This window comes from Vibrio sp. Vb1018, from assembly GCF_033338775.1.
Lineage (GTDB): Bacteria > Pseudomonadota > Gammaproteobacteria > Enterobacterales > Vibrionaceae > Vibrio > Vibrio alginolyticus.
In genome coordinates, this window is the sequence record NZ_JAWOTI010000008.1 from 114,106 (window position 1) to 171,776 (window position 57,671).

At 41.7% G+C, this 57,671-nt stretch carries 55 protein-coding genes and 4 pseudogenes (1 of these 59 running past the window's edge); 18 read left to right on the forward strand and 41 right to left on the reverse strand.

Annotated features, from left to right (window positions below):
* The 4 genes in view from R7Z10_RS10845 to R7Z10_RS10860 are tightly spaced (at most 22 nt apart) and all read left to right on the forward strand, a layout consistent with a single transcriptional unit that may run on beyond the window.
* On the forward strand, positions 1-146 hold the end of the coding sequence (locus tag R7Z10_RS10845; protein WP_104975368.1) for a TolC family protein. 1,270 nt of this gene lie to the left of the window's left edge; 146 of the gene's 1,416 nt are visible here — the last part of the coding sequence; the start codon falls outside the window, past its left edge; the stop codon is at positions 144-146.
* 3 nt (positions 147-149) lie between these two features.
* Complete coding sequence (locus R7Z10_RS10850; RefSeq protein WP_005377122.1) at positions 150-1,130, forward strand: HlyD family secretion protein; 981 nt, start codon at positions 150-152, stop codon at positions 1,128-1,130.
* Between the two features lie 22 nt (positions 1,131-1,152).
* Complete coding sequence (locus R7Z10_RS10855) at positions 1,153-2,319, forward strand: ABC transporter permease (protein WP_017821358.1); 1,167 nt, start codon at positions 1,153-1,155, stop codon at positions 2,317-2,319.
* Positions 2,316-3,467, forward strand: a complete 1,152-nt coding sequence (locus R7Z10_RS10860) for an ABC transporter permease (RefSeq protein ID WP_213899516.1) — start codon at positions 2,316-2,318, stop codon at positions 3,465-3,467. Before R7Z10_RS10855 ends, R7Z10_RS10860 begins: the two co-directional genes overlap by 4 nt.
* A gap of 286 nt (positions 3,468-3,753) precedes the next feature.
* Here the strand turns inward: R7Z10_RS10860 and R7Z10_RS10865 are convergent, their stop codons facing one another.
* The 6 genes from R7Z10_RS10865 to aspT all read right to left on the reverse strand — a co-directional run bounded on the left by R7Z10_RS10865 (position 3,754) and on the right by aspT (position 11,020).
* Positions 3,754-4,662 (reverse strand): LysR family transcriptional regulator, encoded by a 909-nt coding sequence (locus R7Z10_RS10865; RefSeq protein WP_017634569.1) that lies wholly within the window; start codon positions 4,660-4,662, stop codon positions 3,754-3,756.
* A 142-nt stretch (positions 4,663-4,804) separates the two neighbouring features.
* Complete coding sequence (locus R7Z10_RS10870; RefSeq protein ID WP_047102715.1) at positions 4,805-5,233, reverse strand: hypothetical protein; 429 nt, start codon at positions 5,231-5,233, stop codon at positions 4,805-4,807.
* Positions 5,234-5,250: 17 nt separating this feature from the next.
* The gene (locus R7Z10_RS10875) at positions 5,251-6,420 is read right to left on the reverse strand and encodes a patatin-like phospholipase family protein (protein ID WP_017634571.1); all 1,170 of its coding nucleotides are present in this window, start codon (positions 6,418-6,420) and stop codon (positions 5,251-5,253) included.
* Between the two features lie 210 nt (positions 6,421-6,630).
* Positions 6,631-7,488 (reverse strand): pyridoxal kinase PdxY, encoded by an 858-nt coding sequence (gene pdxY, locus R7Z10_RS10880; protein WP_005377109.1) that lies wholly within the window; start codon positions 7,486-7,488, stop codon positions 6,631-6,633.
* Between the two features lie 125 nt (positions 7,489-7,613).
* The gene (locus tag R7Z10_RS10885; RefSeq protein WP_318104850.1) at positions 7,614-9,209 is read right to left on the reverse strand and encodes a bifunctional aspartate transaminase/aspartate 4-decarboxylase; all 1,596 of its coding nucleotides are present in this window, start codon (positions 9,207-9,209) and stop codon (positions 7,614-7,616) included.
* A gap of 95 nt (positions 9,210-9,304) precedes the next feature.
* A complete protein-coding gene (gene aspT / locus R7Z10_RS10890) occupies positions 9,305-11,020 on the reverse strand; it encodes an aspartate-alanine antiporter (protein ID WP_318104852.1) in 1,716 nt (571 codons plus the stop codon).
* A gap of 426 nt (positions 11,021-11,446) precedes the next feature.
* On the opposite strand from aspT, the gene R7Z10_RS10895 reads away from it, so the two are divergent.
* From R7Z10_RS10895 to R7Z10_RS10920, 6 genes are all read left to right on the forward strand, one after another.
* Positions 11,447-11,659: a DUF1656 domain-containing protein gene (locus tag R7Z10_RS10895; RefSeq protein WP_005377106.1), complete on the forward strand. Its 213-nt coding sequence runs from the start codon at positions 11,447-11,449 to the stop codon at positions 11,657-11,659.
* Positions 11,660-11,669: 10 nt separating this feature from the next.
* Positions 11,670-12,533: an HlyD family secretion protein gene (locus R7Z10_RS10900; protein WP_222712645.1), complete on the forward strand. Its 864-nt coding sequence runs from the start codon at positions 11,670-11,672 to the stop codon at positions 12,531-12,533.
* A gap of 13 nt (positions 12,534-12,546) precedes the next feature.
* Positions 12,547-13,902 (forward strand): FUSC family protein, encoded by a 1,356-nt coding sequence (locus R7Z10_RS10905; protein WP_065274594.1) that lies wholly within the window; start codon positions 12,547-12,549, stop codon positions 13,900-13,902.
* 301 nt (positions 13,903-14,203) lie between these two features.
* Positions 14,204-15,859: a hypothetical protein gene (locus tag R7Z10_RS10910; protein WP_017821369.1), complete on the forward strand. Its 1,656-nt coding sequence runs from the start codon at positions 14,204-14,206 to the stop codon at positions 15,857-15,859.
* A 210-nt stretch (positions 15,860-16,069) separates the two neighbouring features.
* Positions 16,070-18,109 (forward strand): carboxylesterase family protein, encoded by a 2,040-nt coding sequence (locus R7Z10_RS10915; protein ID WP_258474763.1) that lies wholly within the window; start codon positions 16,070-16,072, stop codon positions 18,107-18,109.
* A 101-nt stretch (positions 18,110-18,210) separates the two neighbouring features.
* A complete protein-coding gene (locus tag R7Z10_RS10920) occupies positions 18,211-19,662 on the forward strand; it encodes a phospholipase D family protein (protein ID WP_318076483.1) in 1,452 nt (483 codons plus the stop codon).
* Between the two features lie 58 nt (positions 19,663-19,720).
* On the opposite strand, the gene R7Z10_RS10925 is transcribed toward R7Z10_RS10920, so the two are convergent.
* The 15 genes from R7Z10_RS10925 to R7Z10_RS10995 form a co-directional block, all read right to left on the reverse strand.
* Entirely contained in the window at positions 19,721-21,379 is a 1,659-nt protein-coding gene (locus R7Z10_RS10925; RefSeq protein ID WP_285335375.1) for an autotransporter assembly complex family protein, read from the reverse strand.
* Between the two features lie 336 nt (positions 21,380-21,715).
* Positions 21,716-22,180: a DUF2846 domain-containing protein gene (locus R7Z10_RS10930; RefSeq protein WP_005377099.1), complete on the reverse strand. Its 465-nt coding sequence runs from the start codon at positions 22,178-22,180 to the stop codon at positions 21,716-21,718.
* Between the two features lie 169 nt (positions 22,181-22,349).
* Positions 22,350-22,976: a LysE family translocator gene (locus tag R7Z10_RS10935; RefSeq protein ID WP_318104855.1), complete on the reverse strand. Its 627-nt coding sequence runs from the start codon at positions 22,974-22,976 to the stop codon at positions 22,350-22,352.
* 327 nt (positions 22,977-23,303) lie between these two features.
* Entirely contained in the window at positions 23,304-23,930 is a 627-nt protein-coding gene (locus R7Z10_RS10940) for a LysE family translocator (protein ID WP_025768094.1), read from the reverse strand.
* Positions 23,931-24,058: 128 nt separating this feature from the next.
* Positions 24,059-24,412, reverse strand: coding sequence for a DUF1428 domain-containing protein (locus R7Z10_RS10945; RefSeq protein WP_005387184.1), 354 nt, complete (start codon positions 24,410-24,412; stop codon positions 24,059-24,061).
* Positions 24,413-24,509: 97 nt separating this feature from the next.
* Positions 24,510-25,115 (reverse strand): hypothetical protein, encoded by a 606-nt coding sequence (locus R7Z10_RS10950; RefSeq protein WP_262681797.1) that lies wholly within the window; start codon positions 25,113-25,115, stop codon positions 24,510-24,512.
* A 92-nt stretch (positions 25,116-25,207) separates the two neighbouring features.
* On the reverse strand, positions 25,208-25,504 hold the full coding sequence (locus tag R7Z10_RS10955; protein WP_025768092.1) for an antibiotic biosynthesis monooxygenase: 297 nt from the start codon (positions 25,502-25,504) through the stop codon (positions 25,208-25,210).
* Positions 25,505-25,647: 143 nt separating this feature from the next.
* Positions 25,648-25,935, reverse strand: a complete 288-nt coding sequence (locus R7Z10_RS10960; RefSeq protein WP_042523844.1) for a putative quinol monooxygenase — start codon at positions 25,933-25,935, stop codon at positions 25,648-25,650.
* Positions 25,936-26,077: 142 nt separating this feature from the next.
* Entirely contained in the window at positions 26,078-26,719 is a 642-nt protein-coding gene (locus R7Z10_RS10965) for an alanyl-tRNA editing protein (protein ID WP_054579575.1), read from the reverse strand.
* 142 nt (positions 26,720-26,861) lie between these two features.
* The gene (locus R7Z10_RS10970) at positions 26,862-27,407 is read right to left on the reverse strand and encodes a GNAT family N-acetyltransferase (RefSeq protein WP_054579576.1); all 546 of its coding nucleotides are present in this window, start codon (positions 27,405-27,407) and stop codon (positions 26,862-26,864) included.
* Between the two features lie 256 nt (positions 27,408-27,663).
* A complete protein-coding gene (locus R7Z10_RS10975; RefSeq protein ID WP_005377080.1) occupies positions 27,664-28,224 on the reverse strand; it encodes a sugar O-acetyltransferase in 561 nt (186 codons plus the stop codon).
* Positions 28,225-28,367: 143 nt separating this feature from the next.
* Complete coding sequence (locus R7Z10_RS10980) at positions 28,368-28,781, reverse strand: RDD family protein (protein WP_054579577.1); 414 nt, start codon at positions 28,779-28,781, stop codon at positions 28,368-28,370.
* A 141-nt stretch (positions 28,782-28,922) separates the two neighbouring features.
* Positions 28,923-29,531: a pyridoxamine 5'-phosphate oxidase family protein gene (locus R7Z10_RS10985; protein WP_054579578.1), complete on the reverse strand. Its 609-nt coding sequence runs from the start codon at positions 29,529-29,531 to the stop codon at positions 28,923-28,925.
* Positions 29,532-29,674: 143 nt separating this feature from the next.
* Positions 29,675-30,076, reverse strand: a complete 402-nt coding sequence (locus tag R7Z10_RS10990; RefSeq protein WP_054579579.1) for a DUF2007 domain-containing protein — start codon at positions 30,074-30,076, stop codon at positions 29,675-29,677.
* A 104-nt stretch (positions 30,077-30,180) separates the two neighbouring features.
* Positions 30,181-30,702, reverse strand: a complete 522-nt coding sequence (locus R7Z10_RS10995; RefSeq protein WP_017821456.1) for a GNAT family N-acetyltransferase — start codon at positions 30,700-30,702, stop codon at positions 30,181-30,183.
* Between the two features lie 267 nt (positions 30,703-30,969).
* Between R7Z10_RS10995 and R7Z10_RS11000 the strand changes: the two genes are divergently transcribed.
* Positions 30,970-31,449: a hypothetical protein gene (locus R7Z10_RS11000; RefSeq protein ID WP_021033918.1), complete on the forward strand. Its 480-nt coding sequence runs from the start codon at positions 30,970-30,972 to the stop codon at positions 31,447-31,449.
* Between the two features lie 207 nt (positions 31,450-31,656).
* Here the strand turns inward: R7Z10_RS11000 and R7Z10_RS11005 are convergent, their stop codons facing one another.
* The 12 genes and pseudogenes from R7Z10_RS11005 to R7Z10_RS11060 form a co-directional block, all read right to left on the reverse strand.
* On the reverse strand, positions 31,657-31,863 hold the full coding sequence (locus R7Z10_RS11005) for a hypothetical protein (RefSeq protein ID WP_005377069.1): 207 nt from the start codon (positions 31,861-31,863) through the stop codon (positions 31,657-31,659).
* Positions 31,864-32,313: 450 nt separating this feature from the next.
* Complete coding sequence (locus R7Z10_RS11010) at positions 32,314-35,514, reverse strand: AAA family ATPase (RefSeq protein ID WP_318104859.1); 3,201 nt, start codon at positions 35,512-35,514, stop codon at positions 32,314-32,316.
* Between the two features lie 2 nt (positions 35,515-35,516).
* Entirely contained in the window at positions 35,517-36,056 is a 540-nt protein-coding gene (locus R7Z10_RS11015) for an ABC-three component system middle component 1 (protein ID WP_069550110.1), read from the reverse strand.
* Positions 36,057-36,066: 10 nt separating this feature from the next.
* The gene (locus R7Z10_RS11020; RefSeq protein WP_069550109.1) at positions 36,067-37,419 is read right to left on the reverse strand and encodes an ABC-three component system protein; all 1,353 of its coding nucleotides are present in this window, start codon (positions 37,417-37,419) and stop codon (positions 36,067-36,069) included.
* A gap of 9 nt (positions 37,420-37,428) precedes the next feature.
* Complete coding sequence (locus R7Z10_RS11025; protein ID WP_318104867.1) at positions 37,429-38,472, reverse strand: hypothetical protein; 1,044 nt, start codon at positions 38,470-38,472, stop codon at positions 37,429-37,431.
* 327 nt (positions 38,473-38,799) lie between these two features.
* A complete protein-coding gene (locus R7Z10_RS11030; protein WP_318104868.1) occupies positions 38,800-39,765 on the reverse strand; it encodes a hypothetical protein in 966 nt (321 codons plus the stop codon).
* Between the two features lie 227 nt (positions 39,766-39,992).
* The gene (locus tag R7Z10_RS11035; protein ID WP_047706365.1) at positions 39,993-41,243 is read right to left on the reverse strand and encodes a VapE domain-containing protein; all 1,251 of its coding nucleotides are present in this window, start codon (positions 41,241-41,243) and stop codon (positions 39,993-39,995) included.
* Positions 41,236-41,478 carry an AlpA family transcriptional regulator gene (locus R7Z10_RS11040; protein ID WP_021448661.1) on the reverse strand — a complete coding sequence of 81 codons (243 nt, stop codon included), beginning with the start codon at positions 41,476-41,478 and terminating at the stop codon, positions 41,236-41,238. The genes R7Z10_RS11035 and R7Z10_RS11040 overlap by 8 nt, the downstream gene beginning before the upstream one ends.
* Before the next feature lie 86 nt (positions 41,479-41,564).
* On the reverse strand, positions 41,565-42,572 hold the full coding sequence (locus R7Z10_RS11045) for a hypothetical protein (protein ID WP_318104873.1): 1,008 nt from the start codon (positions 42,570-42,572) through the stop codon (positions 41,565-41,567).
* Between the two features lie 111 nt (positions 42,573-42,683).
* The gene (locus tag R7Z10_RS11050; RefSeq protein ID WP_318104875.1) at positions 42,684-43,868 is read right to left on the reverse strand and encodes a site-specific integrase; all 1,185 of its coding nucleotides are present in this window, start codon (positions 43,866-43,868) and stop codon (positions 42,684-42,686) included.
* A gap of 166 nt (positions 43,869-44,034) precedes the next feature.
* Positions 44,035-44,173 (reverse strand): annotated as a pseudogene (locus tag R7Z10_RS11055) (DUF3265 domain-containing protein).
* Positions 44,151-44,750, reverse strand: a complete 600-nt coding sequence (locus tag R7Z10_RS11060) for a hypothetical protein (RefSeq protein ID WP_017821453.1) — start codon at positions 44,748-44,750, stop codon at positions 44,151-44,153. Before R7Z10_RS11060 ends, R7Z10_RS11055 begins: the two are co-directional and overlap by 23 nt.
* Positions 44,751-44,943: 193 nt before the next feature.
* Between R7Z10_RS11060 and R7Z10_RS11065 the strand changes: the two genes are divergently transcribed.
* Together R7Z10_RS11065 and R7Z10_RS11070 are read left to right on the forward strand one after the other, a co-directional pair.
* Positions 44,944-45,192, forward strand: a complete 249-nt coding sequence (locus R7Z10_RS11065) for a type II toxin-antitoxin system Phd/YefM family antitoxin (protein WP_005377003.1) — start codon at positions 44,944-44,946, stop codon at positions 45,190-45,192.
* On the forward strand, positions 45,182-45,472 hold the full coding sequence (locus R7Z10_RS11070) for a type II toxin-antitoxin system RelE/ParE family toxin (RefSeq protein ID WP_005377002.1): 291 nt from the start codon (positions 45,182-45,184) through the stop codon (positions 45,470-45,472). The genes R7Z10_RS11065 and R7Z10_RS11070 overlap by 11 nt, the downstream gene beginning before the upstream one ends.
* Positions 45,473-45,597: 125 nt before the next feature.
* Here the strand turns inward: R7Z10_RS11070 and R7Z10_RS11075 are convergent, their stop codons facing one another.
* On the reverse strand, positions 45,598-46,461 hold the full coding sequence (locus R7Z10_RS11075; protein ID WP_318104877.1) for a hypothetical protein: 864 nt from the start codon (positions 46,459-46,461) through the stop codon (positions 45,598-45,600).
* A gap of 339 nt (positions 46,462-46,800) precedes the next feature.
* Here R7Z10_RS11075 and R7Z10_RS11080 point away from each other — a divergent pair.
* Positions 46,801-47,324: pseudogene (locus R7Z10_RS11080) on the forward strand (MFS transporter); the annotation flags it as partial.
* A 22-nt stretch (positions 47,325-47,346) separates the two neighbouring features.
* Here R7Z10_RS11080 and tnpA read toward each other — a convergent pair.
* The 4 genes and pseudogenes from tnpA to R7Z10_RS11100 all read right to left on the reverse strand — a co-directional run.
* Positions 47,347-47,556: pseudogene (gene tnpA / locus R7Z10_RS11085) on the reverse strand (IS200/IS605 family transposase); the annotation flags it as partial.
* 109 nt (positions 47,557-47,665) lie between these two features.
* Positions 47,666-48,361, reverse strand: coding sequence for a 4'-phosphopantetheinyl transferase (locus R7Z10_RS11090; protein ID WP_017821449.1), 696 nt, complete (start codon positions 48,359-48,361; stop codon positions 47,666-47,668).
* Positions 48,362-48,575: 214 nt separating this feature from the next.
* Complete coding sequence (locus tag R7Z10_RS11095; protein ID WP_017634313.1) at positions 48,576-48,725, reverse strand: hypothetical protein; 150 nt, start codon at positions 48,723-48,725, stop codon at positions 48,576-48,578.
* 3 nt (positions 48,726-48,728) lie between these two features.
* A pseudogene (locus R7Z10_RS11100) lies at positions 48,729-48,966 on the reverse strand (transposase); the annotation flags it as partial.
* Between the two features lie 295 nt (positions 48,967-49,261).
* On the opposite strand from R7Z10_RS11100, the gene R7Z10_RS11105 reads away from it, so the two are divergent.
* Entirely contained in the window at positions 49,262-50,338 is a 1,077-nt protein-coding gene (locus tag R7Z10_RS11105; protein WP_170897318.1) for a 3-deoxy-7-phosphoheptulonate synthase, read from the forward strand.
* 30 nt (positions 50,339-50,368) lie between these two features.
* Here the strand turns inward: R7Z10_RS11105 and R7Z10_RS11110 are convergent, their stop codons facing one another.
* On the reverse strand, positions 50,369-51,148 hold the full coding sequence (locus R7Z10_RS11110; protein ID WP_017821448.1) for a 2,3-dihydro-2,3-dihydroxybenzoate dehydrogenase: 780 nt from the start codon (positions 51,146-51,148) through the stop codon (positions 50,369-50,371).
* Between the two features lie 177 nt (positions 51,149-51,325).
* Here R7Z10_RS11110 and R7Z10_RS11115 point away from each other — a divergent pair, with 177 nt between their 5' ends.
* Both R7Z10_RS11115 and R7Z10_RS11120 read left to right on the forward strand, forming a co-directional pair.
* Positions 51,326-52,507 (forward strand): isochorismate synthase, encoded by a 1,182-nt coding sequence (locus R7Z10_RS11115; protein WP_017821447.1) that lies wholly within the window; start codon positions 51,326-51,328, stop codon positions 52,505-52,507.
* Between the two features lie 5 nt (positions 52,508-52,512).
* Positions 52,513-54,132 carry a (2,3-dihydroxybenzoyl)adenylate synthase gene (locus R7Z10_RS11120; RefSeq protein ID WP_170897317.1) on the forward strand — a complete coding sequence of 540 codons (1,620 nt, stop codon included), beginning with the start codon at positions 52,513-52,515 and terminating at the stop codon, positions 54,130-54,132.
* A 42-nt stretch (positions 54,133-54,174) separates the two neighbouring features.
* Here R7Z10_RS11120 and R7Z10_RS11125 read toward each other — a convergent pair whose 3' ends face one another.
* On the reverse strand, positions 54,175-55,056 hold the full coding sequence (locus R7Z10_RS11125; protein WP_318104883.1) for an isochorismatase family protein: 882 nt from the start codon (positions 55,054-55,056) through the stop codon (positions 54,175-54,177).
* Between the two features lie 216 nt (positions 55,057-55,272).
* Between R7Z10_RS11125 and fepB the strand changes: the two genes are divergently transcribed.
* Positions 55,273-56,274: a Fe2+-enterobactin ABC transporter substrate-binding protein gene (gene fepB / locus R7Z10_RS11130; protein WP_318104884.1), complete on the forward strand. Its 1,002-nt coding sequence runs from the start codon at positions 55,273-55,275 to the stop codon at positions 56,272-56,274.
* Between the two features lie 31 nt (positions 56,275-56,305).
* Here fepB and entS read toward each other — a convergent pair whose 3' ends face one another.
* Entirely contained in the window at positions 56,306-57,589 is a 1,284-nt protein-coding gene (entS, locus tag R7Z10_RS11135) for an enterobactin transporter EntS (protein ID WP_318104885.1), read from the reverse strand.
* Positions 57,590-57,671: the final 82 nt, after the last annotated feature.

Consider the following 57,671-nt stretch of genomic DNA (forward strand, 5'->3'; position numbering starts at 1 on the left):
GTATAGAAACACAACGTTCAGCGGCGCGTTTCCGCTATTTAATATCTTTAACCAAGCTACTCGCATTGAGCAGTGAAATGAACAGCTTCGAACAATATCAAAATACCGCTTATATCCCTGCTTCAACATCCAAAGAGGTGAAATAAATCATGGCAGCTAAATCACTAAAACCCGTTTTACTCTCACTTTGTGCTTTGGGTGTTGCCTCTTGGGTTGGGTATCAATTTTACCAAGCCTATCAACCAGAACCGATCCGCTTACAGGGATTAATTGAAGCCCAGCAATACAGCATTTCCTCAAAAGTCCCAGGGCGTATTGATGAGGTCATGGTACGTAAAGGCGACGATGTAGAGAAAGGTCAGCTTATTTTTACCCTTCATAGTCCTGAAATTGAAGCGAAGTTAGAACAAGCAAAAGCAGGTGAAAAAGCGGCGGACGCCTTAGCTCAAGAAGCTGAGAAAGGCGCACGTGAGCAACAAATCCAAGCAGCAAAAGATCAGTGGATGAAAGCCAAAGCCGCTGCGAATTTAATGGAAAAAACCTACAATCGTGTGAATAACCTTTATAACGATGGCGTGGTTGCAGAACAAAAACGCGATGAAGCTTTAACTCAGTGGCAAGCAGCGAAATACACAGAAAGTGCTGCGTTTCAAATGTACGAAATGGCAAAAGAAGGCGCTAGAAGTGAAACCAAAGTGGCTGCGGCGGAAAAAGCGCGCATGGCATCAGGTGCCGTAGCCGAAGTAGAAGCGTACGCGAAAGATACTCAGATCTACAGCTGGTTTGACGGCGAAGTCTCTCAAGTTCTACTTCAAAGTGGTGAATTAGCACCTCAGGGCTTCCCGGTTGTTACTGTGATAGATACAGAAGATGCCTGGGCGACACTGAATGTGCGTGAAGATTACCTTCAACACTTTAAAAAAGGAGCAACCTTTGATGCCTATTTGCCTGCCTTAAATAAAAATGTTGAGTTCAAAGTAACGCATGTTGCCGTTATGGGTGACTTTGCAACGTGGAGAGCAACCGATGCTTCTCAAGGTTTTGATCTTCGTACCTTTGAAGTAGAAGCTCGTCCAGCTCAACCCGAACCTGAACTGCGTATGGGAATGAGTGTTGTCGTTGAACTTTAATCACAACCACTAGGTTAATGCTATGACGATTAAGATTTCACAGCGGCATATCTTACGACGAGACAAGTGGTTGCTTTCGTGCCTTACTTGGATACCGATTTTGCTCGCGATGATGATTTGGGGAGTGTTCTCTGCGGGCATTGCCCGGGATCTGCCAATCGGTGTGGTTGATCTACAACATTCCCAACTTTCTCGAAAGCTCATTCAATCTTTGGATGCGTCGTCGAGTCTGGCTGTTAACTATCACTACACCAGTGCAAGCGAAGCAAAAAATGCGATGATTGAAGGCGATATCTACGCTTACGCGGTCATCCCATCTAAGTTCGACCAAGACATTCTCCAGCACCGCCAACCTCAACTTTCTGTCTTTTACAACAGTCAGTACATTTTGGTAGCGAAACTGATCAACTCTGCTGTTGCGCAAGCACAAGGCTATTTCGACGCTCAGGTTGAAGTAATGGGCAACTTGGCTAAGGGTAACACCACAACGTTAGCAGCGGCTGGACAGGCTGTACCCGTGTCAACACAAATAACCGCATTATTTAACCGTAACAATAACTACGCACAATTTTTGGTAACGGCTATCGTGCCAGCCATTTGGCAAATATGTATTGTAGTAAGCACTATTTTGATTCTTGCCGCGCACTTTCGCATTTATGGTGGAAAGAATGGCTTTGCATTTTTGGGCGAAAAGCCATACGCCAGGCTCACTACCTTATTAAGTCGGTACATTCCGGTCTTTATGGCGCAAGGTGCGTTGTTCTTGTACTGGTTTTATTCCGTGCTTGATTGGCCAATGGAAGGCAGTTTTGTGGTTATGCTATTAGCACAATTGGCGACGGTTATCGCCTGTATCATTATGGGAGCGTTGTTCTTCTTCTTGTCGATGGATCCTGCACGTGCGATGAGTTTTGCTGGCGCATTTACGGCTCCAAGCTTCGCGTTCATGGGAATTACATTCCCAGTTTCTGACATGAACACGCTCGCTTATGCATGGCGTTCATTATTGCCGATTACCCATTACATTGAAGTGCAAGTGAGTCAAGCAAGCTATGGAGCATCGGCCGCGCAATCTTTAAGCTCGCTATGGCCTATGATTGGTTACGTTATGCCTCTGCTCATTACCGCAGCCTTGATGGGTAAACATCGAACAGCTTCATCAACACGCCAAGCGAAGGAGGCGGTATGACATTGTGGCAACTGATTAAAGCGGAACTTAAGGCCGTTCTAACCAATCCAGTCGTTACGTTGACCGTGTTTGGTGGTGTCGTATTTTACTCGTTTTTATACCCTTTGCCTTATGCACAACAAACGCCTCGTGAACAAACAATCGCGATTGTTAATCTAGATGGTAGTCAGACGAGTTTAAAGCTGGAACGTATGGTTGATGCCACCCCACAAGTCAACGTAGTCACTCGACTTCATACGATTGCCGATGCAAAGCAAGCATTTTTACAACGAGAGGTCACCGGTTTTTTAGTCATACCAGAACACTTTTACAAAGACCTAATGCTAGGTAAAAGCCCGACTCTGGCCTACGCTGCGGACGCCTCGTATTTTCTCGTGTACGGAACCGTGGTAGAAGGATTGGCCCAAGCGGGAGGCACATTAGGGGCCCAAGTGAAAGTCAGTAAAATGGTGATAGATGGTGTGCCCATGAGTATGGCTAGCCATAATTACTCTGCTATTAAGCTTAATATGAAACCGACGTTCAACCCAACCATGGGTTACATCGAATACGTAGTGCCGGCAGTATTTGTTCTGATTTTACAACAAACGTTGATCATGGCGGTTGGATTGCAAACGGGAACACAGCGTCATGGTCGTGGCTATTGGTCACAAGTATCAACGGGATCGCTGCTGCTTGCGAGAACGTTAGTATTTGTGGCAATTTATTATTTACTCGGCGCCTATTATTTTGGTTTTAGCTTCGAACGCTTAAACGTAAACCATATCGCCAATGCGGGCGAATTGCTGGCTATGTTGTTCCCGTTCTTTTTAGGTTGTTGCGGACTAGGCTTCTGGCTAGGTTACTTATTACCTCGGCGTGAACTTGTCACCTTAGTCGTCTTAGTGAGCTCTATGCCGCTCATTTTCTTGGCTGGTTTTATTTGGCCGATTGAAGCCATACCTACTCCCTTACTATGGATTGCTGATTTAAGCCCAAGCACTTGGGCGATAAAAGCTTTCTTAGCGCTAAACCAAATGGGGGCAACCTGGCAACAAGTCGCTCTACATTGGACGGCACTTTGGGCACTCACTGTGCTTTGGGGTAGCGTTGCGTACTGGATTGCTAAGCGAAGTAACAAGCCAGTTGTAACAGAGAGCTTGGGGTGACAGCTGACATTTTCTATTACTATAAAAAAAGCCGGGTAACTAAACCCGGCTGAAAATCTGCGTCCTTGCAGCGGACATATGGTAAAAACACTTTTTGCTCTGGGCTTACCCATTGAGCGAGGTTAGATTAAGCCAAAAACTATGGACTCCATACTCTCATATAGAGGGTCATATCCTTCCAATAGACATTAGTCTTCGCTAGAACGATAACGTTTTTCAGACACAAAAAAACAAGACTCACATTGAGTCTTGTTGTTGATAGGGATGAGCAGGATACATGTCGCCGCTAAGTCATATCACGGATTATTTTCTCTCGGTATTCTGTAACGACCTTCATGATTGAATTTTTTACATCACCGACTTGCTTAGAGGGTTGGCACCATAGGCCAAAACCAAACTTAAAACCTTCCAATAATTCAGAAGCTTCCACTGGCTCTATATGATTATTAGAAAACTCCGAATGGGCAAACGTTCTGGGGAGAATCGCCCATCCTAAACCTGCTTCAACCATTTTCACTACAAGGGCCAATTGGTCGACCTCTTCATGGTTCGAACTTACGATGACTTTTTCGCCCATTCCCTCTTCAATAAGAGACCGCAGTACAAATTGTTTACTATTCCTCAAGGCTGTCAATACTCGATCTGGTGCCATAGAAGCAAGTTCACCACCTTTCTGGACGAAAGGAACAAATTCAAAATGACCTAAAAACGTCGCATCCAGACTATGTATTGCTCGACTATCATGCACATTGACAATACCGAATTGATAATCACCATTCTGTAAACCCTCTTTAATTTCGTTGCGATTACGAACAAGAAAGTTAACTCGCATCATCGGAAAATCTGCTGCTAATTGAATACGAAGCAATACAAGAAAACGGTGTGGTATAGCGCTTGAATAGGCGATACTAACATTCTCTAACCCACCGTAAGCTAGACTTAATGCGACTTTATCGAAAGTACGTGCTTGTTCGATGGTTTGCTTAGCATAGTGGTAAAGAAGATGACCATCTTCTGTCGGTTCTACCGAGCGCCCCACTCGCTCAAACAGGTTGACCGCCAGTTGGTCTTCAAGATTGGTAATCACCTGCCCTATTGTGGTTCGGTGCTTATTGAGTTTGACCGCCGCCTTACTAAACGAAAGCTGTTCATAAACGGTTACGAACGCGAGAAGTTGTTCAAAACTAAAATTCATAGGTTGTGCTTACTTTTTAGAGTTATCTAATTAAATTACCACAAGATCGTAGAATTGCTACTTGGTAACGGAAACAATCTGCGTTTGAATTCCTTCTCGACGACACAAAAAAACCTACTAGCTTCAGTAGGTTTTCTCTAACTTAGTTGTACTCAACGACACGAGCTAAATAGTTGAATTCTCCTGAGTCACCATGGTAATCACGGTAGACATCGACACTGAAATATTTAGGTTGATCAGCGTAAATGTGGTCAACGACTTTTTGCTCAAGTGACTCCAACGTTTCACCGACCTGAGAGTACACGAACTGCTTGTTCACTTTTTCCAATTTACGTTGTTTCGCTTCTTTGTGTGACACATAGTTGTTGATCTCTTCCCACTTTCCCACGAACTCGACCGCCACGTAACTCGAGTTCTCGTCAATCATAATAAAGGCTGCACCTTCTTCTTTGATTGCAGACAGTTGCTGCATATCACTATCCACTTTTTGCTGGTCAAGATGGGCTCCACTTTGGGCGAATGCAGTCGCGGAAGCGGTAAGCATCATGAGTGTAAGAACGGCTTTTTTCATTGTATCGTTTTCCTGTATTAAGGGAGTTCAGTTACCCAAAGTTGCCCTTGGGTGGCTTTTTTGAATCCATATTCGTAAATCGTCAGCAAGTAGCGGTGATCGAACATATCTTTCGTTACTTTGGCGTATCTGAAATCTTGATCAATGTAGGTAAACTGCATCTCGATATCGTTGATTTCACTGATGTATTTCATTCGATAGAGATCACCACGAGTTTGCGCTAGCGTAAGGCTTGAGACACTCTTCGATACCAAGTCCAAACCTTTGTCTTTTAGTGGACGATACGGCGCTTTTAACGCACCATTGCGAATCACATCCAACTGAGGCGCTTTTTCTAACCCCAAAGCATCTGAGATTTGTTGATAGTTGAAGTTAGACGGATTAAAGAACACCTGCGCTGCGAGACCGCCATCTACGTGTAACTCCTCAAGTGTTTCTCCATCATGTTCAACATCGATAAATTGTGGAGGGAAAACACCAGGGATCGATGCGCTCGCAGCAAGCACCTTGTAAATAAGTTCAGATTTGTCCGCTAAATCACTGTTCGCAATCGCACCAATATTCCAAATCACCAGTTCGCCTGAATCAAAATGGGTACTGCCAATAAAGAGGCGTTTACCATTGCGGTGTTGCTGCGCCATCGCCTCGATCATGGGCTCAGGGTAAGCGTCTGCGATGAAATCATAGAGGTTCTCACCATCGGTAAACGCGTCCTTAAACAGGGTATTTAAGAAGTTCTTCTTACCCAAAATATTCTTATCATTGATGTTGAGCATGACTTCTTTCATCTTTGGCATCGCATCACCGCCAATGAAAACAAAAGGAGCGATTAGGGCACCCGCACTGACTCCAGTAATGATGGCATAATCTTTTAGCTCCCCCTTTTCCTGTAGCCCCATCAAAACGCCGGCCCCGTATGCGCCGTTTACGCCACCACCCGATAAGGCCAAAATATTGAGCTGTTCACCCTCTACTTTGATCGGTGTGGTTTGATTGTGCGCTGAGTAGAGAAAATCCGGCGCTTCATTGGCCCACATTCGAAGTGGCTCATTTGGTGTCGAACTCGCGATCTCGACATCTTTATAGTTGCTTTGAGAAACACGAACATCCAGCGTATGAGGTGAACTACAAGCTACTATCAACAGCGAAAGTGCAACCGTCACACCAGAGGAAATTAAACGATTCATAATCAGTCTCATTTAATGTTCTCTGGCGTATGACCAGAGACTCAGTTTGAAGTTAATTGGGTCAAAATGAAGTCCGTTTCGTTGTATGGAGTTACTATAGCTAGGCACGGCTAAACCCCATAATCGCGATTGTAGGATGCTATCCATCAAAGCAATTATGCCAAGTTTCTATATGCTAACTTTACGCTTCTCCGTTAATTAGGTACTGCGCTAAGCAATTTTCACGACGTTGAACTCATGCGTCGGTTCGACAAATTCGTATTGGGCATTGATCGTCTGTAGCTCCCATGTGCCATAGCCTTTGGTGATCTCCAATACACCGTAAACGGCGTTATGTGTATGACGAAAGGCTGCGACAGGAGACATCTTCTTCACCAAACAAGAAGTAAAAATCGCAGAAATCAAATCACCGACACCGACTGGCTGCATAGCAAATTCAACACTAGGGCGTTGGGCCAAATAGCTTGCTTTCGGCGTGGCTAAAATCATACTGAAGGCGTCATCTGTTAGTGCATGCAGGTGTTTCACCAATACCATTTTCGGTCCCAGCTCTAGGGCTTTTTTACATGCAGTGACCGCATCATAAAGAGAGTCAATTTTCACACCTGTTAACTCGCTCAGTTCAAACTGGTTAGGAACAATCACATCAGCGATGGGCAACAAGCTATGGCTTATCGCTTCTTTGACACCGTCTGCCACAATGCAACCTTTGTCTGGATCACCCATAACTGGGTCACACACATAAAGCGCGCTGTGGTTACGCGATTTGACTAAACTTACCGCTTCGGCCACCGCTCGACATTGCTCTGCGCTGCCTTGATAACCGGACAGTATCGCGCCACATTCGCCTAACTTCTCAATGTTATCTAAGCCTCTCATTAGAGAATGAATTTCATCTGCCCCAAACTTCTGTCCAGTCCAACCTTGCTGGTACTGAGTGTGATTTGAAAACTGAACCGTGTGAATTGGCCATACTTCGAGGCCCATTCTCTGCATTGGGAAGACTGCAGAACTGTTTCCGGCGTGGCCATAAACCACATGAGATTGAATAGAAATAATGCTTTTCATAAGTCACTCTTAATAGGGAAGTTTGTTAGCTTGGCGACTAAATAAACACAATGCCGCGCACTGTGCTTATTTGGTCGGAATAGCCTCGACAACGCCGAGGCTTATTCTTAATCAGGCTGGATTCATTAGCCTTTGAATTCAGCAAAGTACTCATCCAACACTTTGCGTGTTGCACGACCGATAAGCTCGTATTCGTGGTGAGTAAGGTTTGCTAGCGAAACTCGAACTGATGCATGCACTACATCGAAGCCTTGGCCTGGAAGTAGGATAACGCCGGTTTCATGTGCAAGGCGGAACAGGAAGTCTTTGCCCTTCTCGCTCGCTTTGAACCATTCAACGAATGCTGGTCCGTACAATTTGCCGCCCAGAGTGTCGAGCTCAAGCAGTGTGTAGTAGTCCACACGATCTTTGTTTTCTTCAATTTCTACACCCATGTTTTTGTACAGAGTTTTGTAACGCTCGCGAATGATGCGTTTACATGCTTCTTTGTAGTTTTTCTCTGAGTCCATCAGACAATTCAATGAGAACAGCGCCATTTGAACTTGTTGAGGAAGCGACAAACCTGCTGTGTGGTTAAGCGCTACGCTACGGCTGTCGGCAACGATACGGTCAATAAACTTGATCTCACGAGGTTCCGGAGTCAGCGTTTTGTAACGATCGTCCAACTCAAGTTGACGCACTTCAGGAAGGCTACGCATTGCATCGTCAAACACGTTGTTGTGTTGAATCGCAATCGAGCCTAAACGCCAGCCTGTTGCACCGAAGTACTTAGAGAACGAATACACACAAAGCGTGTTGTATGGCAGTTTTGCAAACAGTGAGACAAAGTCGTCCGCAAATGTGCCGTATACATCGTCAGTCACAATGAACAGGTCGCTACGTTCGTTGTTCACAAAATTTGATAGGTTATCCAGAGTCTCATCCGAGAACTTCACAGACGCTGGGTTTGCCGGGTTCACGACACAAAGCAGTTTGATGTCTCTATCTGCAAGCTTTTCGATTTCAGACATAGGCAGTTGCCATGTGGTCTCATCCAAACGTAGCTCAACGATTTCCAGTTCGTATTCACTAAGCTCTGGAATCTCTAGGTACGGCGTAAAGATTGGAGTGATTAGCGCAACCTTGTCACCTTTCTTCAACAGACCGTTGTTGAACATAGTTTGGAACGTGTACGTCATAGACGCAGTACCGCCTTCCGTTGCAAACAGATCGAAGTCTGTTGTCATTGGCATTGGGCCGTACATCTCTTCTGCAATGTATTGCTTCACAACGGTTTCGATGTTCGTCAACATACGTGGTGGCACAGGGTAGTTACATGCAAGGTATGCGTTAACCAGCTCATTCAAGAAAGCTTGTTTCTCTAGACCCAAACGGTCTTTTACGTAGCTCAGTGACTTTTCTAGGAACTGCACGCCTTGGTCTTTCTTACTGTCGTTTGCAAACGTGTCGAAGCGCTCAACAATGCCCACACCATCGGGAATGCCACCAAAACCACCATCTAGGTATGAGTAAGTGCGCTCTGCTTCCAACACTGCGAATTCACCCAAACGAATGAACGCTTTACGTGGTAGTGTCGCTAGAAAGTTAGGGTTACCACGACCAGCATCTAATAAAGCGCGGTCAGGAACAGTTTGTGCCACTTCAATAAGTTTATCTTTTAATTCAAATGGGCTTAAATCTGCAAATTTTGAAAAATCAATTGTTGTGTTTTGCGTAGTCATAATATTTACCTGAATCTATTATTTAATGAAATTTGGATAATACTTCCCCTATCGCCTATTTAATTAGGCGATAAGCGTGTTCGAATTTATTTAAATTACATGCCTGCGTTTAAAGTAATAATGCCGACAATAATTGGACCCCATAGGGTAAGCAGTACATTAGCCACTGCATAAGTCACAGTGAATGAGAATACTGGCGTTGCGTTGCCTGTTTTTTCCATTAAAGCCGCGAATGCTGGGTTAGCACTTCGTCCACCTGTAACACAACCTAGTGCTTCAACTGGGTTCTTAATCTTCAATACAAAGTATGAGAAGAAGAACGAAATAATCTGAGGGATAATCGTTACACCCATGCCAAGGAACAACAGAGACATACCGTGTTCTTTGATGGTGTCGACCGCTTGAGGGCCAGCCTCAAGGCCAACAATGCCTACAAATGCTGCCAAACCGAAATCTCGAATAAAGTTCGCGGCACCCATAGGAAACTGAGCAACATGCGGATTGCGGCTACGCAACCAACCGACGATCAAACCTGAGATCAAACAACCTGCACCAGAACCGATAGTGACGGGAATACCAGCAATCTTAAAACTGATTAGACCAATTAATAGGCCCACCACCATGCCCATACCAAGCACGACTAAGTCAGTCACGTTTGCTGAGCCCATTCGCTGACCAATGTTTTTCTCAACGCGATTGATATCTTTTGCGGTACCTGTAAGCTGGATGACGTCGTTTTTCTTCACCACAAGATCCGGCGTCATTTCAATTGAGTTGCCTTCACGAATATAGTCTGTCACATAAATACCGCGCATAGAGCCTTGGTTCGAAGCCTCTTTAATCTCTTGCAGCGACTTACCAATCAGTTTGCGGTTGTCTGCGATCAGTTGACGGTTTTCTTCAATAACTTCATAGCCTTCTGGAAGTGCAATCTCGTTGTCAGCCAAACCATCTTGCAGCTGATGTACCGCATTACGACGACCTGTTACAACAATGACATCCCCTTCTTTCAGGGCTGTGAATTTGTCCACGTCTAGCACTTTGCCATCGCGTTGAATCAATTCAATACAAGCAGCCAGAGCGTGTTGGTTTAACTGAGCTAAGGTTTTGCCTGCTAGCCCACCATCTTTGCTCACTTTAAATGCTCGTGTAACCAGCGCTGTGACAGCGTTGAACTCACCCGGCGCTAAATCACGCTTACCATTTGAATTTTTCTCTTCTAGAGCAATCGCTTCTGCTCGGATATCCCACTTCATCAGTGTTGGGAATACCCATGTCACCATCAGAATTGGACCAAGCGAACCAAAGATGTACGTAACTGCGTAGCCTACTGCGACATTGGTCTGCATTAGGTGCTTAGCTTCTTCTGTCACACCCCCAAGACGTGCGATCGCATCACCCGCTGTACCGATGATTGCCGATTGAGTCAAACCACCAGCTGCAAGGCCTGCTGCCGTACCTCTGTCTAGATCAAACATCCAAGCAGCTGCTAGTACACAAAGCAGGCCAGAAACCGTCATCACTACAGCGGAAAGTAGAATGTTGATGGTTTTAAAGTTCAGTGCTTTGAAGAACTGTGCACCACCTTGATACCCTACTGCGTAAATAAAGAGCGCAAAGAAAATGCTTTTTACGCCGGGATCAATATGAACACCAAATTGCCCAATAATTACACCCATTAATAATGTTCCGGCAACACCGCCAAGAACAAATCGACCAATGGTAATTTTACCAACCATATAACCGAGAGAGAGCGTAATAAAGAGAGCAACAAATGGTGCCATGTCAAAAAGGTTAGAAATAATTTCCATGACAATTTTACTCTTACTAATAAATATAAAACTCAAATAATCTAACGAATAATCTTTCACTCATATTTGTTGGATTATTTAATTTAAAAAGCATCTCGTTTGCTTCGAAGCGAATATTAGAAACAAAACCTCACAACTCGTAATCCCATTTGAAGGACGAAACCATCACTTCGCATATTCAAAAGCAAACATTGAACAATAATTGTCGAAAATTTAACAACTTAGTGGTCTGAAATGAACATAGAATAAATTGGAAAATAAATTTATTTTTATTTTCACTGTCCAAAAAGCTACTTTGCTGCGCGATTCCCTCTATATAGCGCATAGCACCTTTCGTTTGATGGATTAGATCCTGCAAAAGCGATTATCACTGATGCCATCACTTGCCTTATCTTTACATTCATCAAGTTAATAGAGAAAAACACCATGAACTCAATGCCACATGAACTTGTGTGGGGCGAAGTTTACTTCCCTCCCTTGTTGCTGGTTATTGCATTGGCTTACATGCTCACCATTTTGGTTGGAACCGTTGCAACAAAACTGGGACTCCACAAATACGTTGCATTTCCCGCGCTCGCTGAGCTAAGCCTAATTGTGATTTTTACTGGCGTTATTGGTCGATTCATTACCATATTTTGAGGCAAATTCCGTGATAAAACGTTATCTCATCACACTGCTACTACTGTGTTCAGCTGGCACCGTGATTTTCAGCTACTACCAATCATACTCTGACACCCCTTGGACTAGAGATGGCCAAGTTAGCGCGCACATCGTTTCTATAACCCCCCGCGTAACAGGACAAATCATCCAAGTCTACGTCGAAGACAATTCGCAAGTGAAACAAGGCGATTTGCTGTTTGAGATTGACCCAAGCATCTATAAAGCGGCGTACCACAAAGCGCTAGCAGCTCAAAAGCAAGCCATTGCATTACTAGCAAAGGCCAAAAATGAAGAGCAGCGAGCACTTAAGTTAGAAAAGCGCACACCTGGCGCTGTACCTGTACTGACATTGAATAACCTAGACAATGCGGTGGAGACAGCCGTTGCCAACGTAGAACTCGCGAAAGCCAATGTTGAAGAAGCCAAGCTAAACCTTGATTACACAAAAGTTTATGCGCCAACGAATGGTTATATCACTAATTTGAACTTACGCGTCGGCTCTCAAGTCGTCGCTAACTCCCCAGTCGTGGCTTTAATTGATGAAGACAGCTTTTGGATCGAAGGATATTTCAAAGAAACGGATTTAGTTGGCGTTGATCCACAAGATAAAGCCTACGTGACCTTAATGATGCACAATGAAGCTGTGCTGGAAGGCAAAATCAAAAGCATTGGCTACGGCATTGCGAAGCAAGATGGTAGTACTGGTAACGATCTTTTGCCCAATGTGAACCCTAACTTTCAGTGGATACGCTTAGCTCAACGCATTCCAATTAAAGTTAAATTAGATCACTTACCGAAAGATTTTCAACTACGTGTTGGTATGACGGCCTCTATCAAAATCATCAAACAATAATGTGGTGGAATGTATGTTTAATGCCTCAACCAAAGAAGCAATCAAAGCTGCGCTGTCTATCGTTATCGCGATCTGCCTTGCCTTATGGTTTCAATGGGAGAAACCGTATTGGGCAGCGATCGCAGTCGCGGTAATGGCATTAAATGAAAGCTTCGCTCACTCAATAAACAAAGGTCATAATCGCTTATTAGGAACCCTCCTTGGCATCGGTTATGCCTTTTTCCTCATCACGACGTTTTCTCAAGATCGCTTTTTGTTTCTCACCTTCTTCACCTTGTTTTTAGGTGCGTGCATTTTTATGTCGAGCGACGAAAAGTATGGTTATGTGTTCTCTATCGGTTTTGCTGTGTGCTCCATCATCGCATGTATGGGAGGATTTGATAGTCAAGCAACGTTCCACTTCGCTGTTCTTCGTATGCAAGAGACGATTCTTGGTGTGATCACGTTTTCTGTTGTGTACCGATTAGTCTGGCCAGTCAGTACAGAACAAAACTTCATTCAACGTTTTGAGGCCAGCAGAGAGGCGATGCTTAACGCTATGAAATCGCCCAATGATATAGATATTGAAGCTCTTGAGACCAACACCGCCAACATAGAAAAGTTATTCCAACTGGTCGGCTTACCACTTACTGGCAGCTACCACTTGAAAGAACATCGTCAGCTATGGCGTGCGCGTTTAAATGAGATGGCACAAATCCAAGACCGATTGCTAGAACAAGCAGATAAATCGCAAAGTCGTGAGATCGATTGGCCAACGCTAACGCAGCAACTTCAAAGCTTTGATATTAAAAATCCAAGTACGTCGCTCATTGGTCACGTTGCTTATGTTATGCAAAGAGAGAAAAACACGGTTTGGCATCACGAGCATCGGACCTTCATCCAGCATTTGAATGAAGACGGCAGAAAGGTACTGCAAGGTGTCTCCATGTTCGTAACGTCACTGCTGATCTGGATTTACCTTCCTGTGCCCGGAGGTTTCATTTTTCCGATGCTAGCAGGCGTGTTCTCTTCAATCGTTCCTACTATGCCACCAAGCATTATTAAAGATGCATTTTTTGGTGTGATAGGCACTGGCACGGTGATTCTATTGCAATACATTTTCCTAATGCCAATGATGACCGAGCTTTGGCAGCTTGGGCTATTCTACTTCATCAACATCATCGTGATTTGGAAGGTATTTTCCACACCAAAGCTGATGGTACACAGAATTCTAGGTATTAACTTATTGGTTGTCTTGACATCAGGAGCGCTCAATTTAACCCCAGCGTATCGAATTGAAACGCCCTTGCTGATGCTGGTAAACATTATGACTATTTTGATGATTGCCAAGTTGTTTACTGATCTGTTCCGTGTTCGCGTCACGGCCTAAGCGTCACCTCCGTTCTTGAAACTAAAGCCCCGCATTGCTTTTGCTCTGCGGGGCTTTTTGCTTTGTTCACTGCCCTATTCCTGCCTCACCCATAAAGCGAGGATAGTATCCATCAAAAGCGATTAACGGAATCTCTCTTCACCTCATAAAATCCTCTCATTGATTCACGAAATGCAATCGAAAACTCTGCATTCACAACGTCAATCACAGCAAACACATCTATCTAACTGAACAAGAAGTTCAGTGACACATTAACTGTCTGAGTCTCGAAGGTTTGAGGCTATTCAGAGTGGAAACTGTCATGAGTTTTTTTGAATTACGCGCCGGCAAGACGTCTTCTCTTACTGTGCTCGCGAGCGCACTAATGCTTACTACCCCCACTTTTGGCTTCGCCGCTGAAGAGACGACGACCTACAACGAAGTAATCGAGCAAGGCCGAGCACTGTTCGACAAATACGGTATCAGTCATGATTTACCAAAACTGGCCATCAGCTCTCTAGTTCAAGGCGAGCATTTGGTCGAGCATGCCCACCGAAGTGTTAAAATCGGTGATAGCGTTCGCGATTCGTCCGTCTACTTGGTTAAGAACACCGATAACAAAGGCAACATTGATCTGCGTATCAAGTACAACCCTGAACAACTCGATGAAAATGAAAAAGTACTTGATGAGATCGAAGCTTTCACACGAACAGAATACCGCCTTCGAAACTACGCGGAGAGTTTTGATCCGTCATCAGTAAGAGCCAAAGAGGATCAGAATGGTAATGTGATCATCAGTTTTAATTACTCAAAATACGGTCTTCCTCAAGATATCGCCTACTTTCGCTTTTTAAGCGTTGATATTGAGTTGGTTAATGGTGAACCGAAACGTATGGTCATTACCAACGATAAACCGTTCACACATCACAACTACCAAGTGGATTCTTACGATCAAGAGATCCTCTTCCAGAAATTAACATCAGGCAAAATTGCGATTGCCAGTAAAAACACCAAGATAGTTGGTTCAAAGAAAAATAAACCCCTCGAAATGATGAGCAGCGTAAAACCGGTAGCGATTTATGAAGATAAGCTTGGCGTGCAAGTACTAGACGAAAAACGCTTGAATGAGGTCTCTGATCCACGCATGCAAGAAGCCAGTGTTAAGCTAGACCGAGTTTTTCCTTTAATGGGTGATATGGTTCGTCGTCAAGGTATCGATTTGCCTCTGCCGTTTGGTGTGTCGCTAGCGTATCGAAATCAAGATATGAATATTCCATTTAATGATTTCACGATTGAAGGCATCGGCCTTAATGAACTGTTTGATCCAGAAGACAGTGTCGGCATCGTCAGTGCTGAGAGCATGACGCTTCGTGGCGATGTAAACATCCTGCCATTTTGGAATGTATTTGGTTACATCGGAAAAGTTAATGTCGATGCCAATGTTGATGCCGCCTACACGGGTGAAGGTGGCCAGTACATAAAAGATAAGCTGAACGATAAACTGCCAGGATTAGGTGATAAGTTTTGCGATGGTTTATCTGCACTTTGTAGTCGCGGACGCTTAGACGTGCCGCTGCATTTGGAATATGACCTTCGTGGTATAGGTACAACCCTTTCGGTTGGCTATAAAGAATTCTTTGCTTCTGTCACTGGTACCTATTCGCAAACTCGCTTAAAGGGCTTAGATGATTGGGGCGATGGTATTGTTACTGTACAGCCGATGTTGGGTTATCAACTTGTCGATTATCGCACGCAGTTCTTTGTCGGAGCAGAATATCAAGGACTGGACGCTCGAATGGACGGGCATGTAAAAAGTGGTGATATCGAATTCGATTACGACATTGGTGTAGATCTTAATCAATGGGCGTTTTTGACTGGTTTCAATAAGCAAATCGGCAAAAACTACAACCTGACCTTTCTCTATAACAAAGGGGAAACTCGAGAGTCAGTAACCTTAAATCTTGGTTACCGTTTCTAGCTCTCATAAAGAGCCGGCCCCTAGACGATGGTAGGACTGCATCCTACAAAGGCGATTACTGAAACTGTCGCCGATGTCCTACCATTTGAGCCATCAATACAACAAGCCATCCAACCATTCACGGATTAATGCCAAAGCGTCAGGACGTCGCTTGTTAGATGCCGTTTAACATTTTCGGTGTACGCACCAAATGACTTTTTGGACATAACAATGACTTTACTCAATCGCTCAACTTTAGCCATTACCATCACTCTTGCCTTAGCAGCTTGCAGTGATGACTCTGGTAAACCTAGCGTTCCTAACGGCCCGAAGCCACTACAACCCTTACCACCAGAGCAAATCGCTTTGGAAATTGGCGATGCAACCATTCAAGCGACCAAAGAGTCCCTTGTCATCACGCCTCTTGATGCGGATGAAAAGCTGGCAGCGGTAGAGGCGTTCAAAGGTATCCAATTTGCGCAAGCAGACCGCTTTCAGCACAGCATTGCGGTCCCACTTGAAGGCGATATTGATGCGACTCAGTTCGGTGATGCGTGCCCGCAGTTAAAAACCACGGCACAAACGCAATCAGAAGATTGTTTGAACCTAAACATTTGGCGACCAGCAGGGACAGAAGCGTACGCAGATTTGCCAGTGTATGTCTTTATTCACGGTGGAGACTTTGAATACGGCTCGGGCTCAGAACCGCTGATTCATGGTGATATGGTGGTTGCACAAGGTGCTGACGATGGTAACCCGTTTATTGCAGTTACTTTTAACTATCGCTTGGGCTTGTTGGGCAGTGTTTGGGTCGATGGTTTGGACAACCCAGAGGGCGGTAACTTTGGCCTAGGCGATCAAAAACACGCGCTTGAATGGGTTCAACAAAACATAGAGGCATTCGGCGGCAATCCGCAAAACGTGACACTCATGGGTCAAGGTGCGGGTGCCATGTCGGTGGGAATTTTACAGCAATCAAAAGGCGATGCTGCAATCGCAGGTGAGCACTTTCAACGTGCCATCATGCAAAGCAACGCTTACGGCTTTGAATATAAAAGTTACGATGTTGCCAAGAGCCAAAGACTAGAGCAAAGCGTTGAAGATCTTGCGTTACTACCACTTGAAGAGATCATGAAGGTACAGAGCGAGATGCTTGATCCGATTCAACGTCTTAAGAACTGGGTACTGACCGCCGCGAATATTCCGGTTATCAGTCCAACACGCGACAACAGCCCATTATCTACGTTGATGCCATTTGCGCCTTACATCGAGCATCGCCCACCAGCGTTTCTAGTGAAAGAAGTACCAGGCTATCACTTTACTGAACAAGCGATTGAGAGTGAATGGATCGTACCGACGGTAATTGGCTCAAACAGTGCAGAAAGCAATACTCTGGGCATGCTGCCGAGCCTGACATTTTTGATCCCAACTATTATTGAAATCTTGAGCCAAGAAGCGCCAGAAATCATTGAAAGTGGTGACGAAAACTTAATCGTCGAATACATGGTGGAGTGGCTAGAATCGGAAACGAACTTAAACCGTTTACGCACCGAATATCGTTCATTACTCAGCGATTCAGCTTCGATTGAACTCGATCTTTCTAACTTATTGGAACTGCTGCCTAGCACCGCTTATGAGGCGATGACTAAGTTGTTTTTCGGTTTGGGGAACTCCGATTCAACCACTGAGTTACTTGCTCTGGCTGACTTCTTCCCTAACGATGAAAGCGAACTGAATGGCGCGGTCAAAAACATGCAGCAATTCAAAACCACGTTGCATGATTTGCTCTTCACGGGTCCAAACCGTCATAAGGTTTCAACTGAAGAAACAACAGGAGCAACGCCAAGCTTCTACTACTTTGACTACACACCTGGATTCAACGTATGGACTTACAATACCAAAGGTGAAAATGGCGATCTCGATGTTGGTGATTTACTCAAAAGCATCAGTTGTATTGTGGGCGCTTGTAATGCATCAGAATTACCATTTGTGTTTAACAAGACATTAAAGCTTGATGGTTCAAGTGTTCGTCCAGGTAGCAAAGACAAAGCAATGATGAACAAGCTCTCTCGTATGTGGTTTAGCGAACGTTTATTTGAAGACTTCCAATACAACAGTGCGACTGATCGAGTATTGCTGATCGATAACGATGGCGGTATTCAATCCACACAAGACTGGGACAATGCTCATCACTCAGGCATCGATCCAAAACTGCGCCAAGGTCGCCTCAACGGTCTCGAGGAACTTGGGCTGATTCTTAGCCACATGTAACTTCATCCTCAGCTACTCAAAACTCGTTCCCGAATACCTAAAAGCCAGTTCGCTGGCTTTTTTCATCCTCATTCCTTGAACATAATTAGGAAGGTTTACTCATGTTTCCTAACGCCCTTCGTGCTCTGCTACTCTTTATCTTCGGCGCGCTGTTGGTTGGCTGTGCTCAGCCCTACCCGCAAGTTGAACCGGATTTTGAAGCCAATTGGCAAACTACTCAGCATCAAGCCGAAGTTTACTTAATTCCTACCGCTCCAGAAGCCTTTGCTCGTCGTGTTGAACTGGTAAGAAACGCTCAGCAAAGCATCGATATGACTTACTTTTCTTGGGAGAGTGACACGCTTGGTTTGATGCTACTCAATGAACTCAAGCAAGCAGCAGATCGAGGCGTGCAAGTTCGACTCACTCTCGATGATTTATTGGTGTTTAACGAGAAATGGCTTGCTGATCTCAGCGCTCACGACAACATTCAAATCCGTTTATTCAATCCGTTTGATTCACGTAAGTCAGGTTGGATTGGTCGCGCCGTCAACTTCTCTACTCATCAACAACGTTTGGACAATCGTCTGCACGAGAAGTACTTCAACGTCGACCATCAATGGATGATTCTAGGTGGACGCAACATTGGCGACGACTATTTTGGTTACAGCCGCAAAGCCAACTTCTTTGATATGGATGTCTTGTTCAAAGGCAGCATTATTCGAGCGTTCGACCAGAACTACCAACAACTTTGGGACAGCGAGCATGTCACGCCAATAGAAAACATCGTTAACGTTACCCCAAACTATTCCGCGTTTACTAAAGCGCTTAATAAAGGTGAGAAAGACAAAAGCATCATTCTGGCTGAAGTTGAAAAACAGGTTAAACACCTGACCAGTCCCGACTTCATCGCTGCGCAAATCACCCCCGTTTTCGACTCATTAAACAAGTTAGAAAACAACAAACCCTACTTTAGAAAACGTACAGAACACCAAGTTTGGCAACAAATAACCTCTGCATCCAAAGCAGTGATATCAACGCCTTATGTGGTACCAAGTGATGGTGAATTTGCCTTTATTGATACCTTGATGGAGCAAAAAGCGGACATCACGTTAATGACGAACTCGTCTGCATCTAATGATTCTGGCTTTATTCCGGCTTATTACGAGGAGCACCGCCAAACCTTGTTGGATAAGGGCGTTCATATACTTGAGTACAAAAACCAAGCGAAAAATGATGACCATTACTTCCATGCGGATACTTATTATCACAATAAGACGGTGATACTCGATGATCGGCTGACTTATATCGGCTCATCAAACTTCGACCCAAGATCGGATTTCCTCAATGTGGAATTTGGTGTGTTGGTCCAAAGCGAAGCCTTTGCAGAACATGTCATGCACTACTTAACTCGACAACAAGATGAACTGTTTTGGCGAGTATCTCGAGATGGACAAGGCCAAACTCAGTGGCAATCAATGAATGAGATCCATACTAAGAATCCAAACTATGGTGGATGGCATAAGGCGCCTAATTGGATATTCAAGAAACTGAATGGTGAGTTCGAACTCTAAACAATCAAGACTTAAAAAGGCTCTCTATCTGCAAGGATGAGAGCCTTTTTAATGCACGCTAAAACTGCGTGCCTAGTGAGAAGTGAACGCGGAATTGGTCTCCTTGTGGGGCATCTAAACCATAAGCAAAGTCCACTTTGACAGGCACGTATTTTGAGTTCCATATCAAACTCAACCCTGTTCCACTTTTCCAATCCACCCTTTTGTTGAAGGCATCACCAACATCATAAAATGCCCCAAGCCACAGTTGGCGGTAGACCTGATATTGATATTCCAACCCAGCAGTAAACATGTAACGAGCACCGGTTAAATCGCCATTTTCGTCTCTCGGAGAGATAGACTCATAACCATAACCACGAAGATTGCCGTCACCTCCCGCAAAGAAACGTAATGATGATGGAATATCGCTCAAAGTGTCAGCGACATTAATACCGACATTGGAACGAAAGTGAAACTTGTGTTTTTCACTAATATCCCACGACAGCACACTGTTGCCTTCAATGCGCAGCAAACGAGAATCCGAGAAAAAATTAGGGTCTGAGTATTCCAATGAGTAAACGTGACGGTGCTTTACTTCTAATTGATCGTTCTTGCGATCAAGCAGTGAAAATGTCACCCCCGGTAATAACAACTGTGATTCGTTATTCTCCGACGCTTGTCGATAACTTTCTTGCAAATAACGAACGTGCATGGTGCTTTGCCAATCGCTGTCTAACTGCCAGTGTTTTTCAAACGATAAATCATTAGAAAAACTCGATGTGTCTCGATAGTCGACATGCTTAGATTCAAACTGAATCCCGTAGTAATCCGTTAGAACATTTTGGGTGGGAATTTTGTAACCAAGTAATAGCGATTGTTCCGGTTTGGAAGCGTACGCTTGTGCCTCAAAACTGTGTCCACGTGCGTTATACCAAGGCTTGGTCCAGTTTAGTGAAGCGCGTAATCCCAAGTCTGTCGAATACCCACCGCCGACTTGCACAATATTGCGTGAATTCGGCTCTGCGAGCACTTCTATCGGCACCTTATGACCATCGGATACCTCCTCGAAATCCGCTTTCACAATCACACTGCGAAACCAATCAGTACTGGAGAGGTCGGCCTGATATTGACTCAATTTCACAGTGTCAAAATCGTCGCCCCACTCAAATGTTCTCATCGCTTCTATTCGAGCCGTTTCGATACCCGACGTAAGAACAGAGAGCTCTCCAAATTGGTAACGAGAACCACTAGAGAAATGCAGATTCACATGGGCTTGATTCAAACTTGGAATGACTTCCAAAGACGATTCGATAAAACGTCCATCTAAATAACCTTTTTGCTGAGCCAATGAAATCAAGTTTCGCTTTAGCGTGTCGTACTCAGAATGAAGCAACGGTTGCCCTTGTTTAAGTTGAGCTTGATTGATTAGTTCGATGAAATCCTGATCGTTACTGGCCTCTCCCGACACAGCAATATTAGATTTTTTGACCAACATCACCTCCCCCGCGTCAACCTCAAGCGTGATGAGATCATTCTCTGATCTCTGAACATTGAGCTCGGAATGATAGTAGCCATAAGGGTTTAACGCATTATTAACCATCTGCGTTAGTCGATTTGAGTTAATGTTTGAAACAGAGAGTTTCGTTAGTGGTGTAAGGTGACTTTCAAGATTTTTCTCTAATATTGGTGTTAGCCCTTTGATTTTAAATTGCGCTCCGAGTGCATGATGTAAAGGCATAGAAGCTAAAACTGATATACCTATTATTTGTTTAATGAGAGGAGACACACCGCTACCTAGTTTAGCAATACACTCGACAAGGTTAATGATGGAATGGCATATCTGTTAATCGCGTTTGTAGGATTGCTCCCTACGAAATCCTCTCGAAAATTCACGTTTCACAAGTAGATTCTTTGAACAATAAGTGGGCTCAAGCTAGGAGGTGGCAAATCATGCGGTCTGAAATAGGTATACTGTTTGCCAAAAATACAAAACCCAACGCTGAATGGATCTCATCAAGCGTTGGGTTACATTGATAATGTGTTTTTTAATCTAAAAAGCGGTCTGTTTGTAAAACTAGATCGAAGAACAGTTTCCTTTTTCTGCCATGTCGACTTTTAGTACTTCTGCTTTACCTTTGCTTTCGTCTACGAGTTCTACGCCCGCACCACCAACAAATACACCCATTTTAATGTATTGATTAACGAAATAATTACGGCCCTCTTCCGTTAAGATAGTTAAGTGATTTTCAGAAAACTCAGACTCTGTACTTACTTGATGTTCTTTATTGCCTTCGACCTCATGGTAGAAGAATACACCAGGAGCGGTTTCACCAATACATTCCCCATCGACGTAAACATACTTTTTAAGCGCTGCTCCGACAAAAGCATCTTCTCGGTAAATGTAAATCCCTGCGTTCCCCTTTTGAGGTGCTTCAAATGATTTCATTTGATTTGATACTGTCGAATCAACAGTAGGAACAGAAGCACAACCTGACAAACCCAAAAGGAATGCGGAACACAGAATTACTTTATTTTTCATGTTATTAACCTAGCTACGATAAAATCGCGCCAACCATACTATAAATAAATACGTTCACTTATTGGTATTTTTGAAATTTGTGATTCAAACTATGCAATAGCACTCATTTAGCGTATAGATTGAGCAAACATTAGCCATATAATAATCACGAGAATAAAATGCCCTGTATCTAACGATCACTAAATGCCACTTTACTCGCTAGACTGATAAGTAGAATACCTGAAATACCTTCAAGAGTTCTTGAATAACGCTGAGAGTGTGGACGACTAAATACCCAATTACCCACAGAGGCGTACAAAACGTTACATGTCGTCGCAAGTACGCTGAACAGCAAGCCAAGTACTAATAATTGCATTGATGTTGAGCTTGCAGACGTATCAATAAATTGAGGCAGAAACGAGAGAAAGAATAGCGCTACTTTTGGATTCAAGACGCTGACGATAACCCCCTGAACAAACACATTTCTATTATTATCAACATTTTTGTTTTCAACGATTTTACTTTCTCCACACCACATAGACAGTAATGACTGAACACCTAAATAAACTAGGTAAGCGGCCCCTAACCATTTAACAACGCTAAAAGCCAAAGATGAACTCAGAATTATTGCTGACAAACCTAAACATGCCGCTAGTGTATGAAAAAAGTAACCAACACCAAGCCCCAGAGCCGCTTTCAGCCCAGCAGATAATTTACCTTTCATTGTATTGGAAACAATATAAATTACATCAGGTCCAGGAATCATGTTGATAGCGAGACAAGCGACAACAAATAATAATAGTGAGTTTGAATCCATTCTTTTCTCCAAATTAACGTCTTGCGGGATAACATTTCATCGAACTACAAGTAATGCAACGTCCAGGTTTCAATTGGTTATATTTAGTATTAACAACACGTTACTAATACTACAGCACTGCGCGAAGAGCACAATCATGAACAGTGATACGAATTAAATTATGGGCCTTTGTTAGCCCTTTGAATGATAATATTTAGCATCGTTTGGTTGTAAGCTTTTTCTAGCCAGCAGCTCTTATGGAAGTTAACATATCGGCTACTTAGTATACTTAACAGGCCGTCAAATCAGATAGATTATCTATTCTTATTTCTTCAAGCCTTTTGTGCTTCATTTTCCTGCCTCACTAAGCAGCAACTTAATACTTGCTACACCAAAAAATAACGCGAATACGCCTTCAAAAACTGCTTTGGATCTGAGATAGGTTTGTCTGACCTTTTTATGCGCGAAAAGAAAAGCATAGCCAAAGAAAACCAAAGCACTAACCAGCCCCACAACAAAAATGACCGACAACAATTCCAACGGACTGGCCGTAGGAGGAACCCCTATCGAATAAAGCGCACCGAAAAACAGAATAGCCTTTGGGTTAGTTAAGTGAATTAACACTCCGGTTAAGTAGTTACCCTTCTTTGTCGTTACGTATGTTTTGGGTAACTTTAGCTGCTCGATGTTGCAGGCAGAATGTACGGACTTTAAAGCCAAATATAAAAGATAAAATGCCCCACAATATCTAAGAATTTCAAAAAGCCAAACATTGCTATAGAGTATGGTTGCGAGACCAAAAGCGGCTGAGGTTGACCAAAATAAAGACCCCGTTAAAACACCTGCAGCCAAATACCCACCAAAGCGTCGACCGTGGTTCATTGACGTGCCTGCTATCGCAAGAGTGGCAGGTCCAGGGCTAGCGATGGCAGCGATAGCTGATACGACAATCAGTGAATAATTTATCTCTTCCATTTTTACTCTAAGCCTCCAAATGGAGTTTTATCAACACTTTCGCGGAATACTCTATTGAACGTACATCAGAAGCGTAATACTGATTAAAACACCAAGTGTCACGAATCGAGTTGAGATTATTTGGTATTTTACTGCTCCAAAATAACATCAAATCCGCCATAAATGAGACGCTTTCCATCAAAGGGCATTGGGTTATTGTCTGGACTCATTCGAGGATCACCCATGATCCGCAGCCACCCTGAGTCTCGAACTTCTTTTGAAGGCCAGACTACCCACGAAAACACAACGGTTTCGTTGCTTTCAGCGTTAACTGCCATGGGAAATGATGTGATCTCACCATCTGGTACTTCACTCCCCCACGTCTCAACAACCTTTAAGGCCCCAAACTCCCTGAACATTTCTGCTGCTATTTTTGCGTGTGCGATATACTTTTCTTTATTCGCTGTCGGCACTGCAGCGACAAACCCATCAATGTATGACATAAGTAAACTCCTTTCATTGGAGTTATAACCATAGCTCAATAAAAAGAATGCACATGATGCCAAACCATAGAAGCAGGTACGTAATACAGCTTGAGAGCTACATTCCTAGCTTGGACTTTATATGCATATTTGAAAGGTATGTGTTTGGATCAAGCTTGGTTAGCATATTTATAATCTCCAAAACACTCGAATACTCAATACGTTCCTCTTCAGCATGCCCGATCCCACCTATTGTAAAGTGAGTAAAGCGGTAATCACGATAAACGTTTTGCAGCTGGCTAGAAATATCTTTGAGTAATCTTTTACTGAGGGTGAATGCAGGGTATTCACTACTTTCTGAAAGCTCGGCTGTAGATCCAATAGATACAATATTGCATTTATCGTTAAGTGAACCTAAAGCGTTAAGTTCATTGACTAGATTAAGATACCCAATCGGACCAACATTCATAAACTCAATCAGTTCGTTTGTTGTCAATTCTGAAGACTCTCCCCACATGGACGCCAAATAAACTATGATGTCAAACTCTACACCTTTGAAGCACGTGTAATCTGGTTTTTTATCGGGATCAACGTCAATACAAACAGAAACTACTCCATCCTCAACTAGCTTTGATCTAGAAATCGTATAAATTTCTGTACCCTGTAAGTTCGTAGCCAAGAACCTTCCTAGCCCCTTACTACCTCCAACAATTAAAATCTGCATAACCCCGTTCCTTCGTTAAGGTTGTCTTTCATATTATCCGCCAAACTGTGCATTAGGCATCACTTTAACGTTTCTGTTGTTTGCTTCTAGCCCTACTTAGTTCTATCTTCAATTTCATCGAATGGTTCAACTGAAATACGCTCTGCAATTTCACTCATCTTCTTCATTTTTTCTGGGTTACTAGTTCCCCAAAACCGCTCCCAGTCTTCACGTGTTCGCCACTTGGCAATAGTTAAAACCTTTTCCGGTACATCGTAAGAACGAAGCATAAAACTACCAAGCGCCCCATCTACTGACTGATGAATTGAATCTGTCGTCGAACGCCATATATTTTGAAACTCATCCATTTTTTCACTTGGCACACGCCATTCATACACAACTCTAAACATAACACTTCCATTAAAATTTCTAGATTTAATACGGCAAAGTATCAAGAACACTAAGCCAGGTTAATAGATGAATAAAGCAACATAGCAGAGCGTAGAGCAACCTAAAAAACAAAGCGTAAACGCTCTAAATCACTCCGATTCGATTAGTCATGCACACATTCAAAGATTTCGTATTGACGTTTAACATTGGCTGTTACTTTTCCCCAATGTGAGGCTTGAACTCTTTCCTGATGTTGCTTAAAAGAGGCTTTGTCGACGAACTCCTCATAGACATCAAAACGAAAAGGATTAGTCGAGCTTTGAGTCACAAGAAAAGTAAGGCAGCCCGGCTCTTCTAACGTGAGCCTTTTGTGAATTATTAACTCATGTTTTACTAATTCTAGATCCTTTTCCGGAACTAAAATAAAGCCTTTCAATGTAACTTTCGACATATCATCCTCCCGCCCCTATCGTGTAGCGTTTTGTTAAGAAGTAGCCAACACGCCCTCAATCTCAACCATCATATCTCAAATGTGAATCTCACCATGAATTAAATGCCACGTGTTAGGAATCTATTTCTAATGCCCTATCGACCTACGAGCATAAGGTTATCTCTACCCTTTCTTTGTCTTTACCGATGTTCTTGCGTTTTAATTGAATTTGGCCGACTTCTGATGTGCGCTTTAAGTGAGTGCCACCGCAAGGCACTTGCGCAAACCCATCCACTCTCCAATACCTTCTTTCACTCTCTTGATCGGAAAAGTCACTAATAATAACTGAATCAGAGTTAATCAAAGCTTGCACATCAGTTTCAATTTCTTTCAATAGCGGGCCAATACTTTCAGACCACTCAAAATCTATGCGACTCTTATTTTCAGAAATATGCGCACCTATCTTAACAATGCCTTCCCGACGCTGATAAAACATCTCAAGCACCACTTCAGCCGCAAAGTGTAGCTTCATTAAGGCGTATCTACGCTTCCAATCAATATTCGTAGTTACAATGTCACCAAGAGTAAAATTTGGAGAGGATTCCAATGTGTAAATAAGTCGAACACCTAGCTTTTGAGCAATCAAAACCGGAATACCATTAATCGTTCCTTTATCACTCTCTTGGCCTCCAGACTCTGCAAAGAAGATAGTCTGGTCCAATTCAACCTTATTTCCGTCTACATTGGTCACTCTTGAGTTAAGTTCTGTTTGGTAGGGATTAACCCAAAATAATTTCTCGCTCATGCTGCTATCCTTGCAGTAAGTCCTATCCTTGATAGTACATTCAGTGACCACCAAGTCAATTCAAGAAACCTCACCGTCAAATGTAAGGCTGTGTATAGAGCACGAGCAGGCTAGACCTATTAGATGCGTTTAAGGCCGGATACTAAACGCTGTCTAGGGGTTTAGCTAACAACCCGTAAATTGCGGAATCTGAGACTACTCCATTCACTTCCCAACGCTGCCTTAGGAAACCTTCCTTTATAAAACCTAACCGTTCCAAGACTTTACCTGAAGAAGTATTGTCTGGATCTATCTCAGCCTCGATTCGACGTAGATTCAGTGTTTTGAATGCGTGTTCGATTAATGCAGTTCCCGCCTCTAATACCATGCCTTTACCCCAGAAATGACGACTAACGCCAAAGCCAATTTCTGCGCGCCTAGACTCTTTCACGTGATTAAACAGCATTATCTTACCCAGAAGTTGGCCATTGCTCTTTAGGAAGATGCCTAGTGTCACTTCTGTATTGCTATTCATGGCCTGTGTACTCTTGGCTATAAATGTCCGCGCTTCTTCAATTGAAACCCAAGGGCCAGAGTTCCAATATTTCATGACCTCATGGTCTGAGAAGATGTCAAACAATTCGCTTGCATCATCTTCAACTAGCTCTCTTAGAATTAATCGTTCCGTTTCAATCTTTGTTACTAACATTTTGGGGTCAGCCTTTTGGTTTGTTATTGGTGACGAAAATCCAATAAAAGTGTGAGACACGTAATACAAATGATTTCGTATGAGACTTTTAAACAAGCTCAACGCACGACAAAAGCGCCACGTGTAACGACTCTATATTGAAGCAAATTTTAGACATTCAAGTGCGTCAACAAGTAACCGTTGAACGCATCAAAGCTTGGGGTGAGTTGATCACAAGTCCTAAACTCAGGCTCAAAATAGTCCATATACTTTATTATCACTTAGTGACGATTTCCTTCAGTACTCTGGCTGGGTTGCCACCAACAACGACATTGTCTCTAAAACTCTTTGTAACGACTGCGCCAGAGGCTACCACCACGTTGTTCCCAAGTGTTACGCCAGGGTTGATTACGGCATGGCCACCTATCCAACAATTGTCACCAATGTTTATGGGCTTTGCTAGCTCTAAACCACTGTTCCTCTCGATAGGATCTAAGGGATGAGTCGCAGTATAAATGCCAACTTGAGGCCCAAGTAAACAGTTATCACCAAACTTAACTTCCGCAACATCCAAAATCACACAACCAAAATTAGCGTAAAAATTATCTCCAACGTGAATGTTGGATCCGTAGTCGCAATTGAAAGAAGATTCAACATGAATATCGTCCCCTGTTGTGCCGAACAAGCGCTTAGTTATTTGAACTCGCTTTTGTTTATGCTCAACAGACGTGGCATTCAATTTTTCAGTTAGTAACCTAGCGCTCAACCTTAACTTTAATAACTCTTCATCACTTGGGTCATAAAGCTCACCTGCTAACATTTTCTCTTTTTCTGACATAAAACTTGGACTCCAATACCAATTTTCTTACAACGCTACATTAAGTATGTGAGTAACGCTACCTCCTAAGCGAGGCTGTTCCACCACGAAAACAAAGCCCGACTTGAACGCAAGTCCTCAGCGCTATCAATTTTTTCAACAAACTAGTGCACTACCACCACCGTTCTCACCAACTTATCACCGAGCCGTTGCCTCTTTTTACCAAGAATGAAAATTGAGTCAATAAAACCTAAGAATGGAGTAATAACATTTCGAAAGAGCGACTGAAAAATATTGCACTTTTTACCCGTTCTTGCACTGATAACTGCAATGCCCAAAAGTTTTTTACCCACACTTTGACCATTTGGTAAACAATCAGAAAAAAGGTAATACGATACAGTCGCAGTTACTGCTATAGCGCGCACAAGCTCTTTTTCAATACCGATTTCTAAGCCGCCCCATAAAACGAGAGTAAAAATGCTAAAACTGACAAAAAGATCAATCATTTGTCCAACACACCTAACTCCCGGACTAGCCAAAACGTAATTTTCTAGAGTAAATTTTCCTGCATTTTTCATTTTAAAATTTGGACTAACAATTGTTTATTTGTGAACTAACGCTATTGAGACAGTAACATCCCCACTAAACCTAATCCATACTTCCGCATAGTACGGTCGAACCTGATTTTTCTATCTTTTCAATATATTACCACGCTCGTTCTAAAGGCTAGATTGGTAATACTTCAACATCTCTTCTTGATTAAGCGCTTTACTTTCTAACTTTTGTTGATCTTTAAAGATTTGAGCTAATGAAGGGAGAATTGAGCGATTTACTTTATAGTCATCAGACCAAAGTTTCCCTCTCATCACCGCTTTCGCACAATGAAAGTACATACTCTCTATGACTATTTTGATAACAACCTTAGGATCTTTACTTCCATCGGGGCAAGCAGATATCAAGTTGGAGTCGGTGTGAATACTTGCGATTCCTTTAATACGGAGCACTTCATCAATACCATTTACCATCAATAACAACCCTACCTTGGGGTTACTAATGATATTTTTTAGACTATCTATACGATTGTTCCCCGAGCTATCAGGGAGCAATAATGTTGATTCATCTAAAACTTTTACGAAGCCAGGCTCTCCTCCTTTAGGAGAAAGATCGATATACCCTTGTGAATCAACGGTACTTAGAACTGCAAAATGGCAATTATTAATTAATGTAATCGCATGAACATCCAGCACAGGCAGCGCTTTATTTTTAGCTCTCGCACTTGGCTCTGCGTAAATTTCTTTTAACTGCTCTATTGTTTTAACTTCACTCATTCAATGTTATTCCTTCACTATCGTATAATGCTTTGCTTGTAAGCAAGCAGTAACTCTGACTTCTTGTATAGGCACTAGACATAACTCATCGTAAAAATACTACGAGTACAAATGTTCTCTTTAATGCCTTGTTATCTAAAGATTTAAAGTTTTTCACTAAACTCTCCACACTGCTTACACTTATAGCCATGCTTGTAAAAAAACAGTGGAAAACCCAGTAAAATAAAAACTAAGAAAGCTGGGCGTTTACCTTTTGTAAATGCAAATAGATCTTTACTACCACATTTAGGGCAAACGTCTTTTTCTTCATCAACGTCAACTTCATTTCCCAATGATTCTGAGAAATCGCTACTAAGTATTTGTTTCGCATCTTCTGCATCACTTTCGTCCACCATCAGACGGACGCCGCCAATTGCATTTGAATAAAGCCACTGAGTATTTACCGTGTGCTCGTCAGCGATGTAACTTTCTATTCCGACACTATCTAGGCTTGCTCTCGCAATATGAGCTTCATGAGGAAAAGAAAACCTTGCTACTACAATCACATATTACTCCTTGTGGGAAAGCGCTCCCGTAAGGTATAAGAAACGCTAATTGGAAATGCCACGTGTAGTATTTCTTTTTGAACAATTTATTAGCCCACTACAGACTAATACATATACCCTAACCAATCTATATGACCAACAGCCCAAGTTTTACCGCTGATAGGTTTAACATATAAATCATCTAGTTGCTCTACAGCGACACCGTAATTTTTATGTTCGTGAACTCGCAACCAAGAACTTAGAGAGTTAAGGCGCATATAACCATTAGCCACATAAAAACGCTCCAAATCGGAGACTAAAATGATGAAGTCGACATCTTTAGTGGACGCATACTCGCTGAGTTGAGACAACATTTTTGTGCCAATACCTTGTCTTTGAACTGTGCTCTCGACACAAAAGTCACTCACACCTAATACTTTATAAATTTCATCACCAACGCGAACAACTCTGTAGTCTAATCCCATGTAACCAACTAACTGATCACCTTCGTAATTCAGAACTCTCATATGCGGGAGTTGCTTATAGTAAGAGCGAGTAACTTGATGTTCAGGAAACGACTGGTTTCTAAGAGCTTCAATTGCATTATGCTGCGCTTTAGATAATTCGATTTCTGGGTAAATATCCATATTTGACCTTTGAGTATTAATGACCTTTTGGTTACGATCCCTGTCGTTGAGTTTAACTCCGAGCGTGTCCTAACCTTGTGGGACATTGACAAATAACATAGAGTTTCTCAAAACACTACTTACAACATTTTTACTGCAAACCAATCGAAGTTGCTTAAGAACAAACACTACTTCATAGCAATGCCTACGGACCAAGCATTTGCAGCTTCTTACCCACACCCTATTCCGCCATCTGGAATTATTTTAATTACACAACGTGGGTACTCAATGTTGGTAAAAGCATTTACCGATGATTTTTCATGGCAAGTCCAAGAACAATTGGCAGATGCATATTTCGAAGCACAGAGAGTACTATCATCGGCGGAGCAACTATTAAACCAAGCTAATTTGCTAGTTCAACATGACCAACGAATTAACAACTTAGAAAAGGCTCAGTTAAATACACAAGCTCACATTTCTAGAACAAATGCCGAAGTTACAAAAGCCAATCAAAAAGCCGACGATGCATTTAAAGCGGCAAATGCTGCATTAGAGCATAAATTTGGAGATAAGGATTACTACACAGTTATCGCTTATTGTAACTCTAAAAATATCCCAATCATTCTGACCTTAGCAAAAGCTAAAGGTTTGGAAGCTAGAGCTTACACCCAAAAAATTGGAGGTAAGATCAATAAAGTTCCTGATGAACGTTGGGGACAAGTAAATGCGTATCATATTGCAGTTTTAGACCACGTTTTTAAACAGTGATTTATATCGGGAGTCCTCTGCTGAGGGCTCCAATTCCCCGTAATAAGGCTAACGCCCAGCTAAGGGGTGAGCAACGCAATACAAAAGCCGCCGCAAGCCGCCTTAATCACTAAAATCAACGCATGGTGAAAATGCCAAGCGTTGCGAATCCCTCTTGAACAGTTTGTTAAGTGCCTTGGATTCAAGTACGTTATGCACCAAACTGTTTTATACGCTTAGCGCCAATAAAAACTGATACTTACTTTGTTGAAGTAAGTCTAAATGGCGCTCAAACATGGGTACGCCATTGGATAAAGAAAGGGGGTAGACGAGTCCATTACCGACATACACCCCAACGTGTGCTCCGTATGAGTCAGTAGAGTCGTTGTACATCATGATATCTAGCGGCTTAAACTCAGTGACCACCTCACTCATCCCACCATTCACTAGAACGGTAGTTAGGTGGATTTAGACCGAAGTCTCTGAGCAGGTTATAAGCAAAGACCTGACAGTTAGCTCCAAGCGTTAAGTCTGAATCATCTTTGCAACCCGGAATGCGGGATGAAACGTATCTTACATTTTTGAATCTGTCGGGAATATCCATTTCCATTTTCTCCCAAAGCACATAACGCCCTGTTAAGGGGTGTGTGAAAAAACACTTAAACCTTTATAAACATATAGTTAGTAAACAACCATCTTAAAAAACCAAAATATATGTAGCAAATATATAGCAATTGTAATGACTAACTTTATGTTTAGCTAAGTCGAAGCCATTTGGGATTGTTTGAATATTTTCGTAACTTGCCACATCGTCTAATACAGTAGTTTTGAGTAGGGTTATATTTGACCATTTTATAAGGGCTACTTTGGAGTAGCCTTATATGCTTAATCCACAATAGATTCTTCGACTCTACCATAGGAGACAAGAGAGAAAAACTTAGCTTTACCCAAAGGTAGCTTAACCTTCATTAGTTCAAAGAAATTTTCATCATGCGTAGATATCACTATCTGCCTGTCCAAATTGAAGGATACATTTCTTAGGAGATCTATAGTGGACAGGATGTTAATAGAATCCATTGATTGAATTGGATCATCAATAAAAATACATTCACATGGCTTACCGTCATACCCTTTGTTGTTAATTGCCCTAGCTAAAAAGATACTTAAGCTAAGAACACTAATCTGGGCGGAGCTAAATGAAAGGTTTGGAGAAATAAAATCCGTGCTCTCTTCTTTTTGTACAAAAACATTTAACTGTGGACTAGAGTTATCTGGAAATGAGCATTCAAACTTGATCTCTTTAAACTCTGGGTGTGGGTCAATCTTTTCGTAAACTTTATTAATCAACTCTTTATAGAAATACCCATCAACTAAGCTCTTTAAGGTATTGGTTATGCTGTCCAAGTCTGATTCTAACTTGTCTTTTATCTCGTTCATTTTTGTAAAACGTAGATTGAGCTCTGAGAGCTCTTTACTAAGCCGAGTTTTAGCAAACATAGCATAAAGATCTTCAATCATTTCATTGAATAGTTCAAGGTCTGAAAGGCCTTGTTTTGTAGAAATTATTTTAGCATTAATGTTTTTGAATAGTTTCTCTATGCCAAGGCTAAGATCGTTAAAATCTCGAGTCTTAAGCTGACTTTCTAGTTCATTTATCAAACAAAAATCAATAAACGCTCTATTTTCAGAATTTAAATAAATAAGTCTTTCATTAAGTTTAGCTAGTGATTTATTTTCAAGATCTTTGATATTTTTCACTCTCTCGATAGAGAGACCATCTATCGACTTTTCAATGTTTTCAATATCATTGATAACACTTTCTTTTTTAATCAGAATTGTGTCCAATTCTTCTTTAAAAGTAGATAACTTAGATTTTAATTCTTGTTTGATTTTTTTAATTGACTCAACAACATTAAGACTAGAAATATCAAGAGACATATCAGATAAGAAATTCATATAATCTATATAAAAACTTGCATCATCTTCACTTTCAATATTACTTGATAATTCTAAGCGAGTTCTCTCTATAACGTTGTTGATATCATTTAAATCGATATCCAGTTGGTTAATTTTACCAGCTATTATAACATTTGATCTTTCTTTATTTTCTCTGTTATCTTCATAAAGCTTTTTCAAAGAATTTTTATCAATACCTTGTGTGTCCATCTGTAGGCGATAAATAGTTTCTTCACCTAAGCTAATTTTGGAGTTCAACGACTCCAACTCAGCACTTAATTCTCCCCCTTCTTTAGATAAGGAGTTTTTAAGATACTCAGCGTCTTTAAGTTTAGACTCTATATACAACTTTGCTGCACTACGTGCTTTGTCATACTCTGCATTAATTTCATGAAGAACGCTCAGCAGCGTAGACCTTTCACCTTGAAGATCCTTTTCTTTATCCCCTAGAAGGCTATTACTAGTAATAGCCTTACACAAATTATTGTGAGTCTTGTGATCAGTTGTACATACAGGACATAACGTTAAATCCTTGTTTTCGTCCAAATTTATGAAATTTAAGCCATCATCAATTAAGCGAGATAATTGATCTCCTCTACGCAGAAACTTAGACAGCAAAGACTCTATTGTATTAAGTTTTAGTTGTATTTTTCTTTTTTCTTTCGATTTTATATCTAGCTCTGTTAAATCTATCCCAACTTCTTCGTAGGAAAAGCTATCCTGATATATCCAAGAATCAGTCTCAAATGTAATATCATTTAGTTTTGAAACTGTATCATGTACAGCATGTAAACTTTTCGTGTTTTGGCTTATTGATTCTTCCAACTTTCTTTTTCTCAATCTATACGCATTGAGAAGTTGATTGTTTTCTTCGATGCTATTATATGTCGCATCTATATTATTAATACGTTTATTTAGTTTTTGTAACGACTCTGTGCTTGATGAAAACTGCTCAAGTAATAGGTTCTTAGATGCTTTTTTATTACTTCTATTCTTTATAGCTTCATTCAATCGCATCTCTAACTCATTAGTGATGCGCTTACGCTTTCCTTGCTTCTCAAGAACATACTCAAATCTGTCCAAATCTGACAACTTTAAGAAGATTAATTCACACTTACTAGAAAGAAGAACATACTCTTTGTTTATTTTTGTCAAATCATCATTGTGCCTCGAGTACAAATTAATTTTATCAATACGCTCTTGGACTTTACTTGTTAACTCGCCGACCTTTACCTGCTCGTTAATTTTTAAAATTGAGTTTCTTAGGTTATTTCTATTATCAGATATAACTGAAGCTTCGCATTCAAGCTTTTGCAGTTCTTTAGTTATTCTTGATTTTTCTAGTGTTACTAATAGCTGCTTTTCATTTTTATGAAGCTCATCATACTCATCGCTTATTTCAGGTATATCGTATCCTTTTGCTGTCAATGATTCGTATAAAGAGCTTGCTTTGTCTCTTGTTTCATTGCTAATTTCAAATGAGCTAATTTTAGCTTCCAGATCTATAATTTCTTGATTAAGTAATTTCTCTTTTTTCCCAATGTCATTTATGATCCGAGTTATTACCTGACGTTCACCATCTATAACTCTAACTTTTGTCGGTTGAAATTCCATAAATTGAGAGTATCTAAGTTCAGCTTTATCTTCTCGAAGAAATGAATCAATTGCCTCTTGTGAAAGCATTACCTCTCTAAAAAAAGCTCGATCTTCAGGTGTATTACTATCATCAAACTTATAGTCTTTGTTATTTTTTCTTGGTTTATCTATCTTTTCGAAAAAATTTCCAACAGTTGTATTAATCGATATCGTAGTATCAATATTATCAGGGGCACCTCTAGTTCTTAAAACATACTGACTTTCGGGTGTTTCCTGTTGCTTACTAAACTTTCCAATTGCATCAGCAATTTTTGAATTAAAAACTCTAGTACTTTGATTTCTGATGTATCTAGTAATATTTCTTGTTATGCCATAGTCCACTGCATCGTAAAAAGATGTTTTACCGAATCCATTAGGAGCGTATATACATACCATATTGGCAACCATACCATTAGGTAGTGTAAAATCGAATGTTCCATCTTCTTTATTTAGGTAGCTTTTGAAAGCTTGAAGTTCAACTTTTTTTATTTTCATAATTATATTCTCAGAAGGCTCTCGATCCATTCATTTCTTTGAACTCTAGAGCTTTCAGTATTAGATATATCACTAATACTCTCCAACAAATCAATTGTTACCTCACTGTAGTTAAGCTCGACGTTTATTTCCTTGTGTTTAGTCGCTTGTATATCATCACCTAAAATCTTCTTGTTTAGGAATTCTATTACATCTTCCTTAGTATATGTAAATCCATGGTCTAGTACGATCTTCCTTAAAAACAACTTATTGTTTTCAATCATATACTTAATACTTCTATCAATAGAATCATTTGTTGTAAAAACGATGTAAACATTCCAAATTGAGAAATCTGAATCTAACTGACTAATATACTCTGTGCCAATATGACTCACAATCTCCAGCCAAAGATTACTTAGCTTATCTTGGCTATCGAATTTTAGAAAAAAACAACTATAAAAATCATTATCGCTCTGTTCATATTTTTTATAAAGTTCTATATCTATACCTTCAATAAAACCGGAATTCTCAATTACCTCTTTAATATTTACTTTATTAAACATAATATTCCTATTAAAAGACAACCTGAGAGTACTGTTCTTTAACAATATTAATAAACTCTTCTAATTCGTTATCATTCAAGAGCTGCCATTGTTCGAACTTATTCTCATTCTTAGTTAGACACTCTCTATTAAGAGCACCTAAATCGATCAAATACCTATCGTTATTAATATTTCTATTTATATTATCGATTGCATGTGCATCTCTTCTATTAATTCTAGATATATTTCTAATATCACTTATCTTTTTCAATCTATTACTGTCGAACTTGCAATCGATATCTTCTTTTAATGTCTTAACGATGATTGCACCTCCTAAAGATAAGCCTTTATATTGCCCTTTTAAAATACCTTCAACATGTGTTTTCCAAACATCACTTTTGTTTATATACAACAACCTCCTGTTGTTGAGAATTTCACCTACGTAATCTAGATTAATTTCTTTTGGTTGGTCTATAATTATTGAAATTATAAGAAGCTCAAAAAACGAACTCCAGAATCCTATATGTTTAGTATGTTTAGGAAAGTACTTATTACAGTTCAAATACGATTCGTATTTATTTATAATATCTAAAGGTTTTAGGTTAACATTGTCAACTTCAATTGATGAAATTCCATGGTTTCTTAAACTGTAACAAACATCATCAAGCTTTTCTTCGTCATCCCAGCTTTCCGAAAGTTGAAATACAAGCTCTTTAATATGATTGAAGCTAGATAAATAGAACGGAAGTATAGGCTTAAGAAATTGATCTTCCCTGTTTGTTATCTCACTATCTAGTAATTCAATAAAACTCTCTACTGGAAGCACTTCTATATCACCATGAAATTCTCGTGTGATATCGCCGGACTTTTTACTACTTATAGCCCTAAGTTCATAACTTTCGCCTTCATTGCTAGAGTTGTAAATAGCTCCGCCTGAGTATCCCACCAAATTATCGTAAGTAATATTTTCGTTAGTTTTAATTAGCCAAGCTTCATTCTCGTGCTTATGGAAGTGATAAGCTATTGAACCTAGAGATGCTGTATTATTTCTTCGTCTATCTTTAGGATAACCTCGTAGTATTAGCTCATCATTAATTTCAATATTACCAGTTACGACCTCAACACTCGATTCTAACCTTTTACTAGTAACTAAAATCGCTATATCGAGTTTATCGCTAATAACTCGGTCTACAATATCAATTAATTCTCCTGAACCGTTGTAAGTTATAATATCATTATTATCATGAAAACCTTTACTAGGATCATCGCTTTCAATTTGAATATTATGCCTAGCTGTTAAAATATAAGAGTAACTATCAGTGAATGGATTAACAATAACACCGCTACCATTTCTGACTCGAACTATGTAACTATAAATATTCATTTTTATAAATCACAAATTGACTTTGGTTATTTCATAAGTTTCAAATTTGTATTTTTCTCTATCCTGGTCAGAGAACTTATTTTCTATTAGATTCGGATAATTAAAATAGAATTTTGGTTCATCTCTATATTTTATAATTCTAGCTAGGGTCTCCTTATCTGGGTGATCATGCCTATTCCCATTAGTAGTAATTATGAATTTATTGCAAGAAACCAAATTTAATAATTCCTGTGAAGTATTGTTTTTACTTCCATGATGAGATAGTTTCATATACTCTGACTGTAATTTATTGCTTTCATTGTATCCATGTGCTCGCATACCTTTTGTGATTACTTCAGCATGAGCGTCACCCAACAGTAATACAGACTTTCCCCTGTAGGTAAAGTTGAACGCTATTGATATTTGATTACATTTTGAGCTGTCATTTAGAGTTTCGTTGTTATCTATAATTTCTTCAATAGAGCGCTTATCTTGTTTACTTGACATAAAACCAGCAGGATATTTTTCCTCCCAAGGAGCCACTCTCTTTGACAAATGTTCCAAGGATGGTGATAAAATTTCAAATCTACAACCAAACCTTTCCAAAACTCTTTCAAAGTCATAAGCTACGAGCTGATTATGTTTTATCCCTAACTTGGCAATCCTCTTTTCTAACGTAACTCCTTCAGAGATACTTGTGTATTCAGATGAACCTCTTGTTAAATTGATGCCCTGACCATCAAACTGTTGCTTGAGAGTGTCAGAAATTAATTTACCTGAGTTAAACCATATCTCAACGGTTAAGGAAGCTAGATAATCATCAGTTTCAAATGCTGAGAGTAGACCTTGAATATGATCTCTATCTTCATGTGTTAATACTAGAAGGTCTATTTTTTGACCATGTAGCTTAACTTCATCAAGAAACTTTTTCAGTTCTTGCCTCTGACACATGTGTTGGAACGCCTCTTTGGGGCCTCCGTCTATCAAAATATTTCTAAACTGACCATCAAAGTCTCCACGTATAACTAATGCATCACCATGAAAAGCCTTTAAAACTATAAGTTCAAAACTCAAAACAACAACCTAAAAAGTCAGACACGAGATTATCTTAGCTTTATGCACAGTATTTTTGAATAATAATGTTTTGTTATAAAAAATTTTTTTATTGTACTCTGACATATGTCAAACTCAGCCGCTTGAAAGAACTCTAGTCATAAAGTTGTAAATAACCTAGTAAAAATTATTTTGAGTCCAGTGACGTGCTCCAGCTTAGCTTTTCTATATTCGCACTACCCCATACGTTTACTTTTTATTGGCAATGTTTTAATAGGATAGAACTGCAAACTATTTGACCGTTAGGTTTAGTTCAGGAAAGGGGGATCTACATCCATATTTAAAAAATCATGAAAACTCTTGCTTTACGACTTTCTTTATATCACCTACATGAAATATGCCCTGCCCATAGTAATACTGTAAACAATCGGTACAGATAAGATTGTCGACATAGTTAGCAACCCTGAACTTGCAACGGACACAAGACTCGCTGGTAGGACGTTTCGTGACTGCACTCATAACTCGTTCAGCCTTTTTCTTCCTTGGTTTTTTATATGGTCGGTGACGGATTTGGGGAATAACCGGAACATAAACAATAGGTTCAGGTGGCTGCCCGTTTGATTCCACAATCATAGCATTGAGTGTCGCTGTTAGTTCTCTTTCTCGGCTGACGTATCGGGCATGGCTGAGCCAACGTCGACATCCGTCTTCAAATACATACGCTAGTGCCAATTCTTTAAACGAGTCATATTTTTGGTTTTTGAATTCATAGTAAAGCTGTTTAAGTGGCGCTAGGTTAATCTCTAAGATAGAGAGCTTTCCTCTCTTATCTGGACTGTAACTTGGACGCCCTTGGTAACTAAAATGTATACCGATAACGTATCCATTTATACGACAGAGAACATCAACTTCACTATAAGGTGCGCTAGGCTCAACCTCGAACTCTTCAAATGTGAGTGTATGCTCTTGCGTTACATAGCCTGTAACAATCCGAGTCCGGTCATACTTATCTTTTTCAGACAGCTCTATCTTCCATTCTGGTGAACTGATATCAAAGGTTGTTAGCTCTCTAAGCGACTGTTTAATGACGAGTCTTGCCACCACATAAAAAGAGTAATCGCACTCTATTTTCTCATCTTGGTCTTCTTGTGCTTTTTTGTCGTGAGCAAAGTGATGCGCCATCTTTTCAGGGTCACCTTTCTTGGCAACGAGCACTTGCTTACAGCTAGGACAAATACAGCCACAAGCCCTGCCGCGCTCTACTTCGCTAACATCATAATACTTGCCATCTTTTAACCCGAAAGGGATCAACATAATAGCCTCAATAATAGGGTCACAGTGTCATCGATGATTTTTGCGCCAAGCAATATTTCTATCAAGCTGTGGTCGTTACAAATGGGAAACCAGACGCATAAAAACGAAACATCTTTATCTGATTACATACTGAGAGTGGTGCGTCACTTTCTGAAAGTGGAACAACTTACCCCACCTACCTCACTTAATATCAATTCAAGTGGAGTAAGTGGGGTAAGTTTAAGTACTTAGCAAAATGAGGCTTGAGGACGAACGGTAGGGAAACAGTAGCGGTTTGAGCCATTGAGCATTTTCTTTTCTAACTTACCGTCTTTAGTCAGTTGGTTGAGCGCTTTACCAATCACATTTCCTTTTGATGTGTCAGCGTTGATAACTTCACATATCTGTTTGGTTGATAACCACTCTCTCGCTTTACCTGTACATTCTTCTAGGTGGTCGTTTAGCAAGTTATACCAGTTGCCTTTATCTACGTATTTGGATGATTCTTGCGACACTTGCGCTTGAATGTCAGACGACAGCATCCAAGGATGATGTTCAACCATGAATTTGTGTTTCACCTCTAACCAGAATTGGCGCAGATTCTCTGGTTGGTTCAGCGTTAGCTCACCCGTTGGTTTGTAGTCCCAACCGAGCATGTTATTAAGCGTATCCATGTCCGTTTCGCCCACCAGCTCAATGACGGCGTAGCGGGTATTTCCGGTTTCGTCTTTTAGAAAGTCCGTGCCGTTTACCGTCGCAATGAGGTTGGTTTGTCGGTCTTTCTTAATGTCATTGCGTGCATAAGGAGGACGCACCGTATCGCAAGCTCTTGTCACGAACGCTTTCAACGCCCCTTGGCAGTTTTTGGTTGAGCGTTCTAGTTCACCCAATTCCACTATCCATGAGCGAATAACGGTCAGCACACTGTCTTTGTTATCAGGGTTGAGCTCTGCTCCTTCAAGAAACGCACTTGGCATCACATTGGCAATTCGTTCAACGAACGCGGTCTTTTTAAAGGATTGCTCACCTTGTAAAACAGGCACAAGCTTGGATTTAAAGCTACCCACAAAAAGACATGCTACACAGCCCACTAACCAGTGTAGCAACACAGTCTTAGAGAGCGCGGGATTCTTAGTCTCTAAGCAATTAAGCACTGCTTCCACGCGGGGCTTTCTATCCCACTCGCCATCAAGCCAATCAGCGATTGGATGGTAACTACTTTCGTGTGCCACGGCGTTAAAATGGTCATCAATCGCGGATTTGGGCAATGTGTAAATTGACGCCAACGATACAAGCTCACTTCTGACGATATCTGGCGAACCCATACAAACCTTACCTTTGAATATATCAGGCTCTAAGGTCATCTTGTTGAGTTTAGCTTGGTAGCCCGTACTCTTAAGTAATGCTTTCAAGTTATCGGCCGTGTTCAATACGATTTGTTGGCCTGACTCCTTGTATCTGACATGGGGAAATTCTGGTGCATTGCTATCGTTAAGCATGGAAGCCCTCCCCTTGCAGCAAGTGGTCACGTTTGACATGACTATCTAACCACTGGTCTAAGTCTTCTTTAAGATAACGGACAGCACGACCAATTTTAATGAAAGGAGGCGCAGCAGTTCGGTTCTTGCGCTGCCCTTCCATACGAGCTTGGCGTAAAAATGAACGGCTCATACCAATGTAAAGCGCCGTTTCTTGTTCTGTGTATACACGTTTATCAAGTGTGGTTTGAGTCATGTTGTTGTTCCCTCTTGTTCATTGAGGTTTCAACTTAACGACCACAAACGTCATATGACGTTATCAACGACGATGACGACGACGTTTTATTTTGACGGCCTAATTTGCCTCCTTACGTCGACCAATACATTCTTTCTGAATGAGTCATAAGACATGGTGTTTTCATTATCCCCACGACCAAACCACGTCACCGAGTCCTGAGTAATGCTTTCAATCAACGCATCAACATCAAATTGACGGTTAAACTCGTTCGCTCTCACGTCCTGCCTTATCATGTTCCAAACCTTATCCGCTCTGGCTTGAGGATTGAGTGTTAATACTCGATGAGCAATTTGCGCAATGGGGTGGATTGGCATCGGTTGGATAACCGAATCCAACCGGAGTTCAGTAGGCGCATTAACCGACTCAATACACTGTTCAGCAATCTGGATAACCGTTGAGTCTAATGTTGCCTTAACCGTATCAACCGCTTGGCAACCACGATTCAATAGTACTGCTTTACCAAAAACATCAACGACCTGCTCCATATCGACGCGTATTTGACTGGGTTTAACCGTTAACGCATTGGTTGAAAGGCGTTGACCGCGTTGACTTGGGTAGCGTTCAGCAAGTTGATGCGTTACGTCATTAGAGAAAATGGCGGATGCTTTAGTAATGAACTCACCAACCACGCTCTCTGTGGTTAGAGAGGCATTAACCGCAGCATAAGCAACAAACGCTTTGTTCGGTTGGGAGAGTGCATTAGGTGTGTATTTAAAGTGCGCTTGTAATACATTGTCGAACGCTTCAGTAACCGAACGCCAACGGTTGATACCATGCATCTCAACGATGATGACGTGTTGAACCAGTATAGATTCTAATGAAAGCGCAAACCGCTTGGATGAGCGTTCAGTGAGTTGGACAACGCCTTGATAGTCGAAGATAGCCGCGACACATTGACTTGGTGGATGAATAGCACCAAGACTCGAAGCAGAAATATCGGCAAACAAACACAACTTCTCTTCTTCAATGGCTTCTAGTATGTCCCATTGGGTTAAATAGGTTTTATCACAGACTTCCTCAAGCCTTACATAGCGGCGTTTAAACTGGCTCACTTCAATCCCTTGTTGAGTTTACAATTTCAACAACGAATTACAGCACCAAGATCACTGTATATAAAACCATAACTTTAATGCTTCGAGTGATATCTCGATTTATCTTGCAACTTAACCAATAAGATTCACCGCCGCCGCTTTGTGCTCTGGAGCTAAGTGTGCATAACGCAGCGTCATCTTGAGGTCAGCATGCCCAAGCAACTCACGCACGATATTCAAATCAACGCCCGCCATCACTAACTTGCTTGCAAAATGATGCCGCAAGTCATGGAACCTAAAATTCTCGATAGCAGCCTCTTTCAATAACGATTGCCACGGATATTGAAAGAACTCAACGGGCTGGTTATTCGATATAAAGACATAGTCAGCATCAGGATTCTGTGCTCGCCAGCGTTCAAAAAGCTTTAATACCGTGTCATTGAGCGGTATCGTTCGCGTCTTCTTCGACTTGGCATTTTCAGAACGAATTGTTAAGTAGCGATTAGGCAGTGAAACGTGTTCCCATCGAAGACTTAATAGCTCTCCTTTACGCATTCCTGTATTCATTGCGGTGATTACTAACGGCTCGAAGAAATCAACGAACTGAAGGTGCTCTATCTTGCTATTGGACTTTCGAACGCGTTGATTTCGGCTTTCAAGGGTATCGAGTAAGCGCTTCTCTTCTTCCTTAGAGAGATACCGTATTCGAGTGTTATCTTGCTTGATGAGTTTAACACTGCTTAAGTTATGGCTATCGATGAACTCCCACTCTACCGCACGATTTAAAGCGGCTCGAAGTCGGTTCACACAATACTCTATCGTTGCAGGGGCACGCCCTAATTTGCGACGCTCCGCGATCCACTGCTGAATATCCCACGCTTTTATCTCCTCTAACGGTTTGTCTAGGAGGTGAACAAATGAATGAGCAATGCAAGCATAAGCCTGATCCGCCCGCTTGGGGTTCATTGAGATAAGGTAGTCTTTATAGTGCTCAGAAAGAAAACGGCCAAGCGTCAGGTTTTTGCGCATCTCTGTCTTTTTAGCTTCATGACGAGATTCTTGGATATCCACCCCGCTCGCCACTAATCCCGCTTTCTCTTTGACTAAATCTCTCGCTTGAGCGGGTGTGAGTGAATCCGCCGAGCCGATGAAGTAATTTCGTTGTTTGCCATTTAAACGGTAGTAAAAGTAATACTTGATTGCGCCTTTAGGTGAAATACGAGCATGAAACCCGCTGATTTCAGTGTCGTTGAGCCGTCCCTGTTCGACAGTTAGCGCCTTGATTGAGGTGTTGGTTATCTTCTTTTTAATGGGCATGCACAAGTCCTTTGTGTAGCGTATATGTAGCAAAATAATTGTACATACACGCATACCCATGAACAACAAAGCACAAACAACATACATATAAGTACATGTTTTTATGCGAGTATTAGCTCATTCTTGTTCATTGTTGTTTACTGGAGGTTTTTACCCATTCCCACTGTTAAGGGGTGAGCAACGCAATACCGATGCCGCCGCATAACACCCTAAACACTCAAACCAACGCATAGTAAAAATGCCACGCGTTGCGAATCACTCTTAAACAGTTTGTTATACAAATTAACTACCCAAAATTTGGTAATTTAAAAATGCTTTTAAGTTTCTATAAAGCTGTGTTGTTCGCACATAAGGCCAACGTCCTAATACATTGGAGCCAACGACTAAGCCCGTCCTTTGCAGTCTAGAAATAAGTGTGAATGCATAGTCCTCAGATATAGAATACTTTTCACTTAGGAGTTTTACTGCGTCCTCATTCTTCTGACCTACATCAGAGTTTTCACCATCAACTTTGGTGAACGGTAATATATCTCCAACGAGGAACAAAACTTCGATTTCACGGAAGGACATGTCAGAAAATATTGTTACTATTTCACTGTAGAGATCCGGTTTATCAATAATCAAGCCATCTTTTACACCCTGTACAAACAAATTAGTTAAAAACTCTACTTTCTCGTTTACTGACGCCTTTTCGATTGCTTCATTCGTCTTCAGAAAACAGCCAATGAAAGAGTCATCACTCAATACATGATCAGTAAGCTTAATGTCGCCATTTTCCAGACCGGATATTAGTTTATTAAAACGACGCTCTCGAAAGCGGCTAACTACATTTCCCAAAGTTGCACTTAAAGCCAACTTGCCACTGCTTGCTACGATGTCCATTTTTTCCTCATTTGTATAACGCCTTGCTAAGGTGTGAGCAACGCAATACCTTAGCCTCCGCATAATACCTTAAACACATAAACCGACACATAGTAAAAATGCCACGAGTTGCGAATCACTCTTAAGCAACTTGTTATACCGCTTGGTTAACGCTAAAATGACCAACATAAAAACCACTTAAGAGACCGATTATATGACCACTAGAATTTTAGCCGATGTTGCTGCAAGCATTACTGAGTTGAAAGCTAACCCTATGAAAGTTGCAACTAGTGCTTACGGCGAACCTGTTGCTGTATTAAACCGAAATGAACCAGCATTTTATTGCGTGCCTGCCGAAGCGTACGAAATGATGATGGACAGACTCGAAGATCTGGAACTACTAGCTATCGCTAAAGAGCGTGAATCTGAAGAGAGCATTTCGGTAAATATTGATGACCTATAAACTCGACTTTAAAAAGAGTGCACTCAAAGAGTGGAAAAAGCTTGGCTCTACTCTACAACAACAATTTAAGAAAAAGCTAATCGAGCGCTTAGATAACCCACATGTTCCAGCTTCAAAGCTTTCTGGAGCTGACAACATGTATAAAATTAAGTTGCGTCAATCGGGCTACCGTCTCGTCTACAAAGTTGAAGACGATGTCATCATTGTAACCGTCTTAGCAGTTGGAAAACGCGAACGTAGCGATGTTTACCGTAAAGCCATGAAAAGGTTAGATGATTGATTGCGGTATAACGCCCTGTTAAGGTGTGAGCAACGCAATACCGAAGCTACCGCATACCACCTTAAACACTAAACGCAACGCATAGCAAAAATGCCAAGCGTTGCGAATCACTCTTAAACAGTTTGTTATATGCATTTTTCGGTTACCTCACTAAACGCCCACTCTGAGAAGACCCTCTCAAGTTTGTACCGATCCATATTTTTTCCTTGATAAAGGCTATCCGCAACAATGTCATCTTGGTTTTCAACAAATTTCTTATATGCAAGCAGATACGAACTACAAAGCTCTTCAAGTTGCTCATTTTTATCTAAGATAAAAAATGGGAGCTTTATAATTGGAGACTTTATCTGAGTAACAATAGGAGTACTTAAGTCGGGCTTGTCAGTATGAATTTTGCGCAGATGTTCGAACAGTGCATACGACAATGAGCCTTTGGTATAGTAAAATAGATCACAATAAAACTTTGCATCTAGTCCATCTCTCTTTTCCGGGTGAGTTACATACTCAACATCCGGAAATGGAACGCATAAACCTTCATTTTGGAAATGGACGACGGGCAACTCATGCATAACAGCATTTTTGTACTTGAGCAAATAATCGTACTTTACGGGCTCTTCAATTAGAGTATTCTGCCACCAAAAATTACTACCTCCATAATCATCTTCAGATATCGATATAGTAAAATCTGGATCCAACGCATAAAATGCACCATTAACTCCATTGTAAATCCAGTTATCTGTATCCTCTAGGAGCAGTTTGAAGCGAGCTGCAGCAGGTAAATCAAGCCCAAAACGCTCCAGCCACATTGCTTTAATATCTTGAGGGTTTGCACAAGAGTCTTTTGGTGTATTTGTGTCCTTTATTCGTGAATATACCGTACCTGCTCTGAGTATTTTATTACGATGCTTAAGCTCTTTCGTAAAGTAGAAAGGCTTTAGCCTTTCATTTTTAATGCTCAAAACCGCTACAGACTTTTCAGCGTACTCCACAAATTTAATATCAATAGAAGGTTTACTCGTTGAGCGGTGAACAGCGCTTCATACGACCTCACGTCGCACGCCCCAAAGTTTCTTAGCCCCCTCAGGTCAACACTAGCTAGTGTTGCAACGAATGGGTTAATTTATTTAATCCTGCTAATATGATTTTTTATCAGTGATTTTGATGCACAGAGCAATTCACCAATCTCCAGCCTCTCCGTTAGAAAAAATCCAAATAAAAATGTTACCAAATTAACTAATTCAACTAATTGCACTGCTCTAAATCTGACCTATAGCACTGAAATTAAGAGTAGATATACTGAATAGATTCTGTGCAATAAGAAGGTTTATATGGAACATCAGAGCCTATTTACGTACCAGCGCATTCAGCGCTTTCTCGTCCGGTTTGGATCGTATTGTTTGGTTCCCTATTCTCACGCATTAGCTTGTTTCTGGCCTGGCCGTTTCTGATTGTCTTCCTCTATCAAGATTACGCTGCCAGCGAGATCGCCATCGGCACCATGTTGGCGCTTTCGGCGCTGGTAGGCAGCACCTCTGGGATCTATGTCGGCTACCTATCAAATAAATTTGGCCGCAAAGTGATGATGCTCGGCGGTAATGTGATCGCTGCGCTGGCGTATACTGGCATTGGGCTGGCTGATCAAATCTGGCACTTCTTTGCCTTGCTGCTGATCACTGGCTTGATGCGTCCGACCATTGAGGCACCCTCCAAGGCAGTGATTAGCGACTCTCTGCCCGACAAAAAAGACCGCGAACTGGCGCTGAATATGCGCTATTTTCTGATCAATCTCGGTGGATCTATCGAGCCCTTGGTGGGCATCACTCTAGCGCTGGCGCACCCACAAAAGCTCTTCTATGTCTGTGTGTGTGTGGGGGGGGGGGGACGCTGATACACATGTGAACATGATCTTTCATCAAGTGCCCTTCCTCAATAGTCACGCCTTTCCGTTTCGCTAACTCATGAAACGTTGAACCTAGATGTTTTCGCAGTGCACCATATATCAATCTTTGTCTCTTTTTCGGTATAAAAACCACATGGTATTTACAATCCCAACGGGTATGAGACAGACTCTTATAGCCTCGCATAGGTTGTTTCCTCTTTACTTTTGGTCGAGAAAAGAAGTTACACCGTTGTCATGGTCAAACCTATGCGAGTCACCCCAGCTTAGCTGGGGATTTACCAGTATTTAATTAGTTAGTGTTTCAGGTGATGTTCACCAATCACACACCATGTAATGTAATGTGTATCATCCATCATTGAATAGCGGACTTTAATATTCACCTCACTGTTCAAATATTCATCGAGAATAAGGCTTGTCGCAAAAGTCAGTTCTTGTCTATCGCAATCAATCTGCTCAAGAACGACTGAATCAAAATCTAAAATCTGTTGAACGGTAGGGAAAATCGCTTTATAGATAGCCTCTTTTGCGGAAAATATTAGCGTTAGAAACTGACAAATATCATCAAAGTGAGCAGCGTGATGCCGTTCATTAAGCGAGACAATTTGTGATGATAGTTGATTCGCCCACTGACGAGACATCACTTTCTCAATGTCTACCCCTACCCCAACGACATCTTCACTACAGTGAGCAACAGATGCGACAGCATGTCCCACACAATGGGAAATAGACCCAACAATATTTTCAGGCCAAACAGGTTCATTCCCACGACCAATACCAATACTGCCGGCAGTTTCATGACCTAAATAGGTTAACGCTTGGTGCGCACACGCTCGTCCTGCCAAGAATTCACAACGGCGCTTAAGTGCCGCTTTACAAAAATTACTTGGTAAATGGATACCTTGCAACTCTATATTCGATATAAAATCAGGGCTGTAATCCACGCTTAGGTAGAGGGAAACCAAGTTATCAGACCACGGAAAAAGCTTCATAAAACTTACAAAAATTATTTTATAATGAGAATTATTATCTTATATCGATGATCGTTTTGAAAGCTGTTGTCACTTATCTTTGTTCACAAACTCTTTCAGCGTATCAGCCTGCCCAGACATCTTGGCAAACTCAGATAATGTTACCGATCTTTATTGGGACGGTCAGAATAGGTCTGTTGAAAAAGGGGTTTAGCGATTGATAGCTCACCTTTAATTAATGCCCCATCGATTCGGTGTTACCACGTTCGTCACGAGCACATGCATCAGCACCATTTTGAATCAATAACGCCACCGCTTTAGATTGACCACTATGTACGCCCCGTAGGTTGATCCATTTGTACGCATGAACATCAAAATCATACATAGTTCGGCGACTGATACAAGAATATTGGGACAAACCAATGGGAACTCTGCCAATCTAAAAACAGAATCGATGAAGCCTTGTAGGCTAAAGGTAAGGAAAAGACGCGCTTTACAATGAGAGCGGTCGTGATAGCAAGGTCACTAAACAATCCGGGGCGACCACGTCTATTCTGTCTGGGTTGCTTCCACTCAGCTATCGCCTCTTCGTCAATCCAAAACGTGAGTGAACCTCAGTTAGCCAAGGAGTTATTGTACTTGCTCTAGTTAATAGTTTTGTAGCGAGGCTTAGGCATGAAATCAAAGTCTGTGAATGAATCTCCCTGATCTGATCGTAAGATTTTGGTTTAGTCCATTCGATTTCCGCAACAAAGCCAGTGCATAATTTAAATATACAATTTCGCTCTTATTTACTACCACCAGTATTGACAAGTTACAAAATGTTTCACACTATCTACCCCGGAATCGAAATGAGAACCATTATCAATTCTAATAGAACATCATTACATTTTTGTCTTTTGGTTTATTTGGATATTAGTCATGCAACCTTTACACAACACCATCAACGCAGCGTCAGCCATACAACTCCCTACACTACACACTGTGTTATCTAAATCTGGAGTAGATGAGCGCTTAGAGCGTTTTATAGAGACTCAACGTGACGAGATCAAAGATATTCTATCGGGAAAAGATCAGCGTATGCTTGTGATCATTGGCCCGTGTTCAATCCATGACCCTAATGCAGCTTTGGAATACGCGAATAGATTAGCCAAAGTTCAAAAACAATTTAGTCAAACGTTAAAAATTGTCATGCGAACGTATTTCGAAAAGCCGAGAACACGAAAAGGTTGGAAAGGTTTTATCGTCGACCCAGAGTTAACAGGCGATTTCAATTTAGAGCAAGGTATCTATCAAAGCCGCTCATTATTGAAATCGATACTAGAGCTAGGCGTCCCTACTGCAACAGAATTTCTCGATACAAACATTGCTCCATATATTGCTGACCTTGTTTGCTGGGGGGCGATTGGAGCACGTACAACAGAGTCACAACCTCATCGACAACTTGCATCAGCACTTCATTGTGCTATTGGCTTTAAAAATGGAACAGACGGAAACACCTCCATATCCATTGACGCAATACATGCGGCAGGAGACTCTCACTTACTGGTGACTTTCGGTTCCAATGGGCATCCAATCGTACTCCAGACACCAGGCAACCCCCATTGTCATGTCATTCTTCGTGGAGGATTGGCTCCAAACTATTTTAGTCCAAATGTTCGTAGTACTGCTTATGACCTTGAGTACAACAAGTTAGCACCTAGCCTCATTATCGACTGCAGTCATGGCAACAGTGGTAAGATTGCAAAAAACCAACTCAATGCTATCAATAACATTTGCGATCAATTGACCGCAGGTGAAACGAGCATTTCAGGTGTGATGTGTGAAAGCTTTTTGCAAGGTGGTAACCAAGCATTGAATTCAGAAGAGTTGTGTTACGGCAAGTCGATTACCGACGAGTGTTTGAACTGGGATGATTCCGTAAGCTTCTTATCTAAACTCGATGAAGCTGTTAAGATTGCTTACCAAAACGAATACCTTCATTCTGAGATCGCTTAACTATTTAGCCGGGCATAACGCCCGGCTTCATTAGTTGTCTAACGTAGCCCCTCCGTCCACACGAAGATCATGCATTGTGATCTGTTTAGCACCATCAGACATCAGAAAGAGAACTGCTTTAGCTATGTCTTCTGGTTCTGCCATTTGCCCCAATGGAATCCCCAGCCGATATTGCTCTAAGTTGCCTTTTATGACTTCATTCTCGCCGTAGTTGACGTTCCATAGCTGGGTCTGCATGTCTGTTCTCGTTGAACCAGGGCTAACAAGATTGCAGCGAATGCCCTTTTCAGCAAGTTCCAAACCAACGCACTTCACTAGCATATGTAAGGCTGATTTTGTTGCTGCATATGCCCCTATATTCAACCTAGGTGTATTTGCCGAATTTGAGCCAATTACGACAATGTTTCCCTGCTGTCTATCTTTCATGCTGTTTGAAATCGCTTGGATTAACGCCAAAGCACCAAAGGTATTTACATCAAACATTTGTTTGATCTCATCCAAAGACATATCGTTCACGGCACCCAGATGCAATATTCCAGCACAACTCACTAAATGGTCAAACTGAAACTCACGATCGAGTTGGCAAACTTTGTCATTCACCTCATCGTGTTTTAATAAATCCAATTCGAAACAACATAACCTAGATTCATCAAAGCGAGCTCGAAGAGCTTCAATACTTTGATTCAAAAACGAAATATCCTTATCTGTCGCTACCACTCGATAGCCATTTTCTAACAGATGTTCCAACACAGCATAACCAATACCTTTACCTGATCCAGTGAGGAGTACCGTTTCAAAAGTACTATTCATTTACCTTACCCCAACATTCAAGTGGTAGCAGAAATCTGACGTCATTTATCGCTCCTTATTAAAATGCAATTAATTATCGTTTGATGTTGATAATCATTCTCACCTATACTCTAGCACTACATTTGCATGTGAAACAATTTGTAAATATGAGTAACGTAATATTTAGAGGTTAGGTTTATGAAACGTGAAGTTGTTGGATTCTCCAAAATGACTGATGAGATTTTGGATGCGCGATTAGATGAGTCCCCTTTCTTCTTTGCTTCCCCCCATAGTTCGATGCTAGGCGTCGGTATTGAACAACAACTTGAGCAAGCCATTCCATTTTCACAACTGGCAGTTCAAGCCAATGAAATGTTGGAAAAAGCAAAGTCTGAATACAACGACAACCCTGTCTTGTTTGCCAGCGTTCCTTTTGATGAAAATACGCCAACAAGATTTGTTATCCCAGAGAAGCTTTATGTTTCCAGTAGCCACAGAGCAAGAGGACAAGATAAACAAAGTTCAAATAAAGCGACCATAGTGTCTGCTCCAACCGGAAACGATTATAAACAAGGGGTATCTACTCTCTTGAATTTGTTTGATACCACAGAGCTATCAAAGGTCGTACTTTCACGCTCACTCAGGCTGGCAACAGATCACACAATCGACCAAACAGTGCTACTGCGTAACTTATTGTCCATCAATGCCAATGGTTACACCTTTGCTTCAGACATTGGAAGTGGGGTTAAGTTGATGGGAGCCAGTCCGGAACTACTACTGGCCAAAAAAGGCGGTCACGTGATTTCTAACCCGTTAGCGGGCTCTCGTCCCAAATCTCAAAACACTCAAGAAAACCTTCATTTACGTGCTTCCTTGTTAGATACCCAAAAGGATCTGAATGAACATAGTTTTGTTGTCGAAGAAATTGAAAAAGTCTTGAGTCGTTATTGCCACAACCTGTTTACTCCCATGGTGCCTTCAGTGATTGAAACGGAAACAATGCTGCACTTGTCGACCGTATTGGAAGGTCAGGCAGACGATCCAACAACGAGTGCACTGCAAATCGCGGCCGAGCTCCACCCTACTCCAGCGGTTTGTGGGTTCCCAAGAAATTCGGCTTATCAAGCCATTAAGCAGATAGAGAACTTTGACCGTGGCTACTTTACCGGCATGGTTGGTTGGTGTGATGCAAGGGGTAATGGTGAGTGGGTGGTAACCATTCGCTGCGCAGAAGTAAGCCAGCACGAAATGTGCGTTTTTGCGGGTGCAGGTATCGTCATGGACTCTTCTCCTCAAAGTGAGCTAGATGAAACAGGAGCGAAGATGGGAACAATTTTACGTGCTGCTGGTATTCAAATTGACGAATTGCTTACGGTATAGAACGCATGACGAACATACAGCACACGTTAGATTTTACACCATGGCCACAAGAGTCCGCTCGGTACTATCGGGCAAAGGGATATTGGCAAGATAAAACATTATTCGACCATTTGCTGGACTCGGTTAAGACTCATCCAGATGCTTTAGCCATCATCAGTGGTGAATGCTCATACACCTTTCAACAGTTGCATGACAAAGTCACCCAGCTCGCCGCAGGATTCATTACATTAGGCCTGAAATCGGGTGACAATGTTGTCATGCAAATCAGCAATCGAGCGGAGTTTTATATCTGCTTCTTTGCACTAACCATGCAAGGGATAAAGCCAGTTGTTGCACTGCCAGCTCACCGAACTCTTGAGCTCAGCTATTTTTGTCGTCACGCACAAGCAAAAGCGTATATTTTCTCTGATGACACGCCGGGTTTTGATGCCCAAAAGACGGCCTTAACTTTGCAGGATGAATGTGCATCATTGTCATACCTCATTCACACAGACCAATCGGTAGATTCTCAAATTACCGAATTAAGCACGCTTTATGAAGCGCAAGGTATTGCTCAAAACAGCAATGCTAACCATGTAGCTTTCTTCCAGCTGTCTGGTGGCACTACAGGCACTCCAAAGCTGATCCCAAGAACACACAATGACTACGCATATAGCGTTATCGCAAGTAATGCAATATGTAACTTCAGTGAACAAACACGCTATCTGTGCGTATTGCCAGCAGCACATAACTTCCCATTAAGTTCCCCGGGTGCGTTAGGCGTTTTCTTTGCTGGAGGCTGTGTGGTATTGGCACAAGATAGCTCACCACAAAATGCGTTCAAGCTGATTGAACAACATAGGATCACCGTCTCCGCTCTTGTACCACCACTCGCGTTACTTTGGATGAAACATGCAGAGACTGCCGATGACGATATTTCTAGCCTTAAATTTGTGCAAGTTGGTGGCGCCAAGTTCAGTGAAACCACAGCCAGAGAGCTACCTAATAAGCTAAACTGCCAATTACAACAAGTCTTTGGAATGGCGGAAGGTTTGGTCAACTATACACGTTTAGATGACTCGATTGATGTCATCGTAAAAACACAAGGGCGGCCAATGTCGCCAGACGATGAAGTGCTCGTGGTTGATGACGAAGGCAAACCCGTCCCTGTTGGTGAAGAAGGTGCACTATTAACCCGAGGCCCATATACGATCCAAGGTTATTTCCGCGCCAAAGAACACAATCAACGTTCATTTAACGCAGAACGATTTTACGCCACGGGAGATCTCGTTCGGCTAACCTCTGACGGCAACATCATTGTTACTGGACGTGATAAAGACCAAATCAACCGAGGAGGAGAAAAAATCGCCGCAGAAGAAGTAGAAAACCTGATACTTCAACATGACAGCGTACATGATGTCGCTTTAGTCGCCATACCTGATGAGTTTCTGGGCGAGCGCAGCTGTGCGATTATTGTTCCTGAAAGCAACCAGAAACCAAAACCTGTTGAACTAAAACGCTTCTTGCACAGTCAAGGACTTGCTCAATTCAAGATTCCTGACCAAATCCATTTTGCTGAAGCCTTACCGAAAACTCCGGTGGGCAAAATAAACAAGAAAGTGTTAAGAGAACAATTCTCTTCATAATAAAAAAACCGATTTCATTAGAAATCGGTTTTTACTTTAGCTCTAAGCGGCAACTTCCAAATTCGATTCAATCATTTGCCACCATTCTCTTAAGGTGGTTTTTTGCATGATGTCCGAAAAGGCAATATCAATGCCCTGCTTTCTCCAAGCTTCAAATAACGTCATTGCTCTTATGGAGTCTAGGCCTAAAAACATTAGGTTCTCATCAACATCAACGTCTTCAAGATCCATATCTAGAATCTCTGCGACATCAACGCGCATGGAAGCTAGGTTCAGCTCTGACTTCAGTTGCCCACCCTGTGCTATTTCATTGATAACCTGCGACATTGATTTAATGCAACCCGCTCTGCCTGCAACGTATTTCAACGCGTACTGGTGATCTTCCAAAGAAAAGTCTGCAATCGCATCCCCGACAATGAAGGGCTTAATGTCTAGCATAAATGCATCTAGCGCAGTGGACAAAATACCGATATGACCGTAAACCCCGACAATAATCAGTTGGTCACGCCCCGTTTCTCTCATCCAATCTAATAGAGGCGTCTTCTTAAACGCGCTATAGCGCCATTTTTTATACTGAATATCACCTTGTTCGGGGGCAACTTCTGCAATGATTTCTGTTTCTTGCGTGAGCCCAGTTCCCCAGAAATCCGTTAGTAAAGCACGTTCCTTAGGATCTTGATTCGCAGGTTGCGCCGTATAAACCACGGGGATATTCGCATGACGAGCTGTCTGTGCGATATTTTGTACATTGCGAAGTAAATGTGGGATAGGTTGCTTGGCTTTATCAAAGAAGTTAATAAAGTATTCCTGCATGTCGTGAACCAATAACACCGCTTTGTCTGGCTCAATACTCCAGTTGACTTTGTTATCAGGGAAAGTATCAACTTCTGGTATTTCGTAGCCAGCAATCTTGGGAATCGCCATTTTTTATAATCCTTAGTAAGTTATTTCCTATATAGGAATTGGTTGACGTTGTTTATGAACAAAGAAATAAATGGTAACAATTATCATTTAACCAATGGTAAGCAGCAACAAAGACAAAATCAATTGATAATGATAGTAATTCGCAATAAAGTAGCTACCTTCTACCAATAATGAAGTCATACGCGTTCGTTATAGAGCGATTAACCACGGGAACTGATGATGAGACACCACTATGCGAGAATTTTTATAGGGCTGCTTTTTCTGACCTTATTGTCGGCATGCAATGACGCTACAATTTCAGACCAGCAGTCTAAGCCATTAACTGTTTCGGACGGTTGGCCGAAGAAAATAACGTCAAGCTATGGTGACATCACACTGACATCGCCACCCAAGCGAATCGTTTCCACCAGTGTTTCCATCACAGGAACACTTTTGGCTATTGATGCTCCAGTAATTGCTTCGGGTGGGACGCTTGCCAACAGTCCTGTCGCAGATAAAGACGGGTATTTTTATCAATGGCGCTCCGTTGCCAATGAAAGAAACGTTAAACCACTGTATCAAGGCCTAGCTAATGCAGAAGCCGTCGCCAAAGAACGACCAGATTTGATTATTGTGTCCGCAACGGGTGGTGACTCAGCAATAAAAATGTATGACCAGTTCTCAGCTATCGCTCCGACGCTGGTTATTAATTATGACGATAAGAGCTGGCAAGAGCTTGCCCGACTATTGGCATCCTTTACTGATCGGGAAACGCAAGCGGAAAACGCAATTCAACGCTTCAATCATAGGGTCGCAGAAATCAAAGAACGCATTAAACTGCCACCTCAACCAACGACTGCTATGGTGTATTATGGCGATGGTCGTGGCGCTAATTTTTGGACAGTAAACTCCGCCCAAGGACAAGTTTTGCAAACCTTAGGGTTTGAGTTAAGTGAGATCCCAGAACCACTCACAGACAATCATCAAATGGGACAACGAAAAGATATTGTTCCAGTCAATGGTGAGAATTTTGCCGATGCGATAACAGGTCAATCCATACTTTTGTTCGCCGCAGAAGCACCTGTGATTCAGCAATTACGAGAAAATAAGTTCATCGCCCATTTGAAAGCGGTTCGAGATCACCATGTTTACGCAATGGGTAATGATTCATTTAGACTTGATTATTACAGCTCCATGAATTTACTTGAGAACATTGAAACACTTTTCAGTGCTCAATAGAAAACAAACCGCCCATATAGGGCGGTTTATTCTAACTTGTCGCTGTGGCTTCTTTTGCTGAACCGGTTGGCTCTGGTGGCGGAGCCAAAGCAGGATCAAATAGCTTTGCTCGGCGCAGCGGGCGGAACAGAATAACCATTAACATCCCTACCCCTGTCGCCCCCAATCCAAATGAAAATATCGACATTGCTGGCGCCATAACCTTACCTAAAGCACCTAATCCAATAGCACCCATTGAGTCTCCAGTTACGTCTTGCGCTGTCCATAAACTGCTTACACGGCCTAATAAATGATCCGGGGTATGTCCTTGGACAATAGAATATTGAATAAGCGAAGCCACAGAACCTAAGTATCCGTATATCACCAATATACTAAGGAATAACCAATAGTTTCCTGCCAATCCCATGGCCACAATGGCTAAAAATGTTCCCATAGTTGCATAGATCATAACCATTCCCGGCCGTTGAGATTGCTTTACCCAACCTGACGTCAATGCACCGACCATTGCGCCTAATGGGATCGCTGAGTACATCAATCCGGCATTCGCTGCATTTCCGGTAAATGTTTCAAGAGCCAACGCGGGAAACATAACTCTAACCGCTGTTGCGAGTGTTTCTAAGGTACCAAAAACAACCACACACCCCACAACCTTGTTCGAAAAGAGAAACTTTACGCCTTCATACAATGACAACAACGGATTTTCTGGTGCGTCATGACTCGGTTTCATGGAAGGAAGTCTGAACAACGGGAATAAGGTGCACAAGGTACCAATTGAAGCAGCAAGGTAGTTCCAGCTGACATCACCAAACGAGATGAGCAACCCACCAATCGCTGGTGACAAAACCATTCCCATGCGGACGGTAAGCATGCTCAGTGCCGCCGCTGAGGGCAAATTCTCTCGCCCAACAATAACGGGCAACGAAGCCATCAAGGCCGTCATTCCCATCGCACCAAAAAAGCCATCCCACACAGAAAGTACATAAAGTGCAACCAAGGAAGATTCCGCCAATAGGCTGTTTAAGGCTAACGCCCCAAATCCAATGCCACACGTTGTTCTGGCGAATAGAATGAGTTTGCGTCGGTCGTATTTATCTGCCAAAACGCCCCCGATGAGCAGCCCGACAAACATGCCGATGCCATCTAATGCCATGATCATTCCGACTTGAAGGGTCGAGCCGGTCATTTGATGTATCTGTATTGGTACAGCGACGGTCATCATGCCAAGAGCAAGAATCGACATCATCCTTGCAATAAATACCATTCTAAAATTCGGGTTTTCTTTAAGTAAGCTGAAATCCAGCATAATTTTGGGCATTTTCATTATTTCTTACGTCAAATATTGTGAGTCGTGAAATCAACACGTTGAAAGAGGATGCTTATTGCTTGAACATTCTACG

Excerpts from the sequence above, each read along its gene's own strand:
- aspT (WP_318104852.1), bottom strand. The coding sequence starts at position 11,020 with ATGGAAATTATTTCTAACCTTTTTGACATGGCACCATTTGTTGCTCTC.
- pdxY (WP_005377109.1), bottom strand. The coding sequence starts at position 7,488 with ATGAAAAGCATTATTTCTATTCAATCTCATGTGGTTTATGGCCACGCC.
- R7Z10_RS11095 (WP_017634313.1), bottom strand. The coding sequence starts at position 48,725 with ATGTATGATTTTGATGTTCATGCGTACAAATGGATCAACCTACGGGGC.
- R7Z10_RS11015 (WP_069550110.1), bottom strand. The coding sequence starts at position 36,056 with ATGTTTAATAAAGTAAATATTAAAGAGGTAATTGAGAATTCCGGTTTT.
- R7Z10_RS10915 (WP_258474763.1), top strand. The coding sequence starts at position 16,070 with ATGACTTTACTCAATCGCTCAACTTTAGCCATTACCATCACTCTTGCC.
- R7Z10_RS11040 (WP_021448661.1), bottom strand. The coding sequence starts at position 41,478 with ATGACTCAAACCACACTTGATAAACGTGTATACACAGAACAAGAAACG.
- fepB (WP_318104884.1), top strand. The coding sequence starts at position 55,273 with ATGATGAGACACCACTATGCGAGAATTTTTATAGGGCTGCTTTTTCTG.
- R7Z10_RS10925 (WP_285335375.1), bottom strand. The coding sequence starts at position 21,379 with ATGCCTTTACATCATGCACTCGGAGCGCAATTTAAAATCAAAGGGCTA.
- R7Z10_RS10875 (WP_017634571.1), bottom strand. The coding sequence starts at position 6,420 with ATGAATCGTTTAATTTCCTCTGGTGTGACGGTTGCACTTTCGCTGTTG.
- R7Z10_RS11050 (WP_318104875.1), bottom strand. The coding sequence starts at position 43,868 with ATGCCCATTAAAAAGAAGATAACCAACACCTCAATCAAGGCGCTAACT.
- R7Z10_RS11000 (WP_021033918.1), top strand. The coding sequence starts at position 30,970 with ATGTTGGTAAAAGCATTTACCGATGATTTTTCATGGCAAGTCCAAGAA.
- R7Z10_RS11105 (WP_170897318.1), top strand. The coding sequence starts at position 49,262 with ATGCAACCTTTACACAACACCATCAACGCAGCGTCAGCCATACAACTC.
- R7Z10_RS10950 (WP_262681797.1), bottom strand. The coding sequence starts at position 25,115 with ATGCAGATTTTAATTGTTGGAGGTAGTAAGGGGCTAGGAAGGTTCTTG.
- R7Z10_RS11110 (WP_017821448.1), bottom strand. The coding sequence starts at position 51,148 with ATGAATAGTACTTTTGAAACGGTACTCCTCACTGGATCAGGTAAAGGT.
- R7Z10_RS10955 (WP_025768092.1), bottom strand. The coding sequence starts at position 25,504 with ATGTTTAGAGTTGTGTATGAATGGCGTGTGCCAAGTGAAAAAATGGAT.
- R7Z10_RS10865 (WP_017634569.1), bottom strand. The coding sequence starts at position 4,662 with ATGAATTTTAGTTTTGAACAACTTCTCGCGTTCGTAACCGTTTATGAA.
- R7Z10_RS10985 (WP_054579578.1), bottom strand. The coding sequence starts at position 29,531 with ATGAGTGAAGTTAAAACAATAGAGCAGTTAAAAGAAATTTACGCAGAG.
- R7Z10_RS10940 (WP_025768094.1), bottom strand. The coding sequence starts at position 23,930 with ATGGAAGAGATAAATTATTCACTGATTGTCGTATCAGCTATCGCTGCC.
- R7Z10_RS11115 (WP_017821447.1), top strand. The coding sequence starts at position 51,326 with ATGAAACGTGAAGTTGTTGGATTCTCCAAAATGACTGATGAGATTTTG.
- R7Z10_RS11020 (WP_069550109.1), bottom strand. The coding sequence starts at position 37,419 with ATGAATATTTATAGTTACATAGTTCGAGTCAGAAATGGTAGCGGTGTT.
- R7Z10_RS10905 (WP_065274594.1), top strand. The coding sequence starts at position 12,547 with ATGTTTAATGCCTCAACCAAAGAAGCAATCAAAGCTGCGCTGTCTATC.
- R7Z10_RS10920 (WP_318076483.1), top strand. The coding sequence starts at position 18,211 with ATGTTTCCTAACGCCCTTCGTGCTCTGCTACTCTTTATCTTCGGCGCG.
- R7Z10_RS11030 (WP_318104868.1), bottom strand. The coding sequence starts at position 39,765 with ATGTTGATCCCTTTCGGGTTAAAAGATGGCAAGTATTATGATGTTAGC.
- R7Z10_RS10895 (WP_005377106.1), top strand. The coding sequence starts at position 11,447 with ATGAACTCAATGCCACATGAACTTGTGTGGGGCGAAGTTTACTTCCCT.
- R7Z10_RS11060 (WP_017821453.1), bottom strand. The coding sequence starts at position 44,750 with ATGGACATCGTAGCAAGCAGTGGCAAGTTGGCTTTAAGTGCAACTTTG.
- R7Z10_RS10945 (WP_005387184.1), bottom strand. The coding sequence starts at position 24,412 with ATGTCATACATTGATGGGTTTGTCGCTGCAGTGCCGACAGCGAATAAA.
- R7Z10_RS10965 (WP_054579575.1), bottom strand. The coding sequence starts at position 26,719 with ATGAGCGAGAAATTATTTTGGGTTAATCCCTACCAAACAGAACTTAAC.
- R7Z10_RS10855 (WP_017821358.1), top strand. The coding sequence starts at position 1,153 with ATGACGATTAAGATTTCACAGCGGCATATCTTACGACGAGACAAGTGG.
- R7Z10_RS11120 (WP_170897317.1), top strand. The coding sequence starts at position 52,513 with ATGACGAACATACAGCACACGTTAGATTTTACACCATGGCCACAAGAG.
- R7Z10_RS10980 (WP_054579577.1), bottom strand. The coding sequence starts at position 28,781 with ATGAAAAATGCAGGAAAATTTACTCTAGAAAATTACGTTTTGGCTAGT.
- R7Z10_RS10960 (WP_042523844.1), bottom strand. The coding sequence starts at position 25,935 with ATGTCGAAAGTTACATTGAAAGGCTTTATTTTAGTTCCGGAAAAGGAT.
- R7Z10_RS10975 (WP_005377080.1), bottom strand. The coding sequence starts at position 28,224 with ATGTCAGAAAAAGAGAAAATGTTAGCAGGTGAGCTTTATGACCCAAGT.
- R7Z10_RS11090 (WP_017821449.1), bottom strand. The coding sequence starts at position 48,361 with ATGAAGCTTTTTCCGTGGTCTGATAACTTGGTTTCCCTCTACCTAAGC.
- entS (WP_318104885.1), bottom strand. The coding sequence starts at position 57,589 with ATGCCCAAAATTATGCTGGATTTCAGCTTACTTAAAGAAAACCCGAAT.
- R7Z10_RS10870 (WP_047102715.1), bottom strand. The coding sequence starts at position 5,233 with ATGAAAAAAGCCGTTCTTACACTCATGATGCTTACCGCTTCCGCGACT.
- R7Z10_RS10970 (WP_054579576.1), bottom strand. The coding sequence starts at position 27,407 with ATGTTAGTAACAAAGATTGAAACGGAACGATTAATTCTAAGAGAGCTA.
- R7Z10_RS10995 (WP_017821456.1), bottom strand. The coding sequence starts at position 30,702 with ATGGATATTTACCCAGAAATCGAATTATCTAAAGCGCAGCATAATGCA.
- R7Z10_RS10850 (WP_005377122.1), top strand. The coding sequence starts at position 150 with ATGGCAGCTAAATCACTAAAACCCGTTTTACTCTCACTTTGTGCTTTG.
- R7Z10_RS11010 (WP_318104859.1), bottom strand. The coding sequence starts at position 35,514 with ATGAAAATAAAAAAAGTTGAACTTCAAGCTTTCAAAAGCTACCTAAAT.
- R7Z10_RS10930 (WP_005377099.1), bottom strand. The coding sequence starts at position 22,180 with ATGAAAAATAAAGTAATTCTGTGTTCCGCATTCCTTTTGGGTTTGTCA.
- R7Z10_RS10910 (WP_017821369.1), top strand. The coding sequence starts at position 14,204 with ATGAGTTTTTTTGAATTACGCGCCGGCAAGACGTCTTCTCTTACTGTG.
- R7Z10_RS11125 (WP_318104883.1), bottom strand. The coding sequence starts at position 55,056 with ATGGCGATTCCCAAGATTGCTGGCTACGAAATACCAGAAGTTGATACT.
- R7Z10_RS11035 (WP_047706365.1), bottom strand. The coding sequence starts at position 41,243 with ATGCTTAACGATAGCAATGCACCAGAATTTCCCCATGTCAGATACAAG.
- R7Z10_RS10860 (WP_213899516.1), top strand. The coding sequence starts at position 2,316 with ATGACATTGTGGCAACTGATTAAAGCGGAACTTAAGGCCGTTCTAACC.
- R7Z10_RS11005 (WP_005377069.1), bottom strand. The coding sequence starts at position 31,863 with ATGAGTGAGGTGGTCACTGAGTTTAAGCCGCTAGATATCATGATGTAC.
- R7Z10_RS11065 (WP_005377003.1), top strand. The coding sequence starts at position 44,944 with ATGACCACTAGAATTTTAGCCGATGTTGCTGCAAGCATTACTGAGTTG.
- R7Z10_RS11070 (WP_005377002.1), top strand. The coding sequence starts at position 45,182 with ATGACCTATAAACTCGACTTTAAAAAGAGTGCACTCAAAGAGTGGAAA.
- R7Z10_RS10885 (WP_318104850.1), bottom strand. The coding sequence starts at position 9,209 with ATGACTACGCAAAACACAACAATTGATTTTTCAAAATTTGCAGATTTA.
- R7Z10_RS10935 (WP_318104855.1), bottom strand. The coding sequence starts at position 22,976 with ATGGATTCAAACTCACTATTATTATTTGTTGTCGCTTGTCTCGCTATC.